The organism is Kosakonia oryziphila (assembly GCF_900094795.1).
Classification (GTDB): domain Bacteria; phylum Pseudomonadota; class Gammaproteobacteria; order Enterobacterales; family Enterobacteriaceae; genus Kosakonia; species Kosakonia oryziphila.
The window spans coordinates 1-57671 of sequence record NZ_FMBC01000006.1; the positions used below are offsets into that span (position 1 = coordinate 1).

Sequence of the window (57671 nt, forward strand, 5' to 3'; positions counted from 1 at the left end):
AACGAAGGGGCGATTGCCCGGCAGCATGATGTCCAGGCGATTCACAATCTGGTGAAGAGGTTCTTTACGCTCAAGCGCCATGCCAACAATACACCAGACCATCATTTCGAGGGGAAGACGGCGCTTGCGTAGCGTTACTGTACCTGATTCGGCAAGGCAACGAGAGATGAGTTCGGGGTCGAGGTAATCCCCCAGAGAAGTCAGTGGGTTACGCAGAGAATCGTAACGGGATACCAAATCAAGGGCCTGTCCAATGTACATAAAAAAATCCGGAAACGAGTGAGCGTTTCCGGATTCTTACACAGCCACTGGATCGGTCAACTGATCCTTAACTGATCGGCATTACTGCGTACAGAGGGTTTTTTCATTACAGGCTGTTCTGCCGGGGAGGGCATCTTTCCAGCAGTTCCACGCTGCCATCTTCATTTTGCTGCTCCAGCAGCACATCAAACCCCCACAGACGATGTACGTGTTTCAGAACTTCGCGGCGGCCTTTATCCAGCGGCGCGCGGTTATGCGGAATGTAACGCAGGGTTAATGAGCGATCACCGCGCAGATCGACATTCCAGACTTGAATGTTGGGCTCCAGATTACTGAGATTGTACTGCGATGACAGGCGGGAGCGGATTTCCCGGTATCCCTCTTCATTATGAATTGCTGCGATCTCCAGGTAGTTATTGCGATCGTCATCCAGTACGGTAAAGAAGCGGAAATCACGCATGATCTTCGGCGACATAAACTGGCTAATGAAGCTTTCATCTTTAAAATCGCGCATGGCGAAATGCAGCGTTTCCAGCCAGTCGGAACCGGCAATATCCGGGAACCAGTAGCGGTCTTCGTCCGTTGGCGACTGGCAAATACGCTTAATATCCTGGAACATGGCAAAGCCAAGCGCATAGGGATTAATTCCGCTGTACCACGGGCTGTTATAAGGAGGCTGGAATACAACGTTAGTGTGGCTGTGCAGGAATTCCAGCATAAAGCGGTCAGTCACTTTCCCTTCATCATAGAGATGATTGAGGATAGTGTAATGCCAGAAAGTCGCCCAGCCTTCATTCATCACCTGCGTCTGTTTTTGCGGGTAGAAATACTGGCTGACTTTACGCACGATGCGCAGGATCTCACGCTGCCATGGCTCCAGCAGTGGCGCGTTCTTCTCCATAAAATAGAGCAGGTTTTCCTGCGGCTCAGACGGATAGCGACGCGTTTCGGCAATGGTTCGCTCCTCTTCGCGTTTTGGCAGCGTACGCCACAGCATATTCACCTGGCTTTGCAGATACTCCTCGCGGCTTTTCTGCCGGGCTTTCTCCTCCTGCAACGAGATTTTTTGCGGACGTTTGTAACGATCCACCCCGTAGTTCATCAGCGCATGGCACGAGTCGAGCAGCTTTTCAACTTCATCGACGCCGTACCGCTCTTCGCAGTCGGTAATATATTTCCGTGCGAAAATAAGGTAATCGATAATTGAACTGGCGTCGGTCCAGCTCCGGAACAGGTAGTTATTTTTGAAGAAAGAGTTGTGCCCGTAGCAGGCATGTGCCATCACCAGCGCTTGCATGGTGATGGTATTTTCTTCCATCAGATAAGCGATACACGGGTTGGAGTTAATGACGATCTCATAAGCCAGCCCTTGTTGTCCGTGTTTATAGAGCCGCTCGGTTTCAATGAATTTCTTACCAAACGACCAGTGAGGGTAGTTGATTGGCATACCGACACTGGAATAGGCATCCATCATCTGTTCTGAAGTAATGACTTCAATTTGGTGCGGATAGGTATCCAGCCGATAAAGTTTTGCCACCCGGTCGATTTCGGCCAGATAGACATCCAGTAGATCAAAAGTCCAGTCGGGTCCGTCGCTCAGACGAATGGAGTCCTTATTCATTGAGTCAATCGTAGCCATTAGCGCGCCCTCATTGTTAGAACACTCTCTGTATGGAGCGTCTCATTTCAAGCATAGAACACGCAATCAATTCTGTACGTCAGGGCACTTTTTGGTTCGCAAATTTTGATCCTGCTATCTGCCTTAATAGTCGATTTTGCAAAATTTTATACTGCGGCGAAATGTCGCGCAGCAGTAGATGCTAAATAATCGCAGGCCTTGTAATACGGTGGGGGTGTGAGGAGTGTCACCATAAAAAAGCCATATGTTGAATAATATTTTCATCTGGGTTATCAATTTGTAATTAGACGATCGTGCTTTACTTACAGGAGAGGGATATGCGAGTTGTTGTATTGGGAAGCGGTGTTGTAGGCGTTGCCAGTGCCTGGTATTTGCGTCAGGCGGGTCATGATGTCACGGTTATTGACCGCCAGCCGGGGCCGGCTCAGGAAACCAGTGCCGGTAATGCCGGGCAGATTTCCCCCGGTTATGCCGCTCCCTGGGCCGCGCCGGGTGTGCCGTTGAAGGCCATCAAATGGATGTTCCAGCGCCATGCGCCGCTTGCTATCAGCCTTGACGGCACGTCATCACAACTAAAATGGATGTGGCAGATGCTGCGCAACTGCGACGCCCGGCACTATGCAGAGAACAAAGGGCGTATGGTGCGGCTGGCAGAGTACAGCCGAGACTGCCTGAAGCTGCTACGTGAAACCACCGGTATTCAGTATGAAGGACGGCAGGGCGGCACCTTGCAGCTATTCCGCACCGCCGCGCAGTATGAAAACGCCACCCGTGACATTGCCGTATTGCAGGACGCAGGCGTTCCTTACCAGTTGCTGGAATCCGCGCGTCTGGCTGAGGTAGAGCCTGCGCTGGCTGAAGTGGCGCACAAATTAACCGGCGGCCTGCGTTTGCCAAATGATGAAACCGGCGACTGCCAGCTTTTTACTCAGCAACTTGCCAGCATGGCAGAGCAGGCCGGGGTGATCTTTCGCTTCAATACCCCGGTGGATCGTCTGCTGTATGAAGGCGAAAACATCTATGGAGTGAAGTGCGGTGAAGAGGTGGTAAAAGCCGATGCCTATGTGATGGCTTTCGGCTCCTGGTCAACCGGGCTGCTGAAAGGCATCGTTGATATTCCTGTATACCCGCTGAAAGGCTACTCGTTGACGATCCCTGTCGCGCAGGAAGACGGCGCGCCGGTTTCTACTATCCTTGATGAAACCTACAAAATCGCTATTACGCGGTTTGATAAGCGCATTCGTGTAGGCGGCATGGCGGAAATTGTTGGTTTCAACACCGAGTTGCTGCAACCTCGTCGTGAAACGCTGGAAATGGTGGTACGCGATCTCTTCCCGCGCGGTGGTCGCGTTGAAGAGGCGACATTCTGGACCGGTCTGCGCCCAATGACGCCGGACGGTACGCCAGTTGTTGGCCGTACGCTGTATAAAAATCTGTGGCTCAACACAGGCCACGGTACGCTGGGTTGGACCATGGCCTGTGGTTCCGGCCAGTTGCTCAGTGATTTAATGTCCGGCAACACACCAGCTATTGCGGCGGACGATCTCTCTGTCGCCCGCTATTTACCCGGCTTTACCCCGGCACGCGCACAGCATCTGCATGGCGTTCACAATTGATAAATATAAGGAAAAGTAATGTCTCGTCCGATTCTGGCCACGCTGGACTTACAGGCGCTGGACAATAATTTACAGGTCGTTCGTCGGGCTGCGCCGACAGCTAAGGTCTGGTCAGTAGTCAAGGCGAATGCATATGGTCACGGTATCGATCGTGTCTGGCGTTCGCTTGCCAGCGCTGATGGTTTTGCGATGCTGAATCTCGAAGAGGCCATTTTGCTGCGCGAACGCGGCTGGAAAGGGCCGATTCTGCTGCTGGAAGGTTTTTTTCACGCCGATGAGTTACCGCTATTCGATAAATACCGGTTGACCACCAGCCTGCACAGCAACTGGCAGATTAAGGCGTTACAAAATGCACAACTGCAAGCGCCGCTGGATATCTATCTGAAGATTAACAGCGGCATGAATCGCCTTGGCTTTATGCCGGATCGCGTGCACACGGTGTGGCAGCAACTGCGGGCGATTAATAACGTAAGCAGCATTACCCTGATGTCGCACTTTGCTGAAGCCGAACGCCCGGACGGGATCGCCGGGCCGATGGCGCGTATTGCGCAGGCGGCGGAGGGGCTGGATGCGCCGCTATCGTTATCTAACTCTGCGGCGACGTTATGGCATCCTGAAGCGCATTTCGACTGGGTGCGTCCGGGCATTGTTCTGTACGGCGCATCGCCCTCTGGTCAGTGGCAGGATGTCGCCAACAGCGGTATCCGGCCGGTGATGACGCTCAGCAGCGAAATTATCGCGGTGCAAACGTTGAAAGCGGGTGAAACGGTCGGTTATGGTTGCCGCTATCGCGCCAGCGGGGAGCAACGTATCGGTGTGGTGGCCTGTGGCTATGCCGATGGTTATCCGCGTATTGCGCCTTCCGGCACGCCGGTACTGGTCGACGGAATTCGCACCGGTACGGTCGGCGCGATTTCAATGGATATGCTTACGGTCGATTTAACGCCTTGCCCGCAGGCTGGTATCGGTACGCCGGTTGAACTGTGGGGTAAGGAGATAAAAATCGATGAAGTCGCTGCGGCGGCAGGCACTGTTGGGTACGAACTGATGTGCGCATTGGCGCAGCGCGTGCCTGTTGTGACAGTGTAACAGACTGCGAGGCGGTTATTCCGCCTCGTCTTCTGCCACTCTGACGCCCACTTTTAACACCGCATTGTCGGCTTTTTCAGCCACTGTCCAGATCATTCCTGCAAACTCGACCTGGTCGCCAACCACCGGTGCCGCTCCCAATAGCTGCTGAACAATATCGCCCAGCGTTTGCTGATTATCTCGGTGCTCAAGGCCTTCATCCAGACCGTAAATAAGTGCCACGTCGGCGAACTTAGCATCGGCTTCAAGGATAAAATCGCCAAAGAAACGCTGATCCAGCGCGACCGGCGGCGACTGGCTAAACAGCTTGCCTAGCGCAGGGAGATCCCGCTCGCGACCAATGACACACAGGACATCGCCTTCCCGCAACCGCGTGCTGCCGGTCGGATGCAACAGACTATTACCGCGAAACAGCGCCGCAATACGCGTCTCTTCCGGCATGTGCAAATCACGAAGCGCCGCACCCACGCACCATTTATCGGCGCTAAGCTGGTAAACGAACTGCTCGAAGGGATTATTCGGGTGGATATCCAGCCCCACGCGAGAAACTGGCCAGCCGACCGGCGGCACCACCACTTTGGCTTTTTTCGCCGCCCAGGAGAGCGAGGTACCCTGGAACAGCAGCGAGATCAGCACCACGAAGAAGGCAACGTTAAAGAACAGCCGCGCATTATCCAGCCCGGCCATCATCGGGAAGGTGGCGAGAATAATCGGCACGGCACCGCGTAGCCCCACCCAGCTGATAAACACGCGCTCACGTAGATTGAAGCCACGAAACGGCAGCAGGCTGGCAAACACCGACAGCGGACGGGCGATAAAAATCATCCATGCGGAGAGGATCAGGGCAGAGACGGCAATCGGCAGCAGATCGGACGGCGTGACCAGCAGGCCCAGCACGAGGAACATGGCGATTTGCGCCATCCAGGCCAGCCCATCGAAGTTTTGCAAAATCCCGTAGCGGTTGCGGATCGGCCGGTTTCCCAGCACAAAACCACATAAATACACGGCCAGGATGCCGCTGCCGTGCAAGGCCGTCGTCAGGGCAAAAACCAGAATACCGCCGCTGAGCGCCAGCAGCGGATAGAGACCCGCCGGCAGGGCGATACGGTTGATCATCTGTTGCAGCAGGTAGCCGCCGGTGCCGCCCAGCAGAATGCCAAGACCAAACTCCTGTACGATATGCACCAGGAACATCACATCGAGATCGGCTTTGTGCTTCTGGATCATCTCAATCAGCGTGATGGTCAGGAAGACCGCCATCGGATCGTTACTGCCCGACTCGATCTCCAGCGTGGAGCCAACGCGCTCGTTCAGCCCTTTGCCTCCCAGTAGCGAGAACACCGCAGCCGCATCGGTGGAACCGACAATCGCGCCAATCAACAGGCCTTCAATCAGGTGGAGCTTGAACAACCACGCGGCCATCATGCCAGTAAGACCGGAGGTGACCAGCACACCCACAGTGGCGAGCGAAAGCGCAGGGCCGAGCGCGACACGAAAGGAGCTGGCGCGGGTTCGCATGCCGCCATCCAGCAAAATGATCGCCAGCGCGAGGTTACTGACTATATAAGCCAGTGGGTAGTTGTCGAACGGGATCCCGCCGATACCGTCAATGCCGGCTAACATACCAATGACCAGGAAAATGACCAAAATAGGTATACCAAGGCGAGAAGAGAAAGAACTCAATAAAATGCTACAGGTTACAAGAACAGAACCCAGAATAAACAGACTAATTATCGCCTCAGCGTCCAATATGGTGCTTCTCCTTAATCCTCACTAGCGGGAATCCCCCGGGCCAGAAAACCGGGGTTAGTAACTTCATTTCATAATAACGGCAGAAACGGTGCGTTAATAACAATATTAAGCACTTTTTTTACTCCTGAATCACTGGATGACCGGTCAGCGTCAAGCGTGTTTTATCAGTATGTTGCAGTTGGGCAAATGCACCTAACGGCAGGGTTACTGTTTGCGATTCGTGCCCGAAAGCCAGCCCGCTAATGACCGGGATCGTCAACTGCGAACGCAGGTAATCCACCATCTTTGTAAGATTGTAACCCGCATCGTAATCGTTAGGTTGTGCGTGGGAGAAACTACCGAGAATGAGCGCGTGTTGCTGCCCAAGAATACCGGCGTGCAGCAATTGCAAAAGCATGCGCTCAACGCGATAAGGATGCTCATTAATATCTTCCACCACCAGAATACCGCCCGGCATTGACGGTAACCACGGCGTGCCGATAAGTGACGTCAGCATCGCCAGATTCCCGCCCCATAGTGTGCCTTCAACATGGCATTGTGGGCCAATGCCGTTCCACTCGATACTGAAGGTCGGGCTGGTCAGTGCGCGCCAGAAGTGCTCCTGCGTGAATGCATCCAGTGTTTCTGCGCCGAAATTACCTGCCAGCATCGGCCCGCTAAAGGTAATTACCTTGCCGGTTGCTAACAGACCAAGCTGGATCACCGAAAAATCACTGTGACCGCATATCAGCAGCGGTTGCTGTTGCTGACGCGTCGCGATGCCCTGCCAGTCAATATCGGCAAGCAAACGGCTGGCGCCATAGCCACCGCGTACCGCCATCACAATCGTATTGTTGCCCGCCAGGGTTGCCAGTGCGTTAATATCGGCCAGACGCTCTTCATCGCTACCAGCAAACCGTTCACTGCGCCGGGTGATGACCGATGGATTGGCAATGTGATGCCCCAGTTGTGTCAGACGTTCAACAGCAAGTGCTGCGGCGTGCTGATTAATACAATAACCGGAAGGGGCGACCAAATGGATGGTGGACATGGCATTTCCTTGCTGACATCTATGGGGAAACAGTTATCATGCCGCTAACCTGTACCGTTGTCATCCGCAGCGATGAGCAGTTCGAAGAAGGATGTATTGGCGTGAAATTAAGATGGTTTGCTTTTTTAGTGGTACTTTTGGCTGGATGTAGTTCAAGACAGGATTACCGACAGCCGGACTGGAATCCGGAGATACCGGTGAAACGGGCGATGCAATGGATGCCGATCTCGCAAAAGGCGGGTGCGGCGTGGGGCGTCAGCCCGCGGTTGTTGACGGCGATGATTGCCGTAGAATCAGGCGGAAACCCGAACCTGGTGAGTAAGTCCAATGCGGTGGGGCTAATGCAACTGAAAGCGTCAACTTCCGGACGTGAAGTTTACCGCTATATGGGCTGGAGCGGGCAACCCTCGAGCAGCGAACTGAAAAATCCCGAGCGCAATATTTCCATGGGCGCGGCATATTTAAGCATTCTCGCACACGGGCCTCTGGCGGGGATCCGTGACCAGCAGGTGATGCAGTACGCGCTGGTGGTCTCCTACGTCAACGGTGCCGGAGCGTTATTGCGGACGTTTTCTTCGGATCGCGGTGAAGCGATTGATGAGATCAATGACTTGAGCGCTGACGCTTTTCTGAAACACGTGGCAGAGAAACACCCCGCACCGCAAGCGCCGCGCTATATCTGGAAAGTACAAAAAGCGATGGATGCGATGTGATCAGCGTACCCGGTTGGCGCGTTCGCGCGCCTCGCGCTCCAGGGCGAAGATAATGCGCTGGAGCTCGCGCTCAACACCGGGGCTGACATTCAAAAAACGAAAGCTCAGGCGTGGCGTAACGATGGTGCTGTTTTTCCCGTCCACCACTTTGCGCTCGCCAATCGCAATCAGTTGTGCGTCAAAATAAAATTGTCCCCAGGACGCCATGTCCAGCTCAACCTGCGAAAAGCGCATGCCCGGTTGCAGTGCTGCGGATAATTCGCCATCCAGCAGGGCACCCATTCCTCCTAATGAGAGGTCAAACAAGCGAAAGCGGATCTCGCTTTTGTCCGGCAATAACGCCTTACAAAAATAAGCCGGATGGAGCGGGGCACTGATGCGGAAATATTCACGGCGCTGAATAAACCACAGCGAATCCGGCAGTGGGGTAATAAATGCCGGCAGTGCCTGGAAATCACCGACTGTAAGCCCTGGCACTGTAAATTCAACTTTGGCACCTTGTGTTTCAGCGGTGATGGTCACTTTCCCGGCACGTTGCACGGCGTTGTTCTCATACTCCTGGCTACCAAAATCCATCACCAGTTCTTCCGGATTGACTTCCAGTATCTTACTGATGAACTGACCACTACCCCAGCTAATGCAGACAGGCACTTGGTATTTTTGCAGATCGCGTAAAACACCCAGCACGGCCAGAGGATTTTGTTTCAGGAACTGCTCACTGTAATTACTCACGCCGAATGGCTCCTTGATGACTGACACACCGTCGTTGGGTTATCGGCAATTTTATACAGAACTTAATACAAATATTGCGAAAAATTTTCCCTGAAGGCGGGATTAAGTCTGTGAGATGAAAAAGTTTTGTCGCCGACAACTATACTGTAGCTAATGCGCCGCCGTTGGGGCGCGTGTGTGTAACCGAAACAAGCAGAGGGAGAGAGTAAAATGGGCATTCTCGCGTGGATCCTTTTTGGATTGATTGCTGGCATTATCGCTAAATTAATCATGCCCGGACGGGATGGCGGCGGATTTATTCTGACTTGTATTCTGGGGATAGTGGGAGCCGTTGTTGGGGGCTGGCTGGCCACAACGTTTGGTTTTGGCGGCGATATTACCGGCTTTAATCTTCACAGTTTCCTTATCGCGGTTGTCGGCGCTATCGTTGTGCTGGCGGTATTCAGGTTGGTGCGCAGAGATTAAAACTTAATGCCAGTAAAAAGGCCGCAATCGCTGCGGCCTTTTTCATATTTACTGTGCGGCTTTTTGTTCGACAGGCGCAGGTTGTTGTGAAGTAGCGGCAGGTTGCGTTTGTGGCACGTTATCGCAGGGTTTCTCTTTCGGGCAAACCAGATCCAGCATTTTCAGCGTGACGCCGTTAGTCCAGCCAAAGCCGTCCTGTAGCGGGTACTCGCCGCCGCCACCGCCCGTACCAGTGGTGCTGACATCATATTTTTCCACCAGTTTTTTCTCGCGGTCGTAGGTGTGCTGCACATTGGTCAGAAAACGCCAGCTCACCTCCTGCGAAAGTTTCTGATGTTGGTAATTTTGCAGCCCCTCGGCGGCAACCCATTGCAGTGGCGCCCAGCCGTTAGGCGCATCCCACTGTTGCCCGCTATTTACGGTGGTGGTGGAGATGCCGCCGGGTTTCAGTAGTCGCGCCTGCGTGGCGGCAGCCACTTTATCTGCACGATCCTTCGCTGCCGCGTTGACAAACAGCGGGAAGAGCGCCGCTGCCGTGAGCTGATTTCTGACCTTATGGGTTTTCAGATCGTAATCCGCATACCAGCCCTCTTTTTCATTCCACAGATTGGCTTCGATGCCTTTCTGCCGCGCGGCGGCAAGGGATTCATACTGGGCGGCCTTTGCGGCATCACCGGAAACCTGATAGCCACGGGCAAGCATTTTTTCCATTTTGAACATCAACGCGTTCAGATCCACGGGCACAATGCTGGTGGTTCGAATGGTACCGAGCTGCTGTGGGTTATCCATCCAGCGCGAGCTGAAATCCCAGCCCGAGGCCGCAGCGGAACGCAAATCGCGATAGATCTCCGTGGCTGGGCGGTTGGGGTTATTTTTCGCCGTAGTGACATCATCAAGCCACGATTCCGGACGCGGCGTGTCGCGGTCGTCCCAGTAACGGTTTAACACGGTTCCGTCATTCAGTTTCACTACGCGCTGGCTGGCCTGGCCCGGTTGCAGGCTATCGGCGCCTTCCATCCAGTAGCGATACTCTTTTTCCATCTGTGGTAGCCAGGTTTTCAGCGTCTCATCGCCATCATGGGTGGCCAACAGTTCAACCATTAAGGCGAAAAACGGCGGCTGTGAACGGCTCAGATAGTAGGTGCGATTGCCATTGGGAATATGTCCCCACGTATCAATTTCATGCGCGAAGTTGGTCACCATATCGTTGATCTTGTCCCAGTGTCCGCTTTCAGCGAGGCCCAGCATCGTAAAGTAGCTATCCCAGTAATAAACTTCGCGGAAACGACCGCCAGGCACAACATAGGGTTTTGGCAGCGGCAGCAAGGAATCCCACTTACCGGCGCTATCGGTTGTGCGTGTCAGGACGGGCCACAGGCCGTCGATATGCTCGCGCAGACTCTGCCCTTCAGGCGGAACATAGGCCTCGCCTTCTTTCGGTAAGGTAAAGTTAACATCGACGAAGTGGCGCAAATCGAAGCTGGTTTGGTTTCGCTGCATACGGTAATCCGCCAGGATCATCAGCGGATCGCCGTTGGGTACGGCATCTGCAAAGGTTTTCTGATCAGGAAAGAGTTTGGCGCTTTGCACATCATTAAACAGCGGGCCGAGCAGGATATCCGGTGATTGCTGCGCATTCGGGGCATCTGCGGACAGCGCCTGGGGAACAACGGCAAGTAATGCTCCACTTAAAACGACGTGCATTGCCAGCAACAGCGAGCGCGGCTGGCGCATAACAGGTTTTATCATCAATCATTCTCCTTGAGCTGGTGCATAACGGCACCGCTGACATCAATCTTGTCCAAACCTTAGACGAATATCAGATAAATCGCGTGCCCGGTTTGGCATTTTGCGCGATTCCAGACTATTTCCCCGTCTGGCTACGACGAAAATGCGTTTTTTTCGCAAAAGTGTGACGGCAGTTGACCAATACCGCAGGGTTATTATTTTTAGCAGATCAAATCAAACCGGGCGTAAAAAATAGACAATATTGCGGCAAATCAATGCGGCTGAAAGGTTTCATTTAATGTGATTTCAAAGCGATTAAGTATCGCTAAATAATTTCATACGAGGAATATTCTCACTCGAAAACAACCTACGATACCCATAAGAAATAGTTTAGTGCGTGACTATGTGCATTCGGTAAAGAGACGCTCATTATCCAATATATTTTTCCAATACTGACAAAAGAATCCGAAACAGGGGGGTAAAAGCACCTAATCCTTGCATTTAATCGGGAATTAAAACTACCAAATATTGTAGTATTTATTCGTATATTTATATTTTTAAGATTACTCTTATCACCTTATTTTTATTATATGCTATGAGGGTGGTAATGAATATTATATATTTAATTTCAGTAAGTTATTGGATTTTGGTTTAATGAGATCACGTGATGTTCTGCTGATTTTCATATTTCCTTCCCCAAGTGAAATTTTTTCTTAAGAATCATCTTATTTTGCAAAAAAATTAAATAATCTTATTTCAACAGGTCGGGGAATGTATTGTATTGAATAACCCGATCTGTAAAATTGTGTCATGATAGTCAATGAAAAGTAATAATATTGCGGCCTTGCCTCGTGCAGGCTCGTGCGGTAGCTATGCCTTTTATTCATTATCACTGCGTTTTGCTGGAATATTTAGAGCGATTTGACTGCTACTTTCCGAAACGCTTCTGGTCAACACAGTAATATATTTGCAATGGAAAAAAATCTATGAACATGCGAATTGTCCTGGCTCTTCTTTTTGTCTTTGGCGTTAGTGGGTGTAAGGCGCCACCGAAACCGGCTCCGGGCGACGACACCATTGTTACCAGTGAAGTGAATGGCGTTACCTTAACTCACCGTTATGCAGTCCTTGCTCCAACAGAATTTACCCCCATTAACCAAAACTATCGTGCGCTCTATCCGGCATCCGTCATGAGCAAACCGGATTTCGGCGGCAAAGTGATCCGCCAGCTTGAAGCCGGTAAAACCTATGTTGTTCTGGGACAGGTAGAGCGTTTCTGGATGGCGCTGGCGGATGAAGGGAAGGAAGAACTTATTGGCTATGTGCCGATGCGCGCCGTGGTGAAAAGCGATCTGTACGACAAAACGCTGCGTGAAGACCGTCGTCGCAGAGTTGCGCCGAAAAAACAGACCTGCGTGACGGTAGATGGCAGCGGCAAAGCCTGCAAAAACGCTAACTCAGGAACCTGGATCATCGATTAATCCAGCCGTGACGAGTGCCAGATATGAATAACAACATGGTTGTGCGCCAGTTCTGTCTGGTGTTTTTCTTTGTGCTGGCCACCCTGGCCAGCGGTTGTGGTTCTTCTTCACACAGCGTACCTACCAGCTACAACCTTCAGTTCAGGGCTCATCCGCAAATCAATGAGTCCGCTCCTCTCAAAGTCAGGGTTCTGCTGTTGAAATCGGACGCCACGTTTATGTCGGCCGATTTCTGGTCGCTGCAAAATAGCGCTGACAGCGTGCTGGGTGCCAATCTGCTCAACAGCGATGAATTTTTCCTGATGCCCGGCCAGTTGTCGAAAACGCTCAGTGGCAAAAGCGCGCCGGAGGCGCGTTACATCGGCGTGATCGCGGAATATCAGGCTCTGGATGGCAAGAAATGGCGTATCTCCCTGCCACTGCCGGTGCAGGGAGAGAGCCACTTCTACGAATTCTGGAAATCCTCTGCGGACGAACTAGAAGCGAATCTTTTCCTCGACATCAATGGAATTCGTGTCATTTCCAAATAGCGCCAGCCTAAACAGGAAAACAGTATGAATAAAGCAGAAAAGGTCATATGGACTGAAGGTATGTTTCTGCGTCCTCATCATTTTCAGCGTGCGGAAAGTTACCTGCAACATCACATTCGCGAGTGGGGGACACTGCAACGCCCGTACCTTTGGGGCTACCTGGATCTTGAACTGGATGACGCGATGTTACGTCAGGGCTGCATCGCTCTGAGCTCAGCCAGTGGTTTACTGCCGGATGGCACTTTTTTCTCTTTCCACGACGCACGGCAGGCGCCAGCACCGCTGGCTATCCCGGATAACACCAACAATGAGCGCGTTGTTCTGGCGTTGCCGGTGCGACGCGGCGGACGAGACGAAGTTATTTTCAGCGAAGAGAAAGATTCGCTGGCGCGTTACGTCACCTGGGAAAGCGAAGTGGATGATGATAACGCGATGTCCATCGGATCGGCTGCCGTGCAGTTTGGTCGTTTGCGACTAAAACTGATGCTGGAAAAAGATCTGAGCGCCGAATGGACGGCCATTGGCGTGGTTCACGTGCTGGAGAAACGTAACGATAATCATATTCGCCTCGATACGCGTTATATCCCACCGGTACTGAACGCCATCAATAATCCGCTACTGTATGGTGTCCTCAACGATCTGCAAAGTTTGCTGGCGCAGCGTAGCCAGCAAATAGGCCAACGTCTGCGTCAACCGGGGCGTTTTAATACCTCGGAAATGGTGGAATTCACATTGCTGGCGCTGATCAATCACCATCTTGGCGAGGTGGCGCATCTGAAAACACTGCCAATGGTCCACCCGGAAGCGCTGTGGCGTAGCTGGCTGCCGTTCGCCACGGAACTGACGACCTGGACCGCAGCGCGTTCACCGGAGGAGGCGCTGCCGGTTTATGACCATGACGATCTCGCGGGCTGCTTCAGCAAGCTGCAATTGATGTTGCGCCAGGGGCTGTCGCTGGTGATGGAAGAGCATGCTATCCAGCTTCCGCTCACCGAACGCACTCACGGCCTGAATGTCGCCACGCTGCCGAATACCAGCATGGCGCGGGAGTTCGGCTTTGTGCTGGCGGTCAAAGCCAGTGTGCCGGGTGAAATCCTGCAAACCCATTTCCCGGCACAGATGAAAGTCGCCCCGGTCACCAAAATCCGCGATCTGGTACAGCTCCAGTTGCCTGGCATGATGCTACGCGCCATGCCGGTCGCGCCGCCGCAGATTCCGTGGCATGCCGGTTACAACTATTTCGAGTTGGAAAAAGGCGGCGAACTCTGGAACGAAATGGAGAAATCGGGGGCTTTCGCACTGCATCTGGCGGGCGAATTCCCGGGTCTTGATATGGAGTTTTGGGCCATCCGTAGCCCGACTGAATAAGAGAGCGAGCGCACAATATGCAGGAACAAAACGCCGCCGGCAGTGATGCCGCTCTGGCAGGAGCCAGTGGTAACAATCCTTTGGTCGCAGCGGCAAACCCGCTACTTAATGCAATACCGCAAATCCGCTTTTCAGTCTCCCATGACGATCAAAGCGGTTTGCGTCAGCGTTTAATTGATGAGATCCGCCGTTTTGAAGTGCGCTGCCAGCAATCCGGGCTAGCCTACGAGGTGATCGTCGGCGCGCGCTATTGCCTCTGTACCGCGCTGGATGAAGCCGCAGCGCTGACGCCGTGGGGCAGCCGTGGCGTCTGGTCCGGCAGCGGCCTGCTGGTGACATTCCACAACGAAACCTGGGGCGGAGAGAAGTTCTTCCAACTGCTGGCGCGGCTGTCGCAAAACCCGCGCGAGCATATCGCATTGCTGGAGCTGATCAACTTCTGCCTGCTGCTTGGCTTTGAAGGCCGATATCGGGTGATGGACAACGGCCGTACGCAACTGGAAACCATCAAACAGCGTCTGTGGCAGATGATCCGTGGCGTGCGTGGTAACTATTCGCCGCCGCTTTCACCGCATCCGGAAGATCAACCGGTGATGCGCAAACTCTGGCGTCCGGTGATCCCATTATGGGCCTGCGTTGGGTTGGCGGGCTTCCTCGCCTGCCTGTTCTATATTGTGCTCAACTGGCGGCTTGGCGACAACACCAGCCCGGTACTGGCGAAAATCTATCAGACGCAGTTGCCGGAAGCCGCCATTGCCCAACCAGCGGCAAGTGCGCCGCCGGTGCTTAATCTGCGTGCCTTCCTGCGCCCGGAAATTCAGCAAGGGCTGGTGGCGGTGCGCGATGAAGCCGATCGCAGCGTGGTGACCTTAAAAGGCGATGGGCTGTTTGCCTCTGGTTCGACGGTGGCGCGCGACAGGTACGAACCGGTGATCGACCGCGTCGCCCAGGCCATGAACAATGTCAGTGGCCGCATTCTGGTGGTCGGCTTTAGCGATAACGTGCCGATCCGCAGCGCGCGATTCGCCTCTAACTACGAGCTCTCTCTGGAGCGTGCGCGCTCGGTGCAGTCGCTGTTGCAAAAGCATCTGTCGCAGCCGGAACGCGTGAAAGCGGAAGGGCGAGGGGAGATGAACCCAATCGCGCCGAACAACACGCCGGAAAACCGCGCCCGCAACCGCCGCGTAGAGATTACTTTGCTGGTGTCGCCGGAGAATACGGCCGCCGAGCTAAACGGACTGCCGCAAGGAAACTAAAGGATGAATATGTTGCTTTCATTGCTGACCAACCGCATTTTGTGGGGTTTCCTTGGCGTGACGGGGCTGGCTGCCGTGATCTGGATGATCGGCCCACAGCTCTCCGTCGTCGACTCCCGTCCGCTTGAGTCAGAGCAAAACCGCATGATCACTATTGCGGTGATGTACCTGATTTGGGTTCACAGCCACATTGTGCCGCGCCTCTATAATGCCTGGCTCAACCGCAAGCTGATGGACAACCTGAAAAGCGAAGAAGCCAAAGATCCGCTCGAGCGCAAACGCCTGAACAGTGAAGATCAGGTGCTCAATGAGCGCTTTGAAGAGGCCGCACAGGTACTGAAAAAAGCCCACTTTAACCAGCCAGGCCTGCGTGGACAGTGGACACAGCGCTTCAGCACCCAGTATCTGTATCAGTTACCGTGGTACGTGATCATTGGCGCGCCGGGTTCCGGGAAAACCACTGCGCTTGTGAACTCCGGCCTGCAATTCCCACTGGCGGATCGCTTTGGTAAAACTGCGCTACGCGGCATCGGCGGAACGCGTAACTGTGACTGGTGGTTCACCAACGAAGCGGTACTGCTGGATACAGCCGGTCGTTACACCACGCAGGAGAGCGAGCAGGTTCAGGACGCCAGCGAATGGGCGAAATTTCTCGGTCTGCTGCAAAAATACCGCCGTCGCCAGCCGATTAACGGCGTGATTGTGACGGTCAGCATCGCCGATCTACTGACACAATCCGCAGAAGCTTCCCGTGAACAGGCGCTCAATTTGCGCCAGCGCCTGACTGAGTTGCATGAGCAGTTGGGCATTCGTTTCCCGGTTTACGTGCTGGTAACCAAAGCCGACTTGCTGAAAGGTTTTCGCGCCTATTTTGCCGGTTTTGATAAAGCACAGCGCGACCAGATCTGGGGATTCACCTTCCCGTGGGAAAAAGCCAGACTGGCGGATTTTGACTTGCAAGGCAGTTTTCTGCAGGAATTTGCCCTGTTACAGCAGCGGCTGGATGCGGCGCTACCGGACACACTCTTGCGGGAAAGCGATGCGCAGGCACGCGCGGAATGTTTCCTGTTTCCGCAGGAGTTCGCCGCACTTCGCCCGCTGCTGTCTGACTACCTGAACACACTGTTTGCCCGCTCTAACTTCGAAACCGAGTTCTCGCCGCGAGGTATTTATTTCGCCAGCGGTACGCAGGAAGGCCTGCCTTTCGACCGCGTGATGGGCGAACTCAGCCGGGCGCTTTCGCTGCCACAGGGTAAAGCCGGGGATAACTGGGATTCGGTAAGTAAAGAGGAGCCGGTACCGGGCGGAAAAGGCCAGAGCTTCTTTATCAAGCATGTGCTGCAAAACGTCATCTTCCAGGAAGCGGGTATTGCCGGACAAAACCGTTGGTGGGAGCTACGCAGCCGGGCGGTGATCTGGTCCGGTTATGCGGCGTTGCTAGCGCTGCTGATTATTGTCAGCGCCTTGTGGCTGACCAGCTACGGCAATAACAAAGATTACCTTGATGAAGTGCAAGCCAAAGTGCCTGCGCTGGAGCAGGAGATCAAAGCCCTGCGTAGCCGCCAGCAGGGCGATCTTTTTGCCATGCTGCCGCTGCTGAACGGGCTTTCCGCGCTGCCGCAGAGCAACGCTTTCGACATCAACAATCCGCCGATCACCCGCCGTATGGGATTGTATCGCGGTAACGATGTGGCCGACGCCTCACAGACGCTGTATCAGAAAGCGCTGCAACAGATGCTATTGCCGGAAGTGGCGATGCGCATTACCACCTGGCTGCGCAACGATAACGGCAGCGATGTGGAGTACAGCTACGAGGCGCTGAAAGCCTATCAAATGCTCTATCAGCCGAAACATTACGACGGCAAATTTCTGCATTCGTGGGTGATGCTTAATCTGGAGCGCAACCTGCCGCAGAACGTCACCCAGGCGCAGATCCGCCAGCTTGAATGGCATCTGACACAACTGCTGGAGCCGCAAATTCAGTCATCGCCGTACGCCAAAGATGATGCGTTAATCAGCCGCGAGCAGGCAATGATTAACCAGCAACCGCTCTCCACACGCGTTTATGGCCGGCTGAAACGTCTGCTGGAACATGATGACAACCTGAAGCCAGTTTCGCTGGCTTCACTTGGCGGGCCGCAAAGCGAGCTGGTTTTTTCGCGTAAAAGCGGCAAACCAGTGAGCGAGGGGCTGCCGGGGTTGTACACGCCGGATGGTTACTGGAATAACTTCAACGCCAGGATCGCACCGGTCACCGCTTCCCTGCATGAAGATGATAGCTGGGTACTGGGTGCGACCACTCAGCCGGAAGACAAACAGCAGACGGATAACGCGGTGCGTCAGCTCTACGCCCGAGACTTTATCACCCTGTGGGACAACTTCTTAAGTGACATTCAGTTGAATAACAGCGCCGATCTGAATCAGCGCATCAATACGGCGCGTTTGCTATCCGGCAACAACTCACCGCTGCGTCGGCTGGTGATCAACCTGAGTCAGCAACTGAAACTGACGCGGGATGAGCCGGAAGACGCTGAAAAAGCGAAACGCGATGGCAGCACTAACCGTGGTACGCAGATGCTGGAAACCCTGTTCAGCAACCACGACGGTGCAGCACAAGCCACCAATGCTGCGGCCAGCCAGACACCGGAACAACAGGTAACCGAGCACTTTGCGCCGATTATTGAACTGGCGCAGCCGCTGGAAAAGGGTGGAAAAACCCTCGTCTTTGATGATTTTCTCAAGCAGGTTGATGAGTTGTACCGCTATCTGACTGCTGTTCAGGATGCTGCCAACAGTGGGATGCCCCCGCCGGGTGGCGAAGCGATCAGCCGTTTACAGGCCAGCGCCGGACGTCTGCCAGGAGGACTGCAAACCATGTTCAGTAACATGGCAGTGGGAGCCAGCAGCGATACACAGCGCCGGGAACTGGAAAATGTTCGCAAGCGTATCAGCGTTGAAGTAGGCAGCTTCTGCCGTCAGGCCATCGCCGGGCGTTATCCGCTGGTACGCTCCGCCAGCAGCGAAGCCACGCCGGACGATCTGGCGCGTATGTTCGCACCGGGCACCGGTCTGATGGACACCTTCTTTCGCGATAATCTCACCAATAAAGTCGATACTACACAGTCCACCTGGCGCTTTATGCCGGGTATTGACGGCAAAACACTACCGGGCAGTGAAGGTTTGTTGGTGCCGTTTCAGCAGGCACAATCTATCCGTGATGCTTTCTTTGCCAATGGCAGCACTACCCCGTCGTTTCGTACCACGGTGCGCACGGTACGTATGGATAACACCATCCTGACCATGACACTGGATGTGGACGGGCAAATCCTGCGTTACAGCCACGGGCCGCAGGCGGTACAAATCGTTAACTGGCCGGGATCGGGCGGAACCAACCAGGTGCGGATGCAACTCGGTCTGGCTAGCGGTACAACCGCGACGCTGGTCACCAACGGCGCTTGGGCACTGAATCGCTTTTTCGATAAAGCCCGCGTCAGCCCCGGCAGTAGTACCCTTAGCCGCCAGGCGACATTCACCGTTGACGGGCATCAGGTAACGCTGGAGTTTGCGCCGAACAGCATCCGTAACCCGTTCCAGCTTCCCCGTTTCGCATGTCCTTGAACTGCAAAGGAACGCCAATGACGATGACTTCAGCAATAAGCTGGTACGGAAAACTGCCGAGTGCCGGTGATTTTTTACAGCGCCGCTTTCCCGATGCGCTGCAACGGCAGTGGTCCCACTGGTTCCAGGTGGGGTTGATGACCTGGCAAAAAGAAGAACAGCGCGCCAGCGATCGCCAGTTTGGCAATGCGCCGGTATGGAATTTTGTTGTCCCGCCTATGCTCGGCGGGCAGCAAGTCCAGATGGGCTGTCTGCTGCCGGGGCGTGACAGCGTTGGGCGGCAGTATCCTATTTGCGCGCTGATGGCGATTAACCCGCTGGAGTGGACGCCGCGCCATCTGGCACAGGCGGGCGACTGGTATCAGCAACTGGGCCGTACGCTGCTGCATGCTATCCGTAACGGCTACTCGCCGGAACAGCTTGACCAGGCGCTACTGTCGATTCCACCCGTGCAACTGGTTGCGCCGGAATCGCGCTCGGAAATTCTTGATGTGATCGGTTATGAAGGCGACGGTGAATCGACCATTGGCTGGAATCAGGCCGCCGAATGTTTTGACCCGCTGCGCCAGATCAGTTTCTGGTGGACCAACCGTAGTGACGGTTATCCGCTCTATACACACGTACACAGCGGCAATTTTACCGGGCAGCTCTTTACGCTGCTGTTTGACCCGGCGGGGGGCGCAAGACCTGGTCGCCACGGTCTTTACCCTCCGATGTTTGAATAAGCAGGTTGCGGATGACGATTGACTCTTTACTGGCTCCGGTCACCCCGGAGCAACCGTGCGGCGAGAATCTGGAATATGACGCCGACTTCCAGGCAATGGAGCAGGCCAGTCTCGGTAAAGCCGAGCAGCAGTTTGGCAGCACGATCATTCCTGCCGAACCCGCCGACTGGAATCGCGTGGAAAAACTGGCCACCTCGCTGCTGGAACGCACGAAAGATATTCGCGTCATGCTGGCGCTGACCCATGCATGGACGCGCCGCCGTGGGCTGGAAGGCTATGCAGATGGTTTGTTGATGCTGGGTCAGGCACTGGCGCTGTACTGGGATCAGCTCTGGCCGTCACTTAACGATGGCGGCGAATTCGATCCCTTCTACCGTATTAATGCGCTGGCTGCGCTGAGCGACAAATCTGCGCTCACCACCACGTTGCGCCAGTCAATACTGTTACGCAGCAATGGTGATGAACTGAACGTGCGCGATGCACAGGCGCTGCTGGATGGCAGCAAAACCGAATGCGCGGGTTACCCGGGCGGCCGGGTGCGTTTGATTGATGAACTGGTACGCGGCGGTCAGTCCGGTATTGAAGCTATCGGGCAGATTGAAGGGCGCCTGCAAACCATCCGTACATGGCTGCTGGAACAACTGGGCGAAAGCGGGGTGCCGGAAATGGAACAATTACTAAAAACGGTCAGCATAATTGCCGGAGCAAGCCGGACTTCCCGTGGCGATGAGCAATCAGCGCCGTCCGCAGGGGAGGAGCAAAAAAGCCCGGCACCGCAGGCGGTAGCCGTACCGCTCGCGGCGCACACCGACTGGCGCACGGTGCAGGTAACGACGCGCGCCGATGCACAGTTGATGCTGGAGAAAGTGAAGCAATACTTTACTCAGCATGAACCGAGCCACCCGGCACCGCTGATGATCGATCGCGTACAGCGATTAATCGAACTCGATTTTATGGAAATTATTCGCGATCTGGCGCCCGACGGCGTAAGCCAGTTGCAAAACATCTTTGGGCGTCAGGAGTGACGCGTATCGTGTTATGACGACAGGCGCGTCGCCAGCCGTCAAACCTTCACCGCGCATATTCGATGGAGAACATCATGCCAATAAGTAACAGTGGTCAAAAATTTATCGCCCGCAACCGCGCGCCGCGCGTACAGATTGAGTACGACGTGGAAGTGTATGGCGCAGAGCGCAAAATCCAGCTTCCGTTTGTGATGGGCGTTATGGCGGATCTGGTCGGGAAACCGGTGGAGAACTTACCGTCTATTGAGGAGCGTAAATTCCTCGACATCGATGTCGACAATTTCGATGAGCGTATGAAAGCGCTGAAACCGCGAGTCGCCTTCAACGTGGATAACACGCTGACGGGAGAAGGCCGATTGAACGTCGATCTTACCTTCGACAGCATGGATGACTTTCTGCCGGATGCCATCGCCCGCAAAGTCGAGCCGCTGAACAAACTACTGGAAGCCCGCACGCAACTTTCCAACCTGCTGACCTATATGGACGGGAAAAACGGCGCTGAAGAGTTAATCGCTAAAGTGTTGCAGGATCCGACACTGCTGAAATCCCTTAGCCAGTTGCCAAACAGCGACGAGAACGCGCAAGGTAAAGAGGAGTAAACCATGAGCAATCCTTCGCAACAACATGAACAGCAGGGCGCCCAGGTTTTCAGCCAGAACGAATTTAGCTCGCTGCTGAACAAAGAGTTTCGCCCGAAAACCGACCAGGCGCGTTCCGCGGTTGAAAGCGCGGTGAAAACGCTGGCGCAGCAGGCGCTGGAAAATACCGTAACCTTCTCCAACGATACCTACCGCACCATTCAGAACCTGATTGCCGGTATCGATGAAAAGCTGTCGCAGCAGATTAACCAGATTATCCACCACGAAGAGTTTCAGAAGCTGGAGAGCGCCTGGCGCGGCCTGAGCCATCTGGTGAATAACACTGAAACAGATGAGATGCTGAAAATCCGCTTTATAAGCATCTCCAGGCAGGAACTGGGCCGTAACCTGAAGCGTTTTAAAGGCGTCGGCTGGGATCAGAGCCCGATCTTCAAAAAAATCTACGAAGAAGAGTACGGTCAGTTCGGCGGCGAACCGTTTGGCTGCCTGGTGGGCGATTACTACTTCGACCACAGCCCGCAGGATGTTGAGCTGCTCGGCGAGATGGCGCGTATCGGCGCGGCGGCGCACTGTCCGTTTATCACCGGCACCGCGCCAAGCGTGATGCAGATGGAGTCCTGGCAGGAGTTGGCGAACCCACGTGATCTGACGAAAATCTTCCAGAACACCGAATACGCCGCCTGGCGTTCACTGCGTGAATCAGAAGATGCCCGTTATCTGGGTCTGGTGATGCCGCGCTTTCTCTCCCGTCTACCGTACGGCATCCGCACTAACCCGGTGGATAGCTTCGATTTTGAAGAAGAGACCGATGGCGCGAACCACAACAACTATACCTGGGCCAACGCCGCTTACGCGATGGCGACCAATATCAACCGCTCCTTTAAAGAGTACGGCTGGTGTACCTCAATTCGTGGCGTCGAATCCGGTGGTGCCGTGGAAAACCTGCCATGTCACACCTTCCCGAGCGACGATGGCGGTGTGGACATGAAGTGCCCGACTGAAATCGCCATCAGTGATCGCCGTGAAGCAGAACTGGCGAAAAACGGTTTTATGCCGCTAATCCATCGCAAAAACTCTGACTTTGCCGCCTTTATCGGCGCACAGTCGCTGCAAAAACCAACCGAATACCACGATGCCGATGCCACCGCCAACGCGCGTCTGGCTTCCCGTCTGCCGTATCTCTTCGCCTGCTGCCGTTTTGCGCACTACCTGAAGTGCATTGTGCGCGACAAAATCGGCTCCTTCCGCGAGCGCGACGAAATGGAACGCTGGCTGAACGACTGGGTGATGAACTACGTCGACGGCGACCCGGCCAACTCCTCACAGGAAACCAAAGCGCGTAAACCGCTGGCAGCAGCCGAAGTTCAGGTGCAGGAGATCGAGGACAACCCAGGCTACTACGCAGCGAAATTCTTCCTGCGTCCGCACTACCAGTTGGAAGGCCTGACCGTGTCGCTGCGTCTGGTATCGAAACTGCCATCGCTGAAAACCAAAGAGGCGTAAGCAGAAGGTGCCGCAGGCAGGGTGCGCCTGCGGCATGAAGGATTTCACGACAGAAGGATATGCGATGAATCTATACAGAATGGCTGTTAGCGGTTTGTTGGTTTTCTCAACTCTGGCTTTAGCAGAAACACAAACTTATCAATACTCTCAGACTCAATCATTGCCGGAAGATGATACCTCAGATTTCCACGCGATCCGTCTCTGTTAACCGGGCACGATGTGAATCTGACTGCCGAACGTTTTTTTAATGCCTGGAACAATAAAGATAACGAGTGCGAACGTATCAAAGCGGATATGTATTTTCTCGGCGTGTTGGATGCAACGAAAGGGAAAGCGTGGTGTGGGTATAAGAAGATACTCCGGGTTCTGCACATGAGTACGTTTTCTTACGTCTGGCAAAGCTGAGCAGTGAACAGCGTAATCAACCAGTTGCCAACTTTATTGTTGAGTCGATGACGGAATTTCTGCCTTGTAAAAAAGGGAGCCAAAGATGAGACCGTTATATGAGCAATTAAAAAAACAGTATTACTCATCAAATGATATCGGCGCAGATCTGGTCTTGGGAATTAAAATAACAGTTAGTCACATACAAGGAGTTGACCCGTGAACTCACCCAAGAACATCGCTGAAGGAATGTTGCAATTATTTGAAGCTCGCAAAAAGAACAATGCGGAAATATTTATGCAGAACGCCGTCAGCGGGTTTATGGATATCCCGGAAGATTTGTGGTCTTTAACCAGAGATTTTTTTGACACTGATAATCGCTGGCGAAATCAGACAGACAGGATCAGACTGTTGACCCTAATAAAAAAAGGTCTGACCTCGGAGGATGTTCGACGCATATTGAATACTGTGGTGCGAAAATATCTCTCTGGCCTCAGTGAAGCGCAATCCGAAAAACTTTTCTTGAAACTCTCGGGCAAACAGCTTGGCGGTATGGCGTTTAAAATGATTTTTGTTAATGAACTGATGTCATTGTTCGTGGCGAAGATCATTCCACGATTTCTGGTCTCGGCGGGTATTACCGGGGTGTTAAGTGTTGGTGCGTCAGTGTCGCGATCGATTTACACGTCCTACGAGTTGCTAAGGCTAAACAAAGAGATCTACTTTGAGCTGCGAGCGAATGGCGATCTGGATTTACTTTATTTTCTGGTAGAGGACAATGTGCGTCCCTTTATTGATGCTATTCAGTATCAGGGTACCGACAATACCAGTGATAAGGAGATATTTAATCACTTCTTAGCCGGAGTCTCCCGTGTCTGAAAAAATCATTAAATATCTTTTGGCCTACGCGCTAATGTTTATTTCGGTCTTGTTGTTTTTTTCCTCATTGGGGTATTACCTGTTTCTGTTTGACTGGCACGGAACGCGTGTAACTGTTTGGATGAATGCGGGTTTTCTGGTAGTTATTGTTGCCGCATCCATCGCTATTTATGCCGTCGCGGAAAAAATAAAATCGCAGATTTAATTTCCCCGGTAAAACTTAATGGAAAAGATAAAAGCAACAATCACGACGAGTAAAAATACCGCTTTGCCGAAGAGGGTTCCTGAGGCAGCAAGAGTAAGAGTTTCATAGCGAGCGACGTTTAACACTGACTCAATAATATCAATAAAAGTGTAGATGCTGACGACCGCGAAAAGGCAGATGAATAACAGCGCAATACCCTTTTTCATTTTCTGACCATCCAGGTTAATAGAAGACAAAGGGGATTTTAGGTAGCGTTGTCAGCGTTGTCTAGTGCTATGCGGACAACAACAATGACGAGTTTTCAATTTCCTGCAATCCGCGGGAAAGTGAAAAACTGTACAGCTCCCGGCTGTACAGCAACGAGGCAGAGGTAAAATATGGACGGTTTTATTCGGCCCCATGCTTACCCGTTTGCCATATAAGCGCTTTTTCGAAAGCAATATTTATCATTAACGAAGAGTAAATATTATGGCTATTGATATGTTTCTGAAGGTCGATGGAGTTACGGGTGAATCTAAAGACTCTAACCACACCGGCTGGACTGATATCAAATCTTTTTCCTGGGGTGCTTCACAACCTGGAAACATGAGCGTTGGCGGTGGCGGCGGTGCTGGTAAAGTCAATTTTAATGACCTGCATGTTAACGCACTCATTGATAAATCCACGACGGCTATCCTGAAACACTGTGCCAGCGGTAAGCACCTGACCAAGGTTGAGCTTTCCGTCTGCAAAGCCGGTGGTCAGCAGGTTGAATACGCACGTATCACGCTGGAAGATGTGCTGGTGACGTCTGTTCAGTACACCGGTGCTGATAACGGCGATACCGTGGGTGTGACCTATGCATTCCAGGCTGCGAAAGTGAAACAGCAGTACTGGGAGCAGTCCTCTTCCGGCGGTAAAGGTGCTGAAACCAGCTCTGGCTGGAACATCAAGGAAAACAAAGAAGCGTAAGGTTGCTGTTTTTTTGACGCGCATTACGGCAGGCACAGGGCAGCGGTTCTGTGCCTGTATCTCAAAGATGTTGTATCTGATGTCAAAAAAGTTATTTCTCGACTCACTCCACGCAGGACGCGTTTATGGCGCCTCACCAGAAATAATGAATGCGTGTAGTAACGGAATAGGATCGAAGAAAGAGTCTGTAACTGGAAACCGTCCAGGTATTCAAACGTAGCCGCTTTATAGAAATGGTCTGTTCGAGCAGTAAATCGTGCGAAAGGTATGAGATAAGGAATACAACAATGAGCGCACAACGTACTATTATTCCCGGCTATACTGTTGTTCAACAACCCGGCACATTAGATTTTCAGGCCCGGCTGCTATATAGCAATCCACAAAGCGAAGCTGCTCGCTATTTTATGCAAATAAATAGGGACACACCGTGGTTAAAACCTGGACAAATGCTCATTATTGCTGACCCGCAATCAGAAAATAAAATGATGCTGAGCCAGTTATGCCTGGCAAAAACAAAAGTGAATAGTGTGCTGAATAGTCTGAGCAATGATGAGGCCGATTTTTTTAATCGTAACTATGCAACTATTGCTGCTCTTACCAACATTATGGATAAATCATTGGGTGTGGCAGGTGATGCAGGCGAGCGCTATTTCAAAGAAATAGAAACTAAATTAAAAGCGATCGAAACGGCGTATCAAAACCAGTTCAGAACGAGCGGGACTTTGATTGGTGAACAATTCGTTGTAGAAAGAAAACGTCTCTTCGGAGAACTTACTCAGCTTCTGAATAAGTTATCCCGATTAGCATTAAAATTAAAACCATACGAAGATTTGCGACATGCACTCGGGCTTTCTAGCCGTTCGATCGTACATGAGTGGACGACTGCGGGAGTCGGTGGCATCAAAGGCTATTCAACCTGGATTGAGAACGCCGCAAAATCGGCTCGTTTCATGAAGATGGGTGGGTGGGTTGCTATCGGTTTCGCTGGTCTGAATTCCACTAATGAGGTTTACCATGCTTGCACCGCTGGTCGTGAAAATGAATGTGTTAAGGTGGCGGTAAAGGAATACAGCAAGTTTGGCGCAAGTGTAGCTGGTGGCATTTATGGTGGTACAATGGGTTCACTGGCTGCTGGTGCTGTTTGTGTTGCACTTGGCGTTATGAGCGGTGGATTGGGCTATCTGGCCTGCTCAATTGTTGGTGCCGCTGCGGGCGGGTATCTGACAGGCGAAGTTGCGGGGACTGTAGCAGGTAAAAGTGCAGAATTTATTGTGGATAAAGTATTATGACAATGCAGTTGATACTGATTATTCTCAATATATTATTTATTTTGTTATTGTTGATCATGACAGTGATAACGTCGCAATATTTCAAAAGGCATGAAGTTTCGTACAATGAATTATTGACTGAATACAGAAGTAACGGATTTGACTTGGATCTGGTTACAAATTACTCATCTTTTTTGGGCTCGTTACTGAATCATCATAAAATTATTTATTTCGTCAGATTGTATAAAGGCGTAAAAATGAAATTCGCACCAGGTCGCAATGTCCAGCCTGAAGCGTATGCCTATATCCAACAATTACCGCAAGAAAAAATGGGTTGGATACTCAGACTTCATCGGTTATATATGATCCAATATGCAATTACAGGGTTCTGGCTTTGTGAAATGTTAATTTTTATTTATCTTTACGGCTGATAATATCTTTGGCGAAAACAATTTTAGAATGCCTAATTTGGCGGTATTCAAACGCAGCCGCTTTATGGAAAACGGCGCCGTTTGAGTGCACATAACTCCAGCAGGAATATGCTATGCGATTCACGATTATTACCAGTAAACCCGGTCATCAGCCGCCGCAAAGCCGCTGCGACTTTTATCCGCCTGGCGGCACTATCGGCCGCGGCACTGATAACAACCTGGTGCTGCCGGATAACGACCGCTCCATTTCTCGCTTGCAGGCGATTGTTCATATCGCCGGTAATGGCGAATGTCGCATCACCAATCGCGGCAATGTGACCCGCGTAGTGCTGAATGATATTCCCCTGGAACGTGGCCGTCAGGTCGAATTGCAGGATGGCGATATTCTGGGCATTGATGAATACCGTATCGAAGTTACCGAACTGATTCAGGATACGCAGCCAATAAGCCGCATGGCGGAGGAGATGTATCCGAAGCATGTTCAGCCGCAAGTGGCCAAACCTGCGCCCGCCCCGGCGTCGAAAAGCGTAGCGGAAAACGCCCCGGCGTCAGTGCCAACGGAAATCTGGGACAGCCTGATGCAGGAGTTCTCCATCTCCGACAGTATCTCCAGCAACCGGGCGAAAACGCCGGAAACGCAAAATCTCAACCCCTTTGCCGCGCCGAAAGAGCCGGAGCGTAACCCGGAAGATCCGCTCTCGCTGTTGAATAACAACGAGCCGCTGGTGACGCCGAAAACCCTCGCTTCCGATCAGCTGTTTAATGATGAACAACTTTTTAAAAATGACAGCATCTTTAACGACGCTACGCCATCCGCGCTGGTGCCTCCGCTTGATCGGGCCGCACAAAAACCTGCTTCGGAAGCGGATGAACTGGATCCGCTAGCGCTATTTGGTGGCAGTAGCACGTCGGTGGCACACAGCGACGATCCGCTTGGGCTGCTAAGCAGTGCAGTGCCGCTGGCGCATGCGGATGAGATAGTTCCGGCGAAACCCGCCGAGTCTGTCATCACCGATCTGCACAGCGCGACGCCGCCGCAACAACCACAGCCGATCATCACCGAACTGCGCGCGGAAGATCTCAGCGCCACGCCGCTGTTCGTCGATGAAGAGCTGGATCCAGTGTCGGAGCCGCAGGATTATGCGGGTATCACCCTGCCGACGCCGCAAGCGGTACAGCGCAGCGCGGCGCAAACGCCGAAAGGACGTCTGCGTATTGATCCACTCCAGAGCAATGAAGCGCGAAGCACACCAGCCGTCAGCAATGGCGACAGCAGTGATGTGCTGAAAGGCGAGCTGCTGGACGCGTTACTGGAAGGCATGGGGCTTGGCGATATGCAGCCGGTACCGCAGTTTGATAAAGAGAACATGCGTCAGCTCGGGCAGATGCTGAGCATGTTTTCCCAGGGGACCGTTGCGCTGTTGTCCTCGCGCTCGATTCTGAAACGCGGCGTTAAAGCCGATATGACGATGGTGCTGGATGATGCCAACAACCCATTCAAGTTGCTGCCATCTGGCAAAACCGTGCTGATGCAGATGTTTGGTACGCGGATGCCTGGTTTTATGCCGCCGAAAAAATCGGTGCGTGATGCGTTGATCGACTTACAGGCGCACCAGCTAGGCATGATTTCCGGGATCCGTGCAATTATCGCCGCGATGTTGCAGTCGTTTAACCCGGAACAACTGGAAGATGACGCCAAACGCGACGGTGCAACTGCGCGTCTCGGCATGCTCTCGAACCGTAAAGCTGCCCTGTGGGATTACTTTGTGCGTACTTATGCGCAAACGGCGGGCGAAATCGACGATGACTTCCATACCCTGTTTGGCGAAGCGTTCCTCCATGCTTATGACATGGAGGTTAACCAGTACAAAGACTCACAAAGCGGATCGGAAGAATGAATATCAGCACGGCCTCCATATCCCGACAGGGCGAACGTGCCAGTAATCAGGACCAGACCGGGGAAAACATCGGCGAACGTGCCGCCTGCTTTGTGGTATGTGATGGTATCGCCGGGTTACCCGGCGGTGATGTAGCGGCCACACTGGCGCGTAACACCATCATCAGCCGCTTTGATGGCGATGAACACCTGAATGCCCAGTACATTCGTCAGTACGTCAACGATGCTAACCGCGCTATCCGCGAAGAGCAGAAAGCGGTGCAGGATTATCACCGTATGGGTACGACCATGGTAAGCCTGTTTATCGACCGGGATTATCAGCTTGCCTACTGGGCTCACGCGGGCGACAGCCGCCTTTATCACTTTCGTCGCGGCTGGCTCTATCATGTCACCACTGACCACAGCCTGGTGCAGCAGATGAAAGATGCCGGACACCAGACCGAAGGCATCAACGGTAACTTGCTCTACTTCGCGCTGGGCCTTGGTAAAGATGAACGCGAGCCAAGCTACAGTGATGTGGTGCCGATTGAAGATGGCGATGCCTTTTTGCTCTGTACCGATGGCTTCTGGCACGGCGTTAGTGAAGAGCAGATGCAACAGTCGCTGCATATGGTGAATACGCCGGACGAGTGGCTGACGCTAATGAATCAAATCCTGCTGAAAAACAGTGTCGGGGCGCAGACCCGGCAGGACAACTATAGCGCCGTAGCGGTGTGGATGGGCACACCTCAGGAGACGACGCTACTGCATACGCTCTCTGAAGCCGCCCAGTTTTTCCCTCTTCGTGATTGATACAGCTTACAAGGACTTTTATGAAACTTTGGCTACCGGGTTTGGCTCTGCTGGCGGTGTGTGGCAGCGTACAGGCAGAAAACTACCGCATCGTGCAGTCACCTTCGCAAAAACTGGATGTCTGGATCGATAACATTGCGGATAACACGCCGAAAAGCTGGTGCAGCAAAACCTTACCGCTGCGTATTGTCGCCAGCGGCGATAAAAAACCTGCCGTACTGAATAACTTTTTACCACGCCTTGGCGCGCTGCTGGCAAACCAGTGCGGCACGCTGACGCAGGTGCACTGGAAATTGACTGACCCGCAGGGCGCGACGCTGGCTGAAGGGACTGCCGATAAAGCGAAAGAGTGGGCACCGGTCGTCACCTCGACGGGCGCAACCGAAGCCGCTTCCCCTTCCGCTTCCACTTCTTCATCCTCGTCCTCGTCCTCGTCCGCAGCCCTGACGCCGCCGACAGAGCGTGCTGAAGATCTCTCTCCGGCCGCTAACCGTACGCCGTGGCAGGAATTTACCCTGCAGGACGGCTGTCATCTGCGCACCTTCTGGCAGGGCGATGCCAGCGCACCAGCGCTGTTTATTCCGGCGAAAGAGGATGGCAAATGTGAGAAGGGCGGTTGGCTGAACGGACGCAGCGAAGTGACGCAGATCAGCAACGGCGCAGAGAAAAAGATCACCATGACCTTTGTTCACGGTTTCCCGGTGATCGGCCTGAGCGACAGCGTTGACGCCGATCGTCTGCTGATCACCACCGTTAACAACGAACGCATGGTCGTCAGCGAAGGCAGCCTGGCGCAGAGCTGGATGATCCTGCCCTACGTCAACAGTCTCAACGGCTGGCAGGCGAACGGCACGGTGGCGGTGGAAATCTCCCGCGATGTCGCCAGCGATGCCACTCGTTTGCAGGCGCGCCTTGATGAAGTGCGTAAAGCCTGGACGCCGTGGCTCGAACCGGGTACGCGGCTTAATATTCTGCTGATCGATTCGTTGCACCCGCAGTTGCGCGATCCGGCGGTCGGGACTTACAAGACCCTGAACTAAGGAGCGGCGATGAACACCCTGTTGCAACAACTGGCGGGCGAATCCCTGCAAGAGAGCCTGGCCCGGCTGGAAAGCCGCATTCGTACCCAGCCCGGCGATGCCGATCTGCGTGCAGCTTTTGTCCAGCTTCTTTGCCTCGACGGCAACTGGCCGCGCGCGCTGGCGCAGTTGAAAAGCTGGCTGGCGCTGAAACCGCAGGCACAACCGACGGTGACACTGCTGGAGCAGGCCATCAACGGTGAACGCCAGCGTGCCGACGTGATGGCTGGTCGCGCTCGTCCGCTAACGCCAGATCGGCAGTGGCCGTGGCTGGCGGCAATGGTCAGCGCACTGGACCCGGAATCCACCGAGCCTGGCGCACACCGCGAAGCCGCACTGGAGAGCGCCGAGGCGAATCCCGGCCAGTTAACAACTCAGGCTGGCGAAACGCACACTTTCGACTGGCTGATGGATGGCGACAGCCGCTTTGGCCCGGTCTGTGAAGCGATCGTCAACGGTCGTTATTTCTGGCTGCCGTTCAGCGCAATTGCCGCCATGCAGTTTCAGCCGCCAGCCAGCGTCACCGACCTGGTGTGGCGTCATACGCTGGTGCGTTTGCTGGATGGCAGCGAACAGGTGTGCCAGATCCCGGCACGTTATCCGCTGGATAGCGAAGCCGAAGAGCGCTTTAAACTCGCCCGCGTCACCGAGTGGCAGGCGCTACCGGGTGATGCACCGCACTTCCTGGCCCACGGGCAAAAAGCCTGGCTCAACGACAACGCCGAGTACTCGCTGCTCGATCTGGCCACGCTGAGTTTCGACACGGCTATTGCAGATGAGTAATTCCGCCCACGATGAAGAGAGTGATCTGCTGCGCAGCGGCTGGCGCTCGCGACGCGGCAAAGAGACCGTCGGCGCACGCGACAAAATGCAGCCGTCGCTGCTCGATCGCCTTACCGATGACGCGCCGGATAAAGTTCAGGAGCCGCTGAACAGTAACCTGGTCTCCCATGCCATGCTGCGACGCCACGTACTGCGTGATTTGCAGTGGTTGTTCAATACCATCAACAACGAAGCGCAGCAGGATCTGAGCGCCTTTGACGAAGTGCGCCGCTCAGTGGTTAATTTTGGTGTGTCGCCGCTGGCAGGGAAGCGGATGTCGGACATCGAATGGCAGGATATCCAGCGCAAGCTGACCAACGCGATTTTGCATTTTGAACCGCGCATTTTGCCGCAGGGGTTGCAGGTTCGCTGCATTTCCGATACCCAGTCGCTGGATCTGCACAATGTGTTGTCGATTGAAATCAAAGGGCGCTTGTGGTGCGTACCGTATCCGCTGGAGTTTCTGTTCCGCACAGATGTGGATCTGGAAAACGGGCATTTCGAGCTAAAAGAGGCGGGGTAATCATGGACAGCAAATTACTTGAGTACTACAACCGCGAACTGGCCTGGCTGCGCGAAATGGGCCAGGAGTTTGCCGGGCGCTATCCGAAAGTGGCCGGACGCCTCGGCATGCGTGGCATGGACGTTGCCGATCCGTATGTTGAACGCCTGATGGAGGGTTTTGCCTTCCTGACCTCCCGCGTACAACTGAAGATGGACGCTGAATTTCCCCGCTTCTCCCAGCGTCTGCTGGAGATGGTGGCGCCTAACTATCTCGCGCCGACGCCGTCGATGGCGATTGCGGAACTGACGCCGGACAGTGCGAAAGGGGATCTGAGCAACGGCTTTGTGGTGCCGCGCGGTACCATGATGGACAGCCAGGTAATGAAGAAGAGCGGCGTCACCTGTAGCTATACCACCGCGCATGATGTCACGTTGTTACCGCTGAAAATCAGTCAGGTGGAACTGGGCGGCGTACCTGCCGATCTGCCGCTGGCGAAAGTCGGCCTGAGCCAACGCGGGGCGCAAAGCGCGCTGCGCATTCGTGTAAGCTGTGATGGCCCGGTTAACCTCGGACATCTCGATTTCGATCGCCTGGAACTGTTCCTCAGTGGCCCGGATATACAGGCGTTGAAACTGCTGGAACTGCTGATGGGGCACCAGGTGGGCATTGTTTGTCAGGCCAACAGCGACAGTGCACCGTTGCAGGTGCTGGCCGATGACGCATTGCAGCAGGAAGGCTTTGCCGCCCGCCAGTCTCTATTGCCGGACGATCTGCGCAACTTCGACGGCTACCGTCTGTTGCAGGAGTATTTCGCCTTCCCCCAGCGTTTCCTGTTTATCAGCCTTCAGGGGCTGCGTTCGCTGGTGGCACAAAGCGGCGATGCCAGCTCGTTCGATATCATCATTCTGCTGGATAAAGCCGATGAGCAACTGGAGCGGGTAGTGGATAAAAACCACCTTGCGCTGCACTGTACGCCGGTGATTAATCTGTTCCCGAAAGTGGCCGAAAGGCAAAAGCTGAACGATAACCAGCACGAATACCATCTGGTGGTGGATAACATTCGCCCGCTCGATTACGAAATCTATGCGGTACGCAAAATCCACGCCAGCGTCGATGGTCAGCGCGATGAGCAGACGTTTCGCCCGTTCTGGAGTAGCTGGAGCCAGGATGAAGGCAACTACGGTGCTTACTTCTCCGTGCGCCGTGAGCAACGCACTTTATCGGAACATGCGCAGCGCTACGGCACCCGTACCGGCTATATCGGTTCCGAAGTGTTTGCCTCGCTGGTCGATGAGCAGCATGCGCCGTGGCGCGAAGATCTACGCTATATCACCGCTGACGTGCTGTGCACCAGCCGCGACTTACCGCTGATGTTGCAGCAGGATATGGGGCAGTTCGTGATGCCTGATTCGCTACCGGTGAAATCCCTGCACCTGCGCAAAGGCCCGACACCGCCGCGACCGGCGTTGGCGGAGGGGTTAAGTACATGGCGGCTGATCAGCCAGTTGCAGATGAACTATCTCAGTCTGATGGACGGTGAGGATGGTGAAGGTGCAGCCGCGTTGCGCCAGCTTCTGGGCCTGTACACGCGGCTGGCGGAAGCGCCGGTGGCGCGCCAGATAGACGGCGTGCGCCACTGCGTGCTGGAGCCTGTGCATCGCCGCGTGCCGGAGCCGGGGCCGATCGTATTTGCACGCGGTATTGGCATTACGCTGACGGTTGATGAACAGGCATTTTCTGGTTTTAGCCCGTGGCTGTTTGGCAGCCTGCTGGAGCGCGTTTTCGCGCGGCTGGTGGGAATGAACAGCTTTACCGAGTTCACCCTGAAAAGCCAGCAGCGCGGTGAAATCGGTTACTGGCCGCCGCGCATGGGCAAGAGGGCGCTAATATGAGCGAAGCCCTGACCAGCGCGCCGCAGATTGTTCGCGCCAGTTCGCTACCGGAGGCATTCTGGCAGAACGTGATGGCCACGCCGTGGCGCTACGATCTGTTCAGCCTGTTGCGACGTATTGATGCCCGCGGCGGGGAACGTTATCCGCTCGGGCGCGCGCCGCTACCGCGTTTCGAATCGGTGCGCATCGGGCAAAAACCATCGCTGGGCTTTGCGCCGTCGACGCTTGCCGAAGTCCGTAAGCGCGACGGTTCGCCGCTGTACGATATCTCTATTCTCAGCTTCGGGTTGTTCGGCCCGAACGGCCCGCTGCCGATCCATCTGACAGAATATGCCCGCGAACGCATCGATCATCACCAGGACGATAGCCTCAGTGCCTTTGCCGATCTGTTTCATCACCGGCTGTCGCTGCTGTTTTATCGCGCATGGGCGGACGCACAGCCCACGGTGTCGCTCGACCGGGACGACAATAAACGTTTTGAACACTACATCGCCTCGTTAATAGGCATGGGGCAACCAGGTCAACTGGAAAAAGGCAGTCTCAGCCCGCATACGCGTTTTGCGCTGGCCGGACATCTGACGCGCAATGGACGCGATCCGGAAGGGCTGGAGAAGATCCTGCGCTGCTATTTTAATGTGCCGGTGTCGATCGTCGAAAACGTGCCGCAGTGGATGCCGTTAAGCGAACGCGAACGCGCGCGTTTGCAGGGCGGTCGACATGCGCCACGCCTTGGGCAGTCGGCCTTTCTTGGTAAAGCCGTGCGCGACGTGAGCCATAAGTTTCGCATCGAAATTGGCCCGCTGTCCGCCGGGACTTACCGGCGTTTCTTGCCCGGTGAAAAAGCCGTGACCGAGATGCGTGACTGGGTGCGCCAGTATCTGGGCATCGAATATGAGTGGGCGCTGCGCGTGATCCTGCGCCATGAAGATGTTGCCGGCGCAACGCTTGGTGGCACCGGTCGTCTTGGCTACAGCGCCTGGCTTGGCGCTCAGCCACAGCCGCATCCGCGCGGAGATTTGGTATTCAGCCCGGAAGGATAACCTTTCGTCTTATTCATCTGACGTGACAACTAACGGAATTTACAATGTCGGAAATTAGCCGCGCCGTCCTGTTCGGCAAACTCGATACGCTGTTATTTACCTCGCTGGAAAGCGCCACTGCGTTTTGCAAACTGCGTGGCAACCCCTACGTCGAGCTGGTTCACTGGCTGCACCAGTTGATGCAACAGTCAGAGGGCGACCTGCAACAGGTGATCCGCCATTTTTCGCTAAATGAAGAGGCGCTGACGCGGGATATCGTCGCCGCGCTTGATAAACTGCCGCGCGGCGCAAGCTCGGTCTCCGATCTCTCGGAACATATTGATACCGCCGTTGAGCGGGCGTGGGTTTACGGCTCGCTGAAGTTTGGCGTCACGCGCATTCGCGGCGGCCATCTGTTGGCGGGGATCCTGAAAACCTGGAGCCTGGCGACCGTGTTGAAAGGCATTTCGTCGCAGTTTGAACGAGTGAGCGCCGATGCGCTGCTCGACAATTTCGAGGCGATTTTTGCCAATAGTAAAGAGACGCAGCAGACGGCAACCGCCGTTGGCGATACCGCCGCCGTGCCGCAGCAACAGGGCACGCTGGCGCAATATGGTCAGGATCTAACAGCCAGGGCCCGCGATGGCAAAATCGATCCGGTGGTGGGCCGCGACGAAGAGATCCGCCAGATGGTCGATATTTTGATGCGTCGCCGCCAGAACAACCCGCTGTTAACCGGCGAAGCCGGGGTCGGAAAAACGGCGGTAGTGGAAGGGTTAGCGCTGCGAATTGCCGCAGGCGATGTGCCGGAACCGCTGGCGAACGTGCAACTGTGGCTGCTGGATATCGGCATGTTGCAGGCGGGAGCGGGAATGAAAGGCGAGTTTGAAGCGCGGCTGCAAGCGTTGATCAACGAAGTGCAATCCAGCCCGACACCAATCATTCTGTTTATCGACGAAATTCACACTCTGATTGGCGCAGGTGGTCAGCAGGGTACTGGCGATGCCGCCAACCTGCTGAAACCGGCGCTGGCACGCGGACAGTTGCGTACCATCGGCGCGACCACCTGGGCGGAATATAAGAAATACATAGAAAAAGATCCGGCATTAACCCGTCGCTTCCAGACCGTGCAGGTTGCCGAGCCGGATGAAGAGAAAGCGGTATTAATGTTGCGCAGCACGGTTTCTGCACTGGAAAAACACCATCGCGTGTTGCTGCTTGATGAAGCGGTCGTCGCTGCCGTGAAGCTCTCTCACCGCTACATTCCGGCGCGTCAGTTGCCGGATAAAGCCGTGGCGTTGCTCGATACAGCCTGCGCCCGCGTCGCCGTCAGCCTGAGCGCGCCGCCGCCGCAACTGGAAGATTGCCTGCACCGCATTGCCGCGCTGGAGGTGGAGATCGAGATTGCCAACCGCGAAGCGAAAATGGCGGCTGGCGACAGCGTGCGGGTAGAGAAATTAACTGTCGCGCGTCAACAGCAGGAACAGTTACGCGATGAACTGACGCAGCGCTGGCAGCAGGAGCAGGCGCTGGTTGATGCCATCATCGCGCTGCGCGCGCAATTGCACACTGGGGAGGAAGAGGAGCTGGCCGTTCTCCGTGACTCGCTGGCGCAGCAGCAACAGGCGCTTAAAACATTGCAGGGCGACGCACCGCTGCTGTTCACCTCAGTCGATGCCAACGTGGTGGCGGCGGTAGTCTCCGACTGGACCGGCATTCCGCTGGGACGGATGGTGAAAAATGAAATTGATGCGGTGCTGAAACTGGCGGATACACTGAATGAGCGCGTGATCGGTCAGCGTCACGGACTGGAGTTGATCGCCAAACGCGTGCGAACCTCGCGTGCCCGCCTCGACGATCCGAACAAGCCAGTTGGCGTGTTTATGCTCTGCGGTCCTTCCGGCGTCGGCAAAACCGAAACGGCGCTGGCGCTGGCGGAATCGCTGTATGGCGGCGAGCAGAATGTTATCACCATCAATATGAGTGAGTTCCAGGAAGCGCACACCGTCTCCACGCTAAAAGGCGCACCTCCGGGCTATGTCGGTTATGGGGAAGGTGGCGTGTTAACCGAAGCTGTGCGCCGTCGCCCGTACAGCGTGGTGCTGCTGGATGAGATCGAAAAAGCGCATCCTGACGTGCATGAAATCTTCTTCCAGGTGTTTGATAAAGGCTGGATGGAAGATGGTGAAGGCCGCCATATCGATTTTCGCAATACCATCATCATTCTGACCTCTAATGTCGGCACTGAGTTGATTACCGGCATGTGTGCCGATCCGGATCTGATGCCGGAACCAGACGCGCTGCGCGATGCATTACGTCCGCCGCTGTTGCAGGTTTTCCCTCCTGCATTGCTTGGGCGATTGCTGGTGGTGCCGTATTTTCCGCTCAGCGACGAGATGCTGGCGCAGATTGTGCGTTTGCAGCTTAAGCGCATTCAGCGCCGTCTGGAGGAAAACCACGGCATTATCTCGGAAATCGATGACAGCGTGGTCGGGCAGATTGTGGCGCGCTGTACCGAAGTTGAATCAGGCGGCCGTATGGTGGACGCCATCCTTACGAACACTCTGCTGCCAATGATGAGCCAGCTATTACTCGACGCCAGCGCGCGGGACGAGCAATATAAGCGCTTACGTGTCACGCTTGAGCAGGGTGAGTTTCACTGTCAGTTTGCGGCGTAAAGCCATTATCAAGAGAGTTTTCCACTATGACGGATCACGATAACAACCGGAGTGTACCGAATGCACTGCCGCCTGGATATCGCTTCAACGAGTTCGAAATTAAAGAAGTGATTGGCGGCGGTGGTTTTGGCATCGTCTATCGCGCCTGGGATCATCAGCTTGAACGCACTATCGCGATTAAAGAGTTTATGCCCTCTTCACTGGCTGTACGCAATGACGACATGACGCTGGTACTGCGCAGCGAGCGTTTTAGCAAAGCTTTTACCGCCGGGCTTAACAGTTTTATTCACGAAGCGCGTCTGCTGGCGCGTTTTAACCACCCGAACCTGCTGCACGTGCTGCGGTTTTGGGTGCAGAATGATACCGCTTACATGGGGACAGTGTTCTATAGCGGCACCACGCTTTCCCGCCTGCGCGAGAAAAACCCAACGCTGATTAACGAAGCCTGGATCCGCCGCATGCTGCCGATGCTACTGGGCGCGATCAAAAGCATCCATGATGAAGGGTATCTGCATCGCGATATCTCGCTGGATAACATCCAGATCCAGGATAACGGCTTGCCGGTGCTGCTTGACTTCGGCTCCGCGCGCCGCAGTATCGGTTCTGTCTCGGATGAAACGGAAACCATGCTGCGTCCGGGCTATGCCCCTATCGAACAATACACCGACGACAACGAAAGCGAGCAAGGGCCGTGGACCGATATCTACGCTCTTGGCGCGGTGCTGCATACATTGATTATCGGTTCGCCGCCGCCAGTTAGTGTGGTGCGTAGCATTCAGGACACCTATATGCCGCTGGCGCAGCGCAATCTGCCGGGGTACACCCCTTCGCTGTTGCAGGCGGTGGATCGTGCGTTGGCGTTGAAGATGGAAGATCGTCCGCAGACCGTAGATGAGTTCGCTGCGCTGATCGAGATGCCAGTTGCCGGGCTTGGTGATGTGTTGAGCGTTAAACAGCCCGGCACCATGCTGGTACCGGTCGAAGAGGCAGAAGGAAAACCGGCTGCGCCGGGATGGCAACGCTACAAATTGCCGGGCCTGGTGGCTGCCGGTGTGATTGTCGGCATCATCGCCGGAGCAATGTTATTCGGCGGCAGTTCAGCGCGGGAAGAGGCGGCGCAGACCGCCAGCGTTACGCCTAAAGAACCACCCGCACCGCCGGTACAGCAACCTGTGCGGGAAGCGCCTGCCGCACAGACAGCACCTGCGCAGACCGCTACGCAAAGCACCACGCCGGTGGTCAGCCAGACGCCTGTCGCGCAACTTTTTGTGCGCATGAAAGAGGGTGAAAAACTGAGTCTCAATGGTGAAGCGCAGTCCGTTTCTCCAGTGACGAATGGTTTTGCTTCACTGAAACTGCAACCAGGTCGTTACGACGTGCTCCTGCAGGGGAACGGTCAGAGCCGTAGTCAGACCATTACTATTGCTAAACCGGGCACCTGGTTAATTAATCCTCAACCTTAATCAGCACTATCTCGTCGGGTAATATTGTGCCCGGCAAAATGCGGGGAGAATTACCTCCCCCTCACTTCTCTCGCATTACACATAATGTGATGTCGTCCTGTTTCGATCGGTACGGTTGTATTGCCCGACATATTAAAAAAGACAGAGCCATGAACTTATTAACACACAGCAACAACGGTGACAGTGAATTTACGTTTGTCGTGTCTCGAGCCAGTGTTCAACCCGATGATAAAGTTCATACCGTCGCCGCAAAAAAAATACGTGAGCTGGAAATAACCCTCACAGATTTTCATCTCGAATCCTCAGAAATGCTGGAGGTGGACGGTTATCCCGCTGTCGAACTCTTTTATCAATTCAAAAATGATAACTGCATTATTTATCAACGACAGACACTAATTATACTGGATGATGCAATATCCGGGAAAAAAATGGTCAGCTATGTAGGCACTTTTCCCGGTGAATTCAGTGAAAATCATCAAAGACAATACCAGGAAATAATCCAGAGCATTAAATTTCATCGTGCAAAATAAAACATATCAGTGATGCGCTGGCATTGCTGAGATAAACTTATAGCCTGGCCTATTAGGCTATTTTATTTGCCATTTTGGTCCTGGGCAGTGCTCACACAAAATGTTATGGCATTTTGAACGCCGCTTGCGGCGGCCCTTTAGGGCGAGCGAAGCGAGTCATCCTCACGTACTGCGTGTATGCTCCGGTTGTTGCTCGCTGTCCGTGTCCAAACTGGCTGCAACAATATACGCCTACTGGGCCAGGCTCTTAATTACGGATGCAATGTTATGGTGAACAGAATATCGGTCAGGCTGCCCGTTGAGGGGCTGCTTTTCTGGAAACTCTCCGGGCGTGAGGCGCTGTCGGAGCCGTTTACACTGGCACTGACGGTACTGGGGACGGACGCGCGTATCGACCGCAGCAAACTGCTGGGCCAGCCGGTGACGGTGACCATCCCGACGCAGACGGGCTCGCGTTATTTCAACGGGAAAGTGACCCGTGTGGCGGTGAGCGCGACGGAGTTGTCGGGCACGCGCTATGCGGTGTATCAGTTGACGGCCGAGCCGGATGTGTGGCCGATGAAGCGCGACCGTAACCTGCGCATTTTCCAGGGGCAGACGGTACCGCAGATTGTGAAAACGTTGCTCGGTGAATACCAGGTCAATCTTGAAGACCGGCTGACCGGCAGCTACCGCGTCTGGGATTACTGCGTGCAGTATCAGGAGAGCAGCTTCGACTTTATCAACCGGCTGATGGAGCTTGAAGGGATTGCTTACCACTTCAGGCATGAAGCCGACAGGCACACGCTGGTGCTGACTGACGCTGCGTCCGAATTCAAACCCTTCCCCGGTTACGAAACCATTCCTTATCACCAGACGCCATCCGGCGGCAGCACGGATGAAGAGGGTATCAGCCAGTGGGCACTGGAAGACAGCGTCACGCCCGGCATTTACAGCCTTGACGACTATGATTTCCGCAAGCCGAATGCGTGGCTGTTCCAGGCGCGGCAGAACCCGGCATCGCCGCAGCCGGGCAGCATTGACGTGTATGACTGGCCGGGGCGCTTTGTCGAGCACGGTCACGGCGAATTTTATGCCCGTATCCGCCAGGAGCGCTGGCAGGTGGAGCACCAGCAGATTCAGGCCACGGCCACGGCGGTTGGTGTGGCGCCGGGCAGCCCCTTCACGCTGTATAACGCGCCCTTTTTCAGCGATAACGGCGACTATCTGACCACCGCAGCGACCTATTTTTTTGAAGAGAACCGCTACGCCAGCGGCAGTGACGGGGAAACGGAGCACCGCATCGACTTTACGGTTATTCCGTCGTCGGTGGTGTACCGTCCGGCGGCGGTGACGGCATGGCCGCGCACCTACGGCCCGCAGACGGCGAAAGTGGTTGGCCCGCAGGGGGAGAGCATCTGGACGGACAAATATGGCCGTGTGAAAGTGAAGTTCCACTGGGACCGGCAGGCGAAGGGCGATGACACCAGTTCCTGCTGGGTGCGTGTTTCCAGCGCCTGGGCGGGCCAGGGCTTTGGCGGGGTACAAATTCCGCGTGTCGGCGACGAAGTGGTGATTGACTTTATCAACGGCGACCCGGACAGGCCAATCATCACCGGACGTGTCTACAACGAAGCCAGTATGCCGCCGTGGTCATTGCCGGATGACTCCACCCGCATGGGTTTTATGACCCGCAGTAAAGACGGCAATAAAGATAACGCCAGTTACTTATTCTTTGAAGATCGTCCCGGCAGCGAATCCGTTGAACTCCATTCTGAAAAAGATATGAAAGTGTCAGTCGAGAATGATAAGACGGTGAATGTCGATGGCAACCGCACCACTACGATCCTGAAAGAGCAGAAAGATGATGTCACCGGTGACGGCACGTTTTACTACCGCGCAAAACGGACTACCACGGTAGACGATGCAGAAACCACAACATTCAATAATGGGCAGACAGAAACCATTAAGAATGGCCGCACGCTGGATATCACCAGCGGTGGTGATACCGTAACGATAAAAGGTGGGCGCACGACCAATATTGAAGGGACTGAGTTACACCATGTCACCGACAAGCTAACAGAAAAATATGATAGCGGTCAGGAGACAACCATTGCTGCGGGGGGAAGGAAAGAGACCATTGATGGTGGTGTAACGATTGACGTAAATAGCGGTAACTGGACACAAAATGTGAATGCGGGAACCATTACAATTAGTAGTCCTAACTTAATCAAAATCAGTAGTAAACAACAGATAGTTATGGAAGCCCCTGAGGCTATTTTCAAACCGAAACTCCATAACCTTTCAGTTACGGGATTTAGTGAAAGCTTTGTTGGAACCTCGGTATCAGGTACTATTGCATCACTTGCTGCCGTAGGAGTCACAAATTCTATTAATGGATTGTCAAATTCTTTCAAACTCAAGGAGTTCTCTAAGACTGTATTCAAAAAAGAATCAAATGGTGTTGTAATAAACTTTGAAATAACTAATATAAGCAATAGAACAGTTAATGTTACTAATAATTCATTATTTATAATTACCTGAGATTGAGGTTAGTTAATGGCTCTTGAAGATTATTCGAAATACTTTATGTATGGCGGAATTGTTTTATTAGTCGCTGTAACTGCATTTTTTTATTATCTGGAGAAACAAGACAAAACTGATGTAGCAGGGATTAAAAGCTATTTATCAAAAGATCGTTGGCAAGGCGAGGTAGTGAATTCGGAGATAGAATCCTGGCAACAACTGAATGCCAGATATGGTAATGATTATTTTTATGAAATTACTTTTTATCTACCTGGTGATCCAAACATACATACATCGAAAGCGCTTGTGGCTCCTGGGCAGATGCACCTAATAAAAAAAGGGCTCAACATACAAGTAAAAGTAGGCAAGAAGGGAAAAATGGCAATTATAGGAATAGATTTCAATGCCTAATTTTAAATAAAGAGTGGTTATGCATAAATATCATTCTTAAAATAGATATTATCTCAATATATAACGCAGCTCAATTAAGAGGTAGGTAACACTACGTTCTCCATATACACTGAGGTGTTAATTACTAAAGTCGCGCCTGATATTCCTGCGCAAAACGGCATTATCAATTTCACGAATTTAAAAATGAAGATGGCTAGCTCTGTGCGCGAAAGAAGGCGTGATGGCCGCAAAACCGTATCAGTGACGCAGTACCACACGGGGCAAGGTTTCGGTGATGCATCTGCGTAAAGAAGAGGGAAGATCCTGAAGTGATGTTTATGGCACGCGTTTATCATTCGAAACCTTCGTAACTTACCTGCTGTCTTAACGATTTCTCATATTAATGAGTATGGAAATGAATTCTGTTTTTATTATAGCAATGGTCGTTATTGCACTTGTCTTTGGTGTCTTTCCCATCGCGAGATTTCTTTACACCACGCTTTATCCCTATCTCAAAGACGGCTTTTCGCAGGATGCCGTATTAAAAAATGGGATTGCCGTTAATGCTGATATTATTTATACCGAGCAAACAAGCAGCTGGGATGGTAATAAACCGGTGTATAAATTAACACTCAGATTTAAGACAACAGAACATCAGATAGTTGAAGCGACAACAATGAAGGCCTTGACCTTTAAAGAAATTGAGCAGTTCAAAGAAGGTAATGGTACGACGATAAAATATGATCCGCAGGATCCGAAGAAAATCGCTATTTATGACAAGCCGCTAGTGCGTGGTCAATGAATGAAGATGCCAGTATGAATTGGGAACCGGTTGATAATAGCTCAATTCACTCTGGCATTTTTGCTGTATAGCACCGCCAGCAACGTGCATGAGCCCCGATGGCGCAAATTAAATAGGGACAGGCAACATGGCGGCCCCATTCAGCTCCAATCCTCCAGATGTACTGAAATAAAAACATTTACCGCTCCAACACCATGCTTAATCTTCCAAAGGATGTTTTATGAAGATTATTAAACCGCTGCGACTAAGCGTATTAAATCGCCCATTTCGCTTGCACGGACAAAACCACTTGGGTGTTTCTGTGATGGCACTCACCGATATGAGTGCCTCGCCACAATTGCGGCCTGAAGTTGAATTGTGGCAACTGGCCGCCAGCGAGTTACAAACCAGCGGCGGAGTGCTGGATATGGCCATTCCGAAGGCGCGTGCTGAATTCCTCGCCACGGGCTATGCCTACACACAACATCATCAGGACAAAACGACCTGCGCGGTACGTATCGAGGTCGATAAGATGATTAAAACGCTGGCTGTCACGGGTGATCGCTACTGGGCGGGTTCGCGGCCGACAGCGCCGCAGCCGTTTGAACAGATGCGCCTCGACTGGAGCCGGGCTTTTGGCGGCGCAGGGTATGACGAAAACCCGCACGGCGTCGGGGCTGTGACGGAGACTCACAATGGCACGCAGTATCGCCGGCTACCCAATATTGAAGCGTTGCAACAGCGCATGGTTTCACCCCGTGAAAAGCCTGAACCAGCGAGCTTTGGCCCGCTGGATTTGCTGTGGCCGCGCCGTTTTCGCCGGATGGGTAAAAACTATGATGCTCGCTGGCTGCAACATGATTTCCCCGGATTTGCTCCCGATATCGACTGGCGCGTGTTTAACGCCGCCAGCCCCGATCAGTGGTGGGACGATCGCGATTCGTTACCGCCGCAGGCCAGCTGGCGCATCTGGAATATGCATCCGCAAAAACCTGTACAGGACGGCACATTACCGCCCTGGCTGGCGCGCTGCTTTATCCAGCGTCAGCGGAGTGACGAAATCCTGTTTGAAGAAATTGCCCTGCGCGCTACCACCGTATGGTTTTTCCCGCACCTGGAGCAGATGGTGCTCATCTGGCAAGGCAACCAGCGAATAAACGAAGACGATGCCGCTGACGTGCTGCATCTGATGCCCGCGCTGGAAAAAAACGGCGCAACACGCTCAGTTAACCACTACCGCAAAGTGCTCAATCAGCGCCTCGACAAAGAAAAAGGCGCACTGTTTGCCTTTCGCGAGAAAGATCTGCTGCCAGAAGATGTCATCGGCGCCTGGATCGATAACGAGGTGCAGGAAAACCACAGCCCGATGCGAGAAAACCAGAGCGCCCGAGCACTACAGTTGCGCGAGCAGCACCGTGCGAGGCTGGAAGCGCAGGGCAGTGATGTCAGTGACATCCTGAAAGAGAGTGACGAGCCCGCGCTGCCAACGCTCGATGAACTGCCCGAGTTTATTGAAGAGATGGAGCGGAAGGCTGCCAGCATGCAGCAGCAGGCCGAAGCGCGTAAAGCTGAGATGGAAGCGCGATACGCAGATACGGCAGGCGGCGATAGTGGCGTCCGCGGACCGGAATCAATGCATCGTATGCAGGATCTGCTGGCACGTAACGCCTCACAACTGAGTGAGAAGAAGTTGACGCAAAGTCGGGAAGCACTGCACCAGATGTATTTGATGTCCGCTGCGCAGCAACCGCCAGCTATCAAACTAACGGGCGATATTGCGATGATTATCCGCCAGCGTGCGGAACGTACCATGGCGCAGGGTGGCGATTTTAGCGGTCTCGATCTCACCGGGGCGGATTTTTCCGGCATGGATCTACGCGGCGCAAATTTCCACAAGACGTTACTCGAGTGCGCCAATCTCAGCGGTTGCCAGCTTGATGGCGCGAACCTGACTCAGGCGATGCTGGCGCGTGCTGATTTGCAAAACGCATCCCTGCGTGAATGCCAACTGGGTAATGCCAGTCTCGCGCTGGCGCAGTGCAGAGAGACGAATTTTCACGGGGCGCAATTTACTGAGACGGAAATGACCGGCGCACTGTTCGATGCCTGCGATTTCAGCCATGCCAGCATCAGCAATGTGCTGCTGCGAGAGACGGGATTTAGCCAGTGCCTGTTTCAGCATGCAACGCTGGATAACTGTGTCTTTATGGAACTTGTGCTGCCACAGCCCGATTTCAGCTACGCAACGATGACAAAAACCAGCTTTATCAAGTGCGAACTTCTCAGGTCTACCTTTGCTCATGCGCGGCTTGATAGCTGCTCCTGGGTGGAGAGCCAGCTTGAACACGCTCACTTTGCCCATGCCGTGCTGATTACCTGCGCCGTCGCGTCGGGCGGCACGCTGGCGGGGGCGGATTTCAGCGGTGCGCATCTGAAACAGAGCAACTTCCGCCAGGCATTACTGATGCGGGCTCATTTTCGGCGGGCAACACTGGATAACAGCGATTTCAGCGAAGCACAGTGCGAAAATGCCGATTTCAGCGGTGCGACGCTCACTGGTAGCTTGTTTATGCGCACCGATTTTCGCCAGGCGCACTTTAACGAGGCCAATCTGATGGGGGCCATGTTGCAAAAGAGTCGCCTTGAAGGTGCCGATCTTAGCTTTGCGAATCTGTTTCGTGCTGATTTATCCCAATCCATTACCAGTGAAGCAACACAATTTCACGGCGCTTATACCAAACGGGTAAAAACGCTGCCAAAGCGTGATGGAGAGGTGATATGAGCACGTTAACTGCGGCGCAATTACAGCAGAAAGTGAAGGGCGGCGAGGCCATCATTGAACTTAGCCTCGATGGTATAGACCTGCGAGGATGCGATCTCTCCGGCGGTATTTTTCAGGAGGTTTCGCTACAGGGTGTGAATCTGCAAGGGGCAAACCTGAAGGAGAGCATCTTTACCGAGTGTCTATTTCTCGATGCAAACATTGCCGGGGCGCAACTGGTTGAGACCGTCTTTAACCAGTGCGACATGCCGCGTATTAACGCCAGCGGCACGACCTTAACGCACTGTGTGTTTAATGAGTGCAACCTTGCCAACAGCAATTTTTCACGCTCGACCAGTGACGCCAGCCAATTTATGCGCTGCTCCCTGATAAACAGCCTGTTCACTGGCTCGACGCTGGAACGCTGCACGTTTTATGAAAGCCCGCTTGAAGGTGCAGCACTGGCGAATTGCCACAACCTGATGACGACCTGGTTTTGCATCGATCTCCGCGAGACAGATATGCAGGGGAGCCAGTTTGAGCGGTCGGTTTTTTTTAACTGTGACCAGCGCGGGAAACGCTATGCACAGCAGCAGTTTATCGGTTGTCAGTTTACCGATAATCAACTGGATGGTGTGGATTTTACCGGCGCGCAACTCACGCAATGTAACTTTAAAGGCGCATCGCTAAAACAGGCGCAACTGTGTAATGTCAACGCGACTCAGGCGCTGTTTATGGACGCAGATCTGAGCGGTGCGAACGCCCAAAGCAGCGTGTTTGATCAGGCTATTTTTGTCGGCGCGACACTTAATCAGGCAAGTTTTAAACAGAGCCGCTTTTTCCAGAGCATTCTGCAACAGATTGAAGCACAGCGGACAGAATTTACCTTGTGCGATTTTACCTACGCTGATCTTTCTTCTGCCAATGTGCGTGAAGCTGATTTTCGCGGTGCGGCTTTCTCACGTACGCGCTTCCATCGTGCCCGGCAGGACAATTCACGCTTTGCCGATCGCAAAGGCATCCTCGAATACGACGAAGAGTTACTGGCGGCGGAAGCCTGGAGCGCCGAACGCCACAGCAAAATCTACGGAGACCTCCTATGAACAATATCAACCATCAACTGCTTACGGCGGCGATCCCGACCGGGCAATTTGCGGCGCTTGTGACCCACTGCTTCGATGACGGCAGCCTGATGGTCGAAAGTGAAGGGCGCGGCTGGCACTGCCGTCGGGCAGTAAGCTGTGTCATTGCACCGCAAGCAGGCGATACCGTACTGATTAGCGCGGTCGAAAACCAGATGTGGTTGCTTGCTGTACTGGAGCGGCTCAACCCGAATAGTGCTGAACTCAGCGTGCCGGGTGATTTGCATATCGCAAGCCAGGGCGCGTTAAGCCTGAGCAGCGAAGCATTGAATATCAATGCGGTACAAGGCGATTGCCATATCAGCGAGATGAATTACAGCGGCGAAAAAATCTCGGCATGGGTATCGCTCTCGCGCATTGTGGGTAAACGTGCGGAGTCGGTCTGGCAGACCGTCACACAGCTAAGCCAGCAGTTTTTTCGCCATACGCGTCAGACTGAGCATGTCCGGGCCGGGCAACTTGATATGAAAGCGGAAGATTATCTGCGCCTGCATGCGCAAAATACCGTGATCACCTCGAAAGCGATCACCAAAGTCGATTCTGAACAGATCCATATGGGGTAAGGAGGGAATATGTTTGCAAATTGCCAGTTGATGGGTGTCGATCTTGCGTTCCCGGATGTCTGCCTTACTCCGATGCCTGCGCCGACGCCGATTCCCTATCCGGATATCGCGCTGGGACCGACGGCTATTCCGAATGCTCTTAATATTCTGTTTATGGGGATGCCTGCGCACAATATGGCGACGGTAACGCCGCTGACGAATGGCGATAATCCCGGTGTGGCAACCGGCGTCGCTTCCGGCACGGTAATGGGGCCATCGCGCCATCTTACCGGCGCATTCACCGTGCTGCTCAAAGGCACGCCAGCGACACGCTTAACCAGCGTGAGTCTGCAAAACTCGACCAATGCCATTGGTATGCGAATCGTTCCCAGCCAGTTCAAGGTGCTGATGTTGGCTCCGTAACGCACATTGCACGACACGCCATATTTCCAACTTAAAAAAACGAACGCACAGCAAGTGCGATGTAAGGTATCACCCTTTTTACGGACTCATTGTTTATGGTGAACAGAATATCAGTCAGGCTGCCCGTTGAGGGGCTGCTTTTCTGGAAACTCTCCGGGCGTGAGGCGCTGTCGGAGCCGTTTACACTGGCACTGACGGTACTGGGGACGGACGCGCGTATCGACCGCAGCAAACTGCTGGGCCAGCCGGTGACGGTGACCATCCCGACGCAGACGGGTTCGCGTTATTTCAACGGGAAAGTGACCCGCGTGGCGGTGAGCGCGATGAGCATAGCGGTAGCCCACAGCGAGTTGCTGAAGGTTCTATAAAGGTATACATCAACAACTATCCTGCTGCGCGTCTCGGCGATCGTTTGACCTGTAGTGCGGAGATATTCCAGGGCTCAGTTAACGTTTTTATCGGCGGCGCAAAAGTACAAACGGATGATATCAATCCCGAAATTCCGGCGTGGGTGAACTGGGTGATGTTAGGGGTTGGAGCTGGTGCACTAGCGGTAGTTGCCGGACCGGTAATTGCATTGTTAAGTACCGCAGGGGGAATGGCGGGAGGAACGCTCGGCAACTATATCGGGGGTAAAATCTTTGGCGAGGGCAGTGACGGCCAGAAATGGAGCATGCTATTATCATAGTTACAACGATATTATCTGTTTTTATAAGAGTAAAGTTGGTTTATATTCCGAGTTTTCATGCATGGCTGTAAGTCTGCTTTCGCAGGCGGGCGATACTCACCGATTTTTGATATGAGGAGCTAAGCCTTGGGCCGCGTTCCTAAAATAACACCCGGCGGGTTTCCCCGCCGGGTGTTTTCACATCTTAACGCTGGCTACAGCCTGCGCACTGTTTGTTCTGGATCTGCTGGAAGAAGTCGTTACCTTTGTCATCCACCAGAATAAACGCCGGGAAGTTCTCCACTTCAATCTTCCAGATCGCTTCCATACCCAGTTCCGGGTAAGCCACGCATTCGAGGCTCTTAATGCTCTGCTGCGCCAGCACCGCAGCCGGGCCGCCAATACTTCCCAGATAGAAACCACCGTGTTTGGCACAGGCATCGGTCACTTGCTGGCTGCGGTTGCCTTTCGCCAGCATGATCATGCTCGCGCCGTGAGATTGCAGCAGATCAACGTAGGAATCCATACGCCCTGCGGTAGTTGGGCCGAGTGAACCAGAAGCATAGCCTTCAGGCGTTTTCGCCGGGCCTGCATAATAGATCGGGTGATCTTTCACGTATTGCGGCAGTTCTTTGCCGTTGTCGATCAGCTCTTTCAATTTTGCATGGGCAATATCACGCGCCACGATGATGGTGCCGTTTAGCGACAGACGGGTAGAAACCGGAAACGCGGAAAGCTGCGCCAGAATATCTTTCATCGGCTGGTTCAGATTGATTTTCGCTACATCGCCTTCGCCCTGCTGGCGCAGCGCTTCCGGGATGTACTGCCCCGGATTATGCTCCATTTTCTCAATCCAGATACCTTCGCGGTTGATTTTCGCTTTGATATTACGGTCGGCAGAGCAGGAGACACCCATGCCGATCGGGCATGATGCACCATGACGCGGCAAACGGATCACGCGGATATCGTGGGCAAAGTATTTGCCGCCAAACTGTGCGCCGAGACCAAGGTTCTGCGCTTCCTGCATCAGTTCCTGCTCCAGTTGCACATCGCGGAACGCCTGGCCGTGCTCGTTACCCTCGGTCGGCAGACCATCGTAGTAACGGGTCGATGCCAGCTTCACGGTTTTCAGCGTGGATTCAGCGGAAGTGCCGCCAATAACAAACGCAATATGGTACGGCGGGCAGGCTGCTGTGCCGAGAGAACGCATCTTCTCAACCAGGTAGTTTTTCAGTTTCGCCGGGGTGATCAGCGCCTTAGTTTCCTGGTAGAGATAGGTTTTGTTCGCTGAACCGCCACCTTTGGCGATACACAGGAATTTATACTCGTCGCCATCCACGCTGTAGAGATCGATCTGCGCCGGCAGGTTGGTGCCGGTATTCACTTCTTTGTACATATCCAGCGGAGCGTTCTGTGAATAGCGCAGGTTATCTTCGGTGTAAGTGTTATAGACACCGCGAGCCAGCGCCGCTTCATCGCCGCCACCGGTCCATACGCGCTGGCCTTTTTTACCCATAATGATTGCTGTGCCGGTATCCTGGCAGGTTGGCAGCACGCCTTTGGCAGCGATTTCAGAGTTACGCAGGAACTGCAACGCCACGTATTTATCGTTTTCACTCGCTTCCGGGTCAGTCAGAATGGCAGCAACTTGTTTCTGGTGGGAAGTGCGCAGCAGGAAAGAAGCGTCGTGGAAAGCCTGTTGTGCCAGCAGCGTCAGCGCTTCGGGTTCTACTTTTAATACTTGCTGGCCGTCAAAGTCGGCGACAGAAATGTGTTCACGACTCAGCAGATAATATTCCGTATTGTCTTTCGCCAGCGGGAACGGATCCTGATATACAAAAGGTTTGTTCGACATAGCTCATTACTCCATAAAAATAAACCGCCGGGAAAGCCCGGCGGTTGTGAATCAGAACATCATGGTAATCCACGGATAACCAATCAACAGGAGAGCGGCGAGGAAGATGGCACCGAAGATGGTGCCCAGACGCCAGTAGTCTTTGGTCGGCAGGTAGCCACTACCATAGTAAATCGGGCTCGGGCCAGTACCGTATGGAGTGATGATGCCCATCACACCCAGAGAGGTACACAGAACCAGTACAACCACTTCCATATTGATGCCCGGGATGGTGGCAGCAATGGTCAGCATCGCCGGCAGCAGGGCAGTGGTGTGCGCAGTGGTGCTGGCAAACAGGTAGTGCAGCAGGTAGAACGTCAGCAGCAGGGCGATAGTTGCCATCCCCGGAGAAATGCCATTCATCAGCACGCCGCCTTCTTTACCCAGCCAGGCAATGAAACCGGTGGAGGAGAGGCCATCGGCCAGCGCAACCAGAGTGGCGAACCATACGAAAGTATTCCATGCCGGTTTGTTACTGGTAATGTCGTTCCAGGTCAGTACGCCGGTCCACAGCATCAGTACGACGACCAACAGCGCAGCCAGAGCCGGTTCAATAAAATCAGCGGCGAAGATCCACATCAGCAGGGCGCAGCAGACAAACACCAGCAGCAGGATTTCATTACGGGACATTTTGCCCAATTTTTCCAGCTCGCGGCTCGCCCACAGCGGCACTTCATCATTGATTTTCACTTCCGGTGGATAGAACCAGTAAGCCAGCAGCGGCATGGTCAGAATCAGCAGCACGCCGAGCGGCAGGAAGGCGATAAACCAATTTCCCCAGGAGATGCTGATGCCAACGGTGCTTTTCACCAGCGCCAGCGCCAGCAGGTTCGGCGCCAGAGCGGAGAGGAACATAGAACTGGTGATACACGTGGCGGTAATGGCAACCCACATCAGATAGGAACCAATGCGGCGAGCGCTCGGATCGTTCGGTTTAGAACCGTACAGCGGCGGCAGGTTGGCAATAATCGGGTAGATTGTACCCCCGCTGCGCGCGGTGTTAGACGGTGTGAACGGCGCCAGCAGCAGATCGGCGAAGGTGATAGCGTAACCGAGCGTCAGGCTGCGACGGCCAAGATATTTCACCAGAATCAGCGCCAGTCGGCGACCAAACTGCGTTTTATCGTAACCGGCGGCGAACATAAAGGCGCCGAAGATCAGCCAGACGGTCGAGTTGCCGAAACCGCTCACCGCCCATTTAAAGGACTGGCCTGCGAGCTTGAATTTCGGGTCGGCTAACTGCTCAGGGCTAAACAGCAGCCACTGACTGCACAGCGCGATGACCACCACGCCGGTCAAACCGATAACAGCACCCGGCAGCGGTTCGAAGATCAAACCTACGATCACACCAACAAAGATAGCGAAGTAGTGCCATGCGAATGGCGGTAAGCCTTCTGGCACCGGAACAAACAGCAGGAGCACTGCGACGATAATCGGCAGCGCCATCATAATCAGGCGGTTTTTATTTCCACCATTCGCACTGGCTGCACTGGCAGACGGCGGTATTGTCGTTTTCTCTTTCATAGTGAGCATCTACAAGTAGTTAAAAATTCGGTGTCGGTAGCAGAGTGCAAAGTCACTTTATTTACTTACATAAGTTACTTTGGTTTTCTATTGTGACTTCGCATATTCCGCCGGTTTTTTTTCTAATGCCTCTCTATCTGCATTAAATTAAGAAAATTTCTGTTTTTATATATTGCGCTTCCACTCGGTAATACTCTTGATTGAGATCAAAAAAACGCAAGCGGTGGAGATTTTTTTTATATTTTTTAATACCCATATAGCAGTATGTGGGTATTTTGTGAGAAACATCGCAATTGTTAAAAATTGGTGATGATAATAAATCTCATTCATCTGCTTTTGTTTGTTAAATCATTGATAATATGGTTTTTAGTTGACTTTTTGAAAACCGTTGCTTTACGGGCCAGGTAATCGCAATGTTACCGGTAATTAATATGATGTGAATATATTATTTAAAATTTATAATACGGTAGAGGTAGGGCTGTTATTAAGGTGGTTAAATAGTTTTTTAACTAACGTAATTAATTTTGTAAATAGAATTAGAGGTATATTAAATACACGACAAATGGATTTTCAAACGAAAATAAAAAATAAATCCGTCACCGAATTCAAAGTTTATAAATTTAGATTTGGAGTTAAATATGACCAGCAACGAGCGCATCCTCAGCCCCTTTACATTACCAAATGGCGTAGAACTGAAAAACCGTTTGTTAATGGCGCCGATGACCACCTGCACCGGTTACTTCGATGGTACTGTCACCAGTGAACTGGTTGAATATTATCGTGTACGTGCCGGTAGCATTGGGACAATTATCGTAGAGTGTTGTTTTGTTGACGATCTGGGCCTCGCATTTCCGGGCGCAATTGGTATTGATAACGACGAAAAAATTGTCGGTCTGGCAAAAATCGCCGAAGCCATCAAAGCTGAAGGCTCTAAAGCGATCCTGCAAATTTACCACGGCGGCCGCATGGTTGAGCCGAAACTGATTGGTGGTCGTACGCCGATTGCGCCAAGCGCGATTGCCGCTCCGCGTGACGGTGCAGCCACGCCAGTAGCAATGACCACGGCGGAAGTTGAAGCGATGGTGGTTAAATTTGGTGAAGCAGTACGCCGCGCTATTCAGGCCGGTTTTGACGGCGTGGAAATTCACGGTGCCAACACCTATCTGATCCAGCAATTCTTCTCGCCGAACTCAAACCAGCGTGACGACGAGTGGGGTGGCAGCCGCGATAACCGTGCGAAATTCCCACTGGCGGTGCTGGATATCACCCACAAAATGGCGCGTCAGTATGCGGATGATGCCTTTATTATTGGTTACCGTTTCTCGCCGGAAGAACTGGAAGTCCCCGGAATTCGCTTTGATGACACCATGTATCTGCTGGAAAAACTGGCGGCGCGTGGTGTTGATTACCTGCACTTTTCTGTTGGCGCGGCGCTGCGTCCTTCTATTAATGACACCAGCGATCCGACGCCGTTGATTGATAAATATTGTGCGATGCGCTCTGAGGTACTGGCACAAGTTCCGGTGATGGGTGTGGGCGGCGTGGTTAACGTGGCTGAGGCAGAGCAGGGTCTGGATCACGGTTACGATCTGATCGCCGTGGGGCGTGCCTGCATCGCTTATCCGGACTGGGCCGCACGCATCGCCAATGGTGAAAATCTCGAGTTGTTTATCGACAGTACCCAGCGTGAAGCGCTGAATATTCCGGAACCACTATGGCGATTCTCGCTGGTGGAAGCGATGATTCGCGACATGAGCATGGGCGAAGCGAAATTTAAACCGGGTATGTTCGTTGAAACGGTGCAGGACGACACCAGCGAAATGGTGATTAACGTTAGCCTGGAAACCGACCGTATTGCCGGTATCGAACTGGCCTCTGCGCCACAAAACGTGGAGTTCACCAGCAGTTTTGAAGAAATTCGTGATCGCATTCTGGATGCCAATTCGCCGCATGTTGATGCTATCTCCGGTGCGACCAGCCAGAGCGAAGCAGTGAAAAAAGCGGTGTCGAAAGCGATGCTGAAATCCAGCAAAGCACGCGTGGCCGAAGAGGGTGGCGATGTCCTGTCCGTGAAAAATTACGATGTGGTCGTCGTGGGCAGCGGCGGCGCAGGCCTGGCGGCTGCCATCCAGGCGCACGACGAAGGCGCTAGCGTGCTGATCGTTGAGAAAATGCCGACCATCGGCGGTAACACTATTAAAGCGTCTGCCGGGATGAACGCGGCAGAAACCCGTTTCCAGCGTGTAAAAGGTATTCAGGACAGCAAAGAGCTGTTCTTCGCTGAAACGCTGAAAGGTGGCGGTCACAAAAACAACCCGGAACTGATGAGCCGCTTTGTGGAAAATGCGCCGGAAGCGATCGAATGGTTGGCGCGCCGCGGCATCATGCTGAACGATATCACCACGACGGGCGGGATGAGCATTGACCGTACGCACCGTCCACGTGATGGATCGGCCGTCGGCGGTTATCTGATTAGCGGCCTGGTGCGTAACGTCACTAAACGTGGTATCGATGTGATGCTGGATACTTCCGTCGAAGAGATCCTGTTCACTGAAGGGGAAGTACGCGGTGTGCGTCTGTTGAATGACGAGCAGGAAACCCTGACAGTGCAGGCGAAAAGCGTGATTGTGGCAACCGGCGGTTTCAGCGCCAATAGTGCGATGGTTGTGAAATACCGTCCGGATCTGGAAGGTTTTGTCACCACCAATCATAAAGGCGCAACCGGTGGCGGTATTGCACTGCTGGAACGTCTGGGCGCCGGAACCGTGGATATGGGCGAAATCCAGATCCACCCGACCGTTGAACAGAAAACCTCCTATCTGGTTTCTGAGTCCATTCGCGGCGGTGGTGCGATTCTGGTCAGCCAGCAGGGCAAACGCTTCTACAATGAGATGTCGACCCGCGATAAAGTCTCAGCAGCAATTATCGCGCTGCCGGAACATTACGCTTATATCGTGTTTGATGAGCATGTCAGAGCGAAAAACAAAGCGGCCGACGAGTACATTGCGAAAGGCCTGGTGACCAGCGCCAGCTCTCCACGTCAACTGGCGGACAAACTGGGCATTGATTATCATGCGTTCCTTGCCACGCTTGAACGTTACAATGGCTTTGTGGAAAAACAGCACGATGAAGAGTTCGGTCGTACTACTGCGCTGCGTGCTCCGATTAACGAAGGGCCGTTCCACGCTATTCAGATTGCGCCAGGCGTACACCACACCATGGGTGGTGTGACTATCAACACTGAAACGGAAGTGCTGAATACCGCACATCAGGTTATTCCGGGCGCGTATGCGGCGGGTGAAGTGGTTGGCGGTATCCATGGTACTAACCGTATTGGCGGTAATGCGGTCGCTGATATCATCATCTTCGGTTCACTGGCGGGGCATCAGGCAGCGCTTCGCGCCAAACAGTAACACCTTGTCGGATGGTGTCTGCGTCTTATCCGGTCCGGGTCTCCCTGGCCGGATAAGACGTCCCCGGACAATCAACAGGAGTATGCCATGTCCGAACATTCAGTCTGGAGCTACTCTGCGGTGTTGATGGGTTCGCCCATCTTGTTGAAACTTTTCTCCCACGATGAAGCGCTCGCGTCGCGCGTTTTTTCGCTTATCAAACAGTACGAAGACCTCTTTACCGTTAACCGTGCCAATTCGCAGGTAATGGATATCAACCATGCCGCCGGGCGTCATCCGGTCATTGTCAGCCGCCCGGTGTATGAACTGATCAAATGCGCTAAAGCCGCCAGCCAATTGCCTGGCAGCGCGTTTAATCTGGCGATTGGCCCGTTGGTGAAACTGTGGCGCATCGGTTTTAAGGGCGATTCTGTTCCGGACGCGGATGAGATTGCCGCACGACTGTGCATCACGCGCCCGCAGGATGTTATTCTTGATGATGCTGCCACCAGTGTGTTTCTGGCGCAGCCTGGTATGGAGATCGATCTGGGTGCAATTGCAAAAGGGTTTATCGCTGACCGGGTGCGCGACTACCTGCATCAGCAGGGCATCAGCGACGGCCTGATTAACCTCGGCGGCAACGTACAAACGTTGGGATCGCCGCAGGGCGGCTGGATCATTGGCGTGAAAAAACCCTTCGCTGCTGGCGATGCGCTGGTGGGCTCGATTGAAGTCGTGAACAAATCGGTGGTGACATCCGGTACCTACGAGCGCTATTTCGAGCAGGATGGCAAGCTATGGCATCATATCCTCGATCCGCGCAGCGGCTATCCGTTGAATAACGAACTCGACAGCGTGACCGTAATTTCCACCGACTCTCTCGATGGCGATATCTGGACCACGCTGCTGTTTGGGCTGGGTGTTGAAAAGGGTTGCGCATTGTTGCGCCAGCGGCAGGATATTGAAGCGATTTTTGTCAGCAAAAACCGCGAAATTACTCTCTCATCCCGGCGTCAATTCCATTTCACGCCGCTCGATGCCAGCTACCGGCTTACTGACTGTACTGCTTAAGCAGGCTGTACTGTTCAGCAATCAACTGATAGCGATAGACCGGTCGCCCGGTGGCACCATAATGAATGGTGGTGTAGAGAATATTAATCTGCGCCAGCCAAATCAGATATTTACGGCAGGATACGCGGGAAATATTGACTGCGTTTGCCAGTTCATCGGTTGAAAATTCGATACCTGGATGGGCGTCAATCCACTGACAAATGGTACGCAGAGTTTGTGCAGTCAGCCCTTTTGGCAGACGACGAGTGTCAGCTACTTCCGGTGCGCCGCCGTGCAGCAGGCGATCCACATCCGATTGTTCATAGTAAGGGCGCGCATCCATCAGCTTGCGCTTTTCGCGCCAGGTGGTGAGCGCCTCTTCGAAACGCGGGAACTGGAACGGTTTAATTAAATAATCAACCACACCGTAATGCAGCGAGGTTTGAATGGTGGCGGCATCGGCAGACGAGGTAATCATAATGACGTCGATAGCGCGCCCGCTGGCGCGAATCACCGGCAGCAGATCCAGCCCGCTATCCTGTTGCATATACACGTCCAGCAGCACCAGATCGATATCGCGCAGCGGATCTTTGATCATCTCCTCAGCTTGATGCAGCGACGATGCAGTCCCACAGCACTGAAAGCCGGCAATTTGCGTCACATACATGCGGTTCA

At 53.6% G+C, this 57671-nt stretch carries 47 protein-coding genes and 2 pseudogenes (1 of these 49 running past the window's edge); 39 read left to right on the top strand and 10 right to left on the bottom strand.

Annotated elements, in window-relative coordinates; all coding sequences use genetic code 11:
• Together GA0061070_RS04140 and GA0061070_RS04145 are read right to left on the bottom strand one after the other, a co-directional pair.
• On the bottom strand, positions 1–261 hold a 261-nt coding region (locus GA0061070_RS04140; RefSeq protein ID WP_208598149.1), incomplete at its 3' end, for a transposase domain-containing protein.
• Positions 262–367: 106 nt separating this feature from the next.
• The gene (locus GA0061070_RS04145; protein WP_090133910.1) at positions 368–1900 is read right to left on the bottom strand and encodes a SpoVR family protein; all 1533 of its coding nucleotides are present in this window, start codon (positions 1898–1900) and stop codon (positions 368–370) included.
• A 317-nt stretch (positions 1901–2217) separates the two neighbouring features.
• Between GA0061070_RS04145 and GA0061070_RS04150 the strand changes: the two genes are divergently transcribed.
• A complete protein-coding gene (locus GA0061070_RS04150; RefSeq protein ID WP_090133912.1) occupies positions 2218–3516 on the top strand; it encodes a D-amino acid dehydrogenase in 1299 nt (432 codons plus the stop codon).
• Between the two features lie 18 nt (positions 3517–3534).
• A complete protein-coding gene (dadX, locus tag GA0061070_RS04155; RefSeq protein ID WP_090133915.1) occupies positions 3535–4605 on the top strand; it encodes a catabolic alanine racemase DadX in 1071 nt (356 codons plus the stop codon).
• A 15-nt stretch (positions 4606–4620) separates the two neighbouring features.
• On the opposite strand, the gene GA0061070_RS04160 is transcribed toward dadX, so the two are convergent.
• Together GA0061070_RS04160 and ldcA are read right to left on the bottom strand one after the other, a co-directional pair.
• A complete protein-coding gene (locus GA0061070_RS04160) occupies positions 4621–6354 on the bottom strand; it encodes a potassium/proton antiporter (RefSeq protein ID WP_090133917.1) in 1734 nt (577 codons plus the stop codon).
• 121 nt (positions 6355–6475) lie between these two features.
• Positions 6476–7387, bottom strand: coding sequence for a muramoyltetrapeptide carboxypeptidase (gene ldcA / locus GA0061070_RS04165; RefSeq protein WP_090133920.1), 912 nt, complete (start codon positions 7385–7387; stop codon positions 6476–6478).
• Between the two features lie 101 nt (positions 7388–7488).
• Between ldcA and emtA the strand changes: the two genes are divergently transcribed.
• Positions 7489–8100: a membrane-bound lytic murein transglycosylase EmtA gene (gene emtA / locus GA0061070_RS04170; RefSeq protein ID WP_090134093.1), complete on the top strand. Its 612-nt coding sequence runs from the start codon at positions 7489–7491 to the stop codon at positions 8098–8100.
• Here the strand turns inward: emtA and ycgR are convergent, their stop codons facing one another.
• Entirely contained in the window at positions 8101–8832 is a 732-nt protein-coding gene (gene ycgR, locus GA0061070_RS04175) for a flagellar brake protein YcgR (protein ID WP_090133923.1), read from the bottom strand.
• Positions 8833–9042: 210 nt separating this feature from the next.
• On the opposite strand from ycgR, the gene GA0061070_RS04180 reads away from it, so the two are divergent.
• Positions 9043–9297 carry a GlsB/YeaQ/YmgE family stress response membrane protein gene (locus GA0061070_RS04180; RefSeq protein ID WP_090133925.1) on the top strand — a complete coding sequence of 85 codons (255 nt, stop codon included), beginning with the start codon at positions 9043–9045 and terminating at the stop codon, positions 9295–9297.
• 48 nt (positions 9298–9345) lie between these two features.
• Here GA0061070_RS04180 and GA0061070_RS04185 read toward each other — a convergent pair whose 3' ends face one another.
• Positions 9346–11046, bottom strand: a complete 1701-nt coding sequence (locus GA0061070_RS04185; RefSeq protein ID WP_090133927.1) for an alpha,alpha-trehalase — start codon at positions 11044–11046, stop codon at positions 9346–9348.
• 965 nt (positions 11047–12011) lie between these two features.
• Here GA0061070_RS04185 and GA0061070_RS04190 point away from each other — a divergent pair.
• From GA0061070_RS04190 to GA0061070_RS04245, 11 genes are all read left to right on the top strand, one after another.
• Positions 12012–12506, top strand: a complete 495-nt coding sequence (locus GA0061070_RS04190; protein ID WP_090133928.1) for a hypothetical protein — start codon at positions 12012–12014, stop codon at positions 12504–12506.
• A gap of 23 nt (positions 12507–12529) precedes the next feature.
• Complete coding sequence (tssJ, locus tag GA0061070_RS04195; protein ID WP_090134095.1) at positions 12530–13036, top strand: type VI secretion system lipoprotein TssJ; 507 nt, start codon at positions 12530–12532, stop codon at positions 13034–13036.
• A gap of 24 nt (positions 13037–13060) precedes the next feature.
• Positions 13061–14404, top strand: a complete 1344-nt coding sequence (gene tssK, locus GA0061070_RS04200; RefSeq protein WP_090133930.1) for a type VI secretion system baseplate subunit TssK — start codon at positions 13061–13063, stop codon at positions 14402–14404.
• 17 nt (positions 14405–14421) lie between these two features.
• On the top strand, positions 14422–15660 hold the full coding sequence (locus GA0061070_RS04205) for a DotU family type VI secretion system protein (protein WP_090133932.1): 1239 nt from the start codon (positions 14422–14424) through the stop codon (positions 15658–15660).
• Positions 15661–15663: 3 nt separating this feature from the next.
• Positions 15664–19278 carry a type VI secretion system membrane subunit TssM gene (tssM, locus tag GA0061070_RS04210; protein WP_090133935.1) on the top strand — a complete coding sequence of 1205 codons (3615 nt, stop codon included), beginning with the start codon at positions 15664–15666 and terminating at the stop codon, positions 19276–19278.
• A 17-nt stretch (positions 19279–19295) separates the two neighbouring features.
• Positions 19296–20003 carry a type VI secretion system-associated protein TagF gene (gene tagF / locus GA0061070_RS04215; protein WP_090133937.1) on the top strand — a complete coding sequence of 236 codons (708 nt, stop codon included), beginning with the start codon at positions 19296–19298 and terminating at the stop codon, positions 20001–20003.
• Positions 20004–20014: 11 nt separating this feature from the next.
• On the top strand, positions 20015–21028 hold the full coding sequence (tssA, locus tag GA0061070_RS04220) for a type VI secretion system protein TssA (RefSeq protein ID WP_090133939.1): 1014 nt from the start codon (positions 20015–20017) through the stop codon (positions 21026–21028).
• 74 nt (positions 21029–21102) lie between these two features.
• Positions 21103–21627, top strand: a complete 525-nt coding sequence (tssB, locus tag GA0061070_RS04225; RefSeq protein ID WP_090133940.1) for a type VI secretion system contractile sheath small subunit — start codon at positions 21103–21105, stop codon at positions 21625–21627.
• A 3-nt stretch (positions 21628–21630) separates the two neighbouring features.
• Complete coding sequence (gene tssC, locus GA0061070_RS04230) at positions 21631–23130, top strand: type VI secretion system contractile sheath large subunit (RefSeq protein ID WP_090133942.1); 1500 nt, start codon at positions 21631–21633, stop codon at positions 23128–23130.
• Positions 23131–23733: 603 nt separating this feature from the next.
• Positions 23734–24393, top strand: a complete 660-nt coding sequence (locus tag GA0061070_RS04240; protein ID WP_090133943.1) for a hypothetical protein — start codon at positions 23734–23736, stop codon at positions 24391–24393.
• Entirely contained in the window at positions 24386–24598 is a 213-nt protein-coding gene (locus GA0061070_RS04245) for a hypothetical protein (protein ID WP_090133945.1), read from the top strand. Before GA0061070_RS04240 ends, GA0061070_RS04245 begins: the two co-directional genes overlap by 8 nt.
• Here GA0061070_RS04245 and GA0061070_RS04250 read toward each other — a convergent pair.
• Entirely contained in the window at positions 24595–24804 is a 210-nt protein-coding gene (locus tag GA0061070_RS04250) for a hypothetical protein (protein ID WP_090133947.1), read from the bottom strand. The two genes, GA0061070_RS04245 and GA0061070_RS04250, sit on opposite strands and share 4 nt — an antisense overlap.
• A 262-nt stretch (positions 24805–25066) precedes the next feature.
• Between GA0061070_RS04250 and GA0061070_RS04255 the strand changes: the two genes are divergently transcribed.
• The 22 genes and pseudogenes from GA0061070_RS04255 to GA0061070_RS04360 form a co-directional block, all read left to right on the top strand.
• A complete protein-coding gene (locus GA0061070_RS04255) occupies positions 25067–25549 on the top strand; it encodes an Hcp family type VI secretion system effector (RefSeq protein ID WP_090133949.1) in 483 nt (160 codons plus the stop codon).
• Between the two features lie 287 nt (positions 25550–25836).
• Complete coding sequence (locus tag GA0061070_RS04260; RefSeq protein ID WP_090133951.1) at positions 25837–26838, top strand: hypothetical protein; 1002 nt, start codon at positions 25837–25839, stop codon at positions 26836–26838.
• A gap of 236 nt (positions 26839–27074) precedes the next feature.
• On the top strand, positions 27075–27248 hold the full coding sequence (locus GA0061070_RS25435; protein WP_244153034.1) for a hypothetical protein: 174 nt from the start codon (positions 27075–27077) through the stop codon (positions 27246–27248).
• 113 nt (positions 27249–27361) lie between these two features.
• Complete coding sequence (gene tagH / locus GA0061070_RS04270; protein WP_090133954.1) at positions 27362–29146, top strand: type VI secretion system-associated FHA domain protein TagH; 1785 nt, start codon at positions 27362–27364, stop codon at positions 29144–29146.
• Entirely contained in the window at positions 29143–29937 is a 795-nt protein-coding gene (locus GA0061070_RS04275; RefSeq protein ID WP_090133956.1) for a PP2C family protein-serine/threonine phosphatase, read from the top strand. The genes tagH and GA0061070_RS04275 overlap by 4 nt, the downstream gene beginning before the upstream one ends.
• A gap of 20 nt (positions 29938–29957) precedes the next feature.
• Positions 29958–30977 (top strand): hypothetical protein, encoded by a 1020-nt coding sequence (locus GA0061070_RS04280; RefSeq protein WP_090133958.1) that lies wholly within the window; start codon positions 29958–29960, stop codon positions 30975–30977.
• A gap of 9 nt (positions 30978–30986) precedes the next feature.
• The gene (locus tag GA0061070_RS04285; RefSeq protein WP_090133960.1) at positions 30987–31799 is read left to right on the top strand and encodes a type VI secretion system accessory protein TagJ; all 813 of its coding nucleotides are present in this window, start codon (positions 30987–30989) and stop codon (positions 31797–31799) included.
• A complete protein-coding gene (gene tssE, locus GA0061070_RS04290; RefSeq protein ID WP_090133962.1) occupies positions 31792–32361 on the top strand; it encodes a type VI secretion system baseplate subunit TssE in 570 nt (189 codons plus the stop codon). The genes GA0061070_RS04285 and tssE overlap by 8 nt, the downstream gene beginning before the upstream one ends.
• Positions 32362–32363: 2 nt before the next feature.
• On the top strand, positions 32364–34235 hold the full coding sequence (tssF, locus tag GA0061070_RS04295; protein ID WP_090133964.1) for a type VI secretion system baseplate subunit TssF: 1872 nt from the start codon (positions 32364–32366) through the stop codon (positions 34233–34235).
• The gene (gene tssG / locus GA0061070_RS04300) at positions 34232–35275 is read left to right on the top strand and encodes a type VI secretion system baseplate subunit TssG (RefSeq protein ID WP_090133966.1); all 1044 of its coding nucleotides are present in this window, start codon (positions 34232–34234) and stop codon (positions 35273–35275) included. Before tssF ends, tssG begins: the two co-directional genes overlap by 4 nt.
• A 44-nt stretch (positions 35276–35319) precedes the next feature.
• Positions 35320–37932 carry a type VI secretion system ATPase TssH gene (gene tssH, locus GA0061070_RS04305; RefSeq protein ID WP_090133968.1) on the top strand — a complete coding sequence of 871 codons (2613 nt, stop codon included), beginning with the start codon at positions 35320–35322 and terminating at the stop codon, positions 37930–37932.
• A 26-nt stretch (positions 37933–37958) separates the two neighbouring features.
• The gene (locus tag GA0061070_RS04310; protein ID WP_090133970.1) at positions 37959–39395 is read left to right on the top strand and encodes a serine/threonine protein kinase; all 1437 of its coding nucleotides are present in this window, start codon (positions 37959–37961) and stop codon (positions 39393–39395) included.
• Positions 39396–39544: 149 nt separating this feature from the next.
• Positions 39545–39925, top strand: a complete 381-nt coding sequence (locus GA0061070_RS04315) for a DcrB-related protein (RefSeq protein WP_090133972.1) — start codon at positions 39545–39547, stop codon at positions 39923–39925.
• Positions 39926–40192: 267 nt separating this feature from the next.
• On the top strand, positions 40193–42448 hold the full coding sequence (locus GA0061070_RS04320) for a type VI secretion system Vgr family protein (RefSeq protein ID WP_090133974.1): 2256 nt from the start codon (positions 40193–40195) through the stop codon (positions 42446–42448).
• A 15-nt stretch (positions 42449–42463) separates the two neighbouring features.
• A complete protein-coding gene (locus GA0061070_RS04325; RefSeq protein ID WP_090133976.1) occupies positions 42464–42841 on the top strand; it encodes a hypothetical protein in 378 nt (125 codons plus the stop codon).
• Positions 42842–43235: 394 nt separating this feature from the next.
• Complete coding sequence (locus GA0061070_RS04330) at positions 43236–43622, top strand: DUF3592 domain-containing protein (protein ID WP_090133986.1); 387 nt, start codon at positions 43236–43238, stop codon at positions 43620–43622.
• Positions 43623–43842: 220 nt separating this feature from the next.
• Positions 43843–46383, top strand: coding sequence for a DUF2169 family type VI secretion system accessory protein (locus GA0061070_RS04335; RefSeq protein ID WP_090133987.1), 2541 nt, complete (start codon positions 43843–43845; stop codon positions 46381–46383).
• Positions 46380–47465, top strand: coding sequence for a pentapeptide repeat-containing protein (locus tag GA0061070_RS04340; protein ID WP_090133989.1), 1086 nt, complete (start codon positions 46380–46382; stop codon positions 47463–47465). Before GA0061070_RS04335 ends, GA0061070_RS04340 begins: the two co-directional genes overlap by 4 nt.
• The gene (locus GA0061070_RS04345) at positions 47462–48067 is read left to right on the top strand and encodes a DUF3540 domain-containing protein (protein ID WP_090133992.1); all 606 of its coding nucleotides are present in this window, start codon (positions 47462–47464) and stop codon (positions 48065–48067) included. Before GA0061070_RS04340 ends, GA0061070_RS04345 begins: the two co-directional genes overlap by 4 nt.
• A gap of 9 nt (positions 48068–48076) precedes the next feature.
• On the top strand, positions 48077–48469 hold the full coding sequence (locus GA0061070_RS04350; protein ID WP_007371701.1) for a DUF4150 domain-containing protein: 393 nt from the start codon (positions 48077–48079) through the stop codon (positions 48467–48469).
• A 95-nt stretch (positions 48470–48564) separates the two neighbouring features.
• Positions 48565–48801 (top strand): annotated as a pseudogene (locus tag GA0061070_RS04355) (contractile injection system protein, VgrG/Pvc8 family); the annotation flags it as partial.
• A 32-nt stretch (positions 48802–48833) separates the two neighbouring features.
• Positions 48834–49148 (top strand): annotated as a pseudogene (locus GA0061070_RS04360) (PAAR domain-containing protein); the annotation flags it as partial.
• Positions 49149–49341: 193 nt separating this feature from the next.
• Here the strand turns inward: GA0061070_RS04360 and fumA are convergent.
• Both fumA and GA0061070_RS04370 read right to left on the bottom strand, forming a co-directional pair.
• Positions 49342–50991 carry a class I fumarate hydratase FumA gene (fumA, locus tag GA0061070_RS04365; protein WP_090133995.1) on the bottom strand — a complete coding sequence of 550 codons (1650 nt, stop codon included), beginning with the start codon at positions 50989–50991 and terminating at the stop codon, positions 49342–49344.
• Positions 50992–51042: 51 nt separating this feature from the next.
• A complete protein-coding gene (locus GA0061070_RS04370) occupies positions 51043–52554 on the bottom strand; it encodes an anion permease (protein ID WP_090133997.1) in 1512 nt (503 codons plus the stop codon).
• A gap of 638 nt (positions 52555–53192) precedes the next feature.
• On the opposite strand from GA0061070_RS04370, the gene GA0061070_RS04375 reads away from it, so the two are divergent.
• Positions 53193–55967, top strand: a complete 2775-nt coding sequence (locus tag GA0061070_RS04375) for a flavocytochrome c (RefSeq protein ID WP_090133999.1) — start codon at positions 53193–53195, stop codon at positions 55965–55967.
• A gap of 87 nt (positions 55968–56054) precedes the next feature.
• On the top strand, positions 56055–57017 hold the full coding sequence (locus GA0061070_RS04380) for an FAD:protein FMN transferase (protein WP_090134000.1): 963 nt from the start codon (positions 56055–56057) through the stop codon (positions 57015–57017).
• On the opposite strand, the gene dcuR is transcribed toward GA0061070_RS04380, so the two are convergent.
• On the bottom strand, positions 56998–57671 hold the 3' portion of the coding sequence (gene dcuR, locus GA0061070_RS04385; protein WP_090134002.1) for a two-component system response regulator DcuR. The gene runs 46 nt beyond the window's last position; only the last 674 of its 720 coding nucleotides appear in the window; the start codon falls outside the window, past its right edge — the gene reads right to left on this strand; the stop codon is at positions 56998–57000. The two genes, GA0061070_RS04380 and dcuR, sit on opposite strands and share 20 nt — an antisense overlap.

Coding starts and splice junctions, on each gene's coding strand:
- tssA (WP_090133939.1), top strand. CDS start 20,015: ATGACGATTGACTCTTTACTGGCTCCGGTCACCCCGGAGCAACCGTGC.
- GA0061070_RS04345 (WP_090133992.1), top strand. CDS start 47,462: ATGAACAATATCAACCATCAACTGCTTACGGCGGCGATCCCGACCGGG.
- GA0061070_RS04205 (WP_090133932.1), top strand. CDS start 14,422: ATGCAGGAACAAAACGCCGCCGGCAGTGATGCCGCTCTGGCAGGAGCC.
- GA0061070_RS04190 (WP_090133928.1), top strand. CDS start 12,012: ATGAACATGCGAATTGTCCTGGCTCTTCTTTTTGTCTTTGGCGTTAGT.
- tssB (WP_090133940.1), top strand. CDS start 21,103: ATGCCAATAAGTAACAGTGGTCAAAAATTTATCGCCCGCAACCGCGCG.
- tssG (WP_090133966.1), top strand. CDS start 34,232: ATGAGCGAAGCCCTGACCAGCGCGCCGCAGATTGTTCGCGCCAGTTCG.
- fumA (WP_090133995.1), bottom strand. CDS start 50,991: ATGTCGAACAAACCTTTTGTATATCAGGATCCGTTCCCGCTGGCGAAA.
- GA0061070_RS04280 (WP_090133958.1), top strand. CDS start 29,958: ATGAAACTTTGGCTACCGGGTTTGGCTCTGCTGGCGGTGTGTGGCAGC.
- GA0061070_RS04150 (WP_090133912.1), top strand. CDS start 2,218: ATGCGAGTTGTTGTATTGGGAAGCGGTGTTGTAGGCGTTGCCAGTGCC.
- GA0061070_RS04145 (WP_090133910.1), bottom strand. CDS start 1,900: ATGGCTACGATTGACTCAATGAATAAGGACTCCATTCGTCTGAGCGAC.
- GA0061070_RS04335 (WP_090133987.1), top strand. CDS start 43,843: ATGAAGATTATTAAACCGCTGCGACTAAGCGTATTAAATCGCCCATTT.
- GA0061070_RS04370 (WP_090133997.1), bottom strand. CDS start 52,554: ATGAAAGAGAAAACGACAATACCGCCGTCTGCCAGTGCAGCCAGTGCG.
- GA0061070_RS04285 (WP_090133960.1), top strand. CDS start 30,987: ATGAACACCCTGTTGCAACAACTGGCGGGCGAATCCCTGCAAGAGAGC.
- GA0061070_RS04320 (WP_090133974.1), top strand. CDS start 40,193: ATGGTGAACAGAATATCGGTCAGGCTGCCCGTTGAGGGGCTGCTTTTC.
- ldcA (WP_090133920.1), bottom strand. CDS start 7,387: ATGTCCACCATCCATTTGGTCGCCCCTTCCGGTTATTGTATTAATCAG.
- tssH (WP_090133968.1), top strand. CDS start 35,320: ATGTCGGAAATTAGCCGCGCCGTCCTGTTCGGCAAACTCGATACGCTG.
- GA0061070_RS04330 (WP_090133986.1), top strand. CDS start 43,236: ATGAATTCTGTTTTTATTATAGCAATGGTCGTTATTGCACTTGTCTTT.
- GA0061070_RS04340 (WP_090133989.1), top strand. CDS start 46,380: ATGAGCACGTTAACTGCGGCGCAATTACAGCAGAAAGTGAAGGGCGGC.
- GA0061070_RS04325 (WP_090133976.1), top strand. CDS start 42,464: ATGGCTCTTGAAGATTATTCGAAATACTTTATGTATGGCGGAATTGTT.
- GA0061070_RS04180 (WP_090133925.1), top strand. CDS start 9,043: ATGGGCATTCTCGCGTGGATCCTTTTTGGATTGATTGCTGGCATTATC.
- tssF (WP_090133964.1), top strand. CDS start 32,364: ATGGACAGCAAATTACTTGAGTACTACAACCGCGAACTGGCCTGGCTG.
- GA0061070_RS04350 (WP_007371701.1), top strand. CDS start 48,077: ATGTTTGCAAATTGCCAGTTGATGGGTGTCGATCTTGCGTTCCCGGAT.
- tagF (WP_090133937.1), top strand. CDS start 19,296: ATGACGATGACTTCAGCAATAAGCTGGTACGGAAAACTGCCGAGTGCC.
- GA0061070_RS04185 (WP_090133927.1), bottom strand. CDS start 11,046: ATGATAAAACCTGTTATGCGCCAGCCGCGCTCGCTGTTGCTGGCAATG.
- tssK (WP_090133930.1), top strand. CDS start 13,061: ATGAATAAAGCAGAAAAGGTCATATGGACTGAAGGTATGTTTCTGCGT.
- GA0061070_RS04315 (WP_090133972.1), top strand. CDS start 39,545: ATGAACTTATTAACACACAGCAACAACGGTGACAGTGAATTTACGTTT.
- GA0061070_RS04250 (WP_090133947.1), bottom strand. CDS start 24,804: ATGAAAAAGGGTATTGCGCTGTTATTCATCTGCCTTTTCGCGGTCGTC.
- tssE (WP_090133962.1), top strand. CDS start 31,792: ATGAGTAATTCCGCCCACGATGAAGAGAGTGATCTGCTGCGCAGCGGC.
- dadX (WP_090133915.1), top strand. CDS start 3,535: ATGTCTCGTCCGATTCTGGCCACGCTGGACTTACAGGCGCTGGACAAT.
- GA0061070_RS04310 (WP_090133970.1), top strand. CDS start 37,959: ATGACGGATCACGATAACAACCGGAGTGTACCGAATGCACTGCCGCCT.
- GA0061070_RS25435 (WP_244153034.1), top strand. CDS start 27,075: ATGAAATTCGCACCAGGTCGCAATGTCCAGCCTGAAGCGTATGCCTAT.
- GA0061070_RS04380 (WP_090134000.1), top strand. CDS start 56,055: ATGTCCGAACATTCAGTCTGGAGCTACTCTGCGGTGTTGATGGGTTCG.
- tssM (WP_090133935.1), top strand. CDS start 15,664: ATGAATATGTTGCTTTCATTGCTGACCAACCGCATTTTGTGGGGTTTC.
- tssC (WP_090133942.1), top strand. CDS start 21,631: ATGAGCAATCCTTCGCAACAACATGAACAGCAGGGCGCCCAGGTTTTC.
- GA0061070_RS04375 (WP_090133999.1), top strand. CDS start 53,193: ATGACCAGCAACGAGCGCATCCTCAGCCCCTTTACATTACCAAATGGC.
- tagH (WP_090133954.1), top strand. CDS start 27,362: ATGCGATTCACGATTATTACCAGTAAACCCGGTCATCAGCCGCCGCAA.
- tssJ (WP_090134095.1), top strand. CDS start 12,530: ATGAATAACAACATGGTTGTGCGCCAGTTCTGTCTGGTGTTTTTCTTT.
- GA0061070_RS04260 (WP_090133951.1), top strand. CDS start 25,837: ATGAGCGCACAACGTACTATTATTCCCGGCTATACTGTTGTTCAACAA.
- GA0061070_RS04255 (WP_090133949.1), top strand. CDS start 25,067: ATGGCTATTGATATGTTTCTGAAGGTCGATGGAGTTACGGGTGAATCT.
- GA0061070_RS04275 (WP_090133956.1), top strand. CDS start 29,143: ATGAATATCAGCACGGCCTCCATATCCCGACAGGGCGAACGTGCCAGT.